At 67.2% G+C, this 56,848-nt stretch carries 55 protein-coding genes (1 of these 55 cut by a window edge); 5 read left to right on the top strand and 50 right to left on the bottom strand.

Annotated elements, in window-relative coordinates:
- From AC1U7O_RS01805 to AC1U7O_RS01745, 13 genes are all read right to left on the bottom strand, one after another.
- Positions 1–489, bottom strand: the 5' portion of a protein-coding gene (locus AC1U7O_RS01805; RefSeq protein WP_479892852.1) for a peroxiredoxin family protein. The gene continues 42 nt to the left of window position 1, outside the view; only the first 489 of its 531 coding nucleotides appear in the window; its start codon is at positions 487–489; its stop codon lies off the left edge, out of view.
- Between the two features lie 122 nt (positions 490–611).
- Positions 612–2,090 (bottom strand): amidophosphoribosyltransferase, encoded by a 1,479-nt coding sequence (purF, locus tag AC1U7O_RS01800; protein ID WP_479892851.1) that lies wholly within the window; start codon positions 2,088–2,090, stop codon positions 612–614.
- Between the two features lie 19 nt (positions 2,091–2,109).
- Complete coding sequence (gene purL / locus AC1U7O_RS01795) at positions 2,110–4,371, bottom strand: phosphoribosylformylglycinamidine synthase subunit PurL (protein ID WP_479892849.1); 2,262 nt, start codon at positions 4,369–4,371, stop codon at positions 2,110–2,112.
- Between the two features lie 50 nt (positions 4,372–4,421).
- Positions 4,422–5,426, bottom strand: coding sequence for a M23 family metallopeptidase (locus AC1U7O_RS01790; RefSeq protein ID WP_479892847.1), 1,005 nt, complete (start codon positions 5,424–5,426; stop codon positions 4,422–4,424).
- 11 nt (positions 5,427–5,437) lie between these two features.
- Entirely contained in the window at positions 5,438–6,154 is a 717-nt protein-coding gene (purQ, locus tag AC1U7O_RS01785; protein ID WP_479892846.1) for a phosphoribosylformylglycinamidine synthase subunit PurQ, read from the bottom strand.
- 53 nt (positions 6,155–6,207) lie between these two features.
- Positions 6,208–6,450 carry a phosphoribosylformylglycinamidine synthase subunit PurS gene (gene purS / locus AC1U7O_RS01780; protein WP_479892845.1) on the bottom strand — a complete coding sequence of 81 codons (243 nt, stop codon included), beginning with the start codon at positions 6,448–6,450 and terminating at the stop codon, positions 6,208–6,210.
- Positions 6,447–6,695, bottom strand: a complete 249-nt coding sequence (locus AC1U7O_RS01775; RefSeq protein ID WP_479892844.1) for a hypothetical protein — start codon at positions 6,693–6,695, stop codon at positions 6,447–6,449. The genes purS and AC1U7O_RS01775 overlap by 4 nt, the downstream gene beginning before the upstream one ends.
- Positions 6,682–7,401: a phosphoribosylaminoimidazolesuccinocarboxamide synthase gene (gene purC / locus AC1U7O_RS01770; RefSeq protein WP_479892843.1), complete on the bottom strand. Its 720-nt coding sequence runs from the start codon at positions 7,399–7,401 to the stop codon at positions 6,682–6,684. The genes AC1U7O_RS01775 and purC overlap by 14 nt, the downstream gene beginning before the upstream one ends.
- Before the next feature lie 2 nt (positions 7,402–7,403).
- A complete protein-coding gene (gene purB / locus AC1U7O_RS01765) occupies positions 7,404–8,738 on the bottom strand; it encodes an adenylosuccinate lyase (RefSeq protein WP_479892842.1) in 1,335 nt (444 codons plus the stop codon).
- Between the two features lie 3 nt (positions 8,739–8,741).
- Positions 8,742–9,266 carry a transcription antitermination factor NusB gene (gene nusB, locus AC1U7O_RS01760; protein ID WP_479892840.1) on the bottom strand — a complete coding sequence of 175 codons (525 nt, stop codon included), beginning with the start codon at positions 9,264–9,266 and terminating at the stop codon, positions 8,742–8,744.
- A gap of 49 nt (positions 9,267–9,315) precedes the next feature.
- Positions 9,316–9,849, bottom strand: a complete 534-nt coding sequence (gene ribH / locus AC1U7O_RS01755) for a 6,7-dimethyl-8-ribityllumazine synthase (protein WP_479892839.1) — start codon at positions 9,847–9,849, stop codon at positions 9,316–9,318.
- Positions 9,850–9,903: 54 nt separating this feature from the next.
- On the bottom strand, positions 9,904–11,109 hold the full coding sequence (locus tag AC1U7O_RS01750) for a bifunctional 3,4-dihydroxy-2-butanone-4-phosphate synthase/GTP cyclohydrolase II (protein ID WP_479892838.1): 1,206 nt from the start codon (positions 11,107–11,109) through the stop codon (positions 9,904–9,906).
- Between the two features lie 69 nt (positions 11,110–11,178).
- Positions 11,179–12,402, bottom strand: a complete 1,224-nt coding sequence (locus tag AC1U7O_RS01745; RefSeq protein ID WP_479892836.1) for an MFS transporter — start codon at positions 12,400–12,402, stop codon at positions 11,179–11,181.
- 148 nt (positions 12,403–12,550) lie between these two features.
- Here AC1U7O_RS01745 and AC1U7O_RS01740 point away from each other — a divergent pair, with 148 nt between their 5' ends.
- The 3 genes from AC1U7O_RS01740 to groL all read left to right on the top strand — a co-directional run bounded on the left by AC1U7O_RS01740 (position 12,551) and on the right by groL (position 15,810).
- A complete protein-coding gene (locus AC1U7O_RS01740; protein ID WP_479892834.1) occupies positions 12,551–13,549 on the top strand; it encodes a sigma-70 family RNA polymerase sigma factor in 999 nt (332 codons plus the stop codon).
- A gap of 256 nt (positions 13,550–13,805) precedes the next feature.
- Positions 13,806–14,111 (top strand): co-chaperone GroES, encoded by a 306-nt coding sequence (locus AC1U7O_RS01735; protein WP_479892832.1) that lies wholly within the window; start codon positions 13,806–13,808, stop codon positions 14,109–14,111.
- A 67-nt stretch (positions 14,112–14,178) separates the two neighbouring features.
- Positions 14,179–15,810: a chaperonin GroEL gene (gene groL / locus AC1U7O_RS01730; protein ID WP_479892831.1), complete on the top strand. Its 1,632-nt coding sequence runs from the start codon at positions 14,179–14,181 to the stop codon at positions 15,808–15,810.
- A 149-nt stretch (positions 15,811–15,959) separates the two neighbouring features.
- On the opposite strand, the gene AC1U7O_RS01725 is transcribed toward groL, so the two are convergent.
- A complete protein-coding gene (locus tag AC1U7O_RS01725) occupies positions 15,960–17,579 on the bottom strand; it encodes a [protein-PII] uridylyltransferase family protein (RefSeq protein ID WP_479892830.1) in 1,620 nt (539 codons plus the stop codon).
- A 195-nt stretch (positions 17,580–17,774) separates the two neighbouring features.
- Between AC1U7O_RS01725 and AC1U7O_RS01720 the strand changes: the two genes are divergently transcribed.
- On the top strand, positions 17,775–20,036 hold the full coding sequence (locus tag AC1U7O_RS01720; protein ID WP_479892829.1) for a [protein-PII] uridylyltransferase family protein: 2,262 nt from the start codon (positions 17,775–17,777) through the stop codon (positions 20,034–20,036).
- A 388-nt stretch (positions 20,037–20,424) separates the two neighbouring features.
- On the top strand, positions 20,425–21,114 hold the full coding sequence (locus AC1U7O_RS01715) for an acyl-homoserine-lactone synthase (protein ID WP_479892828.1): 690 nt from the start codon (positions 20,425–20,427) through the stop codon (positions 21,112–21,114).
- Here AC1U7O_RS01715 and AC1U7O_RS01710 read toward each other — a convergent pair.
- From AC1U7O_RS01710 to rpmJ, 36 genes are all read right to left on the bottom strand, one after another.
- Positions 21,086–21,874: a helix-turn-helix transcriptional regulator gene (locus tag AC1U7O_RS01710; protein ID WP_479892827.1), complete on the bottom strand. Its 789-nt coding sequence runs from the start codon at positions 21,872–21,874 to the stop codon at positions 21,086–21,088. The two genes, AC1U7O_RS01715 and AC1U7O_RS01710, sit on opposite strands and share 29 nt — an antisense overlap.
- A gap of 152 nt (positions 21,875–22,026) precedes the next feature.
- Complete coding sequence (locus AC1U7O_RS01705; RefSeq protein ID WP_479892825.1) at positions 22,027–23,454, bottom strand: multiheme c-type cytochrome; 1,428 nt, start codon at positions 23,452–23,454, stop codon at positions 22,027–22,029.
- Between the two features lie 14 nt (positions 23,455–23,468).
- Positions 23,469–24,509: a cytochrome b gene (locus AC1U7O_RS01700; protein ID WP_479892823.1), complete on the bottom strand. Its 1,041-nt coding sequence runs from the start codon at positions 24,507–24,509 to the stop codon at positions 23,469–23,471.
- Positions 24,506–24,958 (bottom strand): QcrA and Rieske domain-containing protein, encoded by a 453-nt coding sequence (locus AC1U7O_RS01695; RefSeq protein ID WP_479892821.1) that lies wholly within the window; start codon positions 24,956–24,958, stop codon positions 24,506–24,508. The genes AC1U7O_RS01700 and AC1U7O_RS01695 overlap by 4 nt, the downstream gene beginning before the upstream one ends.
- 73 nt (positions 24,959–25,031) lie before the next feature.
- Complete coding sequence (locus AC1U7O_RS01690) at positions 25,032–26,186, bottom strand: ammonium transporter (RefSeq protein WP_479892820.1); 1,155 nt, start codon at positions 26,184–26,186, stop codon at positions 25,032–25,034.
- Between the two features lie 212 nt (positions 26,187–26,398).
- A complete protein-coding gene (gene cynS / locus AC1U7O_RS01685; protein WP_479892819.1) occupies positions 26,399–26,839 on the bottom strand; it encodes a cyanase in 441 nt (146 codons plus the stop codon).
- Positions 26,840–26,896: 57 nt separating this feature from the next.
- Positions 26,897–27,745, bottom strand: coding sequence for an ABC transporter ATP-binding protein (locus tag AC1U7O_RS01680; RefSeq protein ID WP_479892817.1), 849 nt, complete (start codon positions 27,743–27,745; stop codon positions 26,897–26,899).
- Positions 27,746–27,748: 3 nt separating this feature from the next.
- On the bottom strand, positions 27,749–28,654 hold the full coding sequence (locus tag AC1U7O_RS01675) for an ABC transporter permease (protein WP_479892816.1): 906 nt from the start codon (positions 28,652–28,654) through the stop codon (positions 27,749–27,751).
- A 19-nt stretch (positions 28,655–28,673) separates the two neighbouring features.
- A complete protein-coding gene (locus AC1U7O_RS01670; protein WP_479892815.1) occupies positions 28,674–29,996 on the bottom strand; it encodes a CmpA/NrtA family ABC transporter substrate-binding protein in 1,323 nt (440 codons plus the stop codon).
- Positions 29,997–30,011: 15 nt separating this feature from the next.
- Complete coding sequence (locus tag AC1U7O_RS01665) at positions 30,012–31,244, bottom strand: sigma-54 interaction domain-containing protein (RefSeq protein ID WP_479892814.1); 1,233 nt, start codon at positions 31,242–31,244, stop codon at positions 30,012–30,014.
- A gap of 197 nt (positions 31,245–31,441) precedes the next feature.
- A complete protein-coding gene (gene glnA / locus AC1U7O_RS01660) occupies positions 31,442–32,851 on the bottom strand; it encodes a type I glutamate--ammonia ligase (protein ID WP_479892813.1) in 1,410 nt (469 codons plus the stop codon).
- Between the two features lie 13 nt (positions 32,852–32,864).
- The gene (glnD, locus tag AC1U7O_RS01655; RefSeq protein ID WP_479892812.1) at positions 32,865–35,549 is read right to left on the bottom strand and encodes a [protein-PII] uridylyltransferase; all 2,685 of its coding nucleotides are present in this window, start codon (positions 35,547–35,549) and stop codon (positions 32,865–32,867) included.
- A gap of 50 nt (positions 35,550–35,599) precedes the next feature.
- Complete coding sequence (locus AC1U7O_RS01650; RefSeq protein WP_479892810.1) at positions 35,600–35,938, bottom strand: P-II family nitrogen regulator; 339 nt, start codon at positions 35,936–35,938, stop codon at positions 35,600–35,602.
- A gap of 21 nt (positions 35,939–35,959) precedes the next feature.
- The gene (locus tag AC1U7O_RS01645) at positions 35,960–37,177 is read right to left on the bottom strand and encodes an ammonium transporter (protein ID WP_479892883.1); all 1,218 of its coding nucleotides are present in this window, start codon (positions 37,175–37,177) and stop codon (positions 35,960–35,962) included.
- A 166-nt stretch (positions 37,178–37,343) separates the two neighbouring features.
- The gene (locus AC1U7O_RS01640) at positions 37,344–39,119 is read right to left on the bottom strand and encodes an NAD+ synthase (protein WP_479892809.1); all 1,776 of its coding nucleotides are present in this window, start codon (positions 39,117–39,119) and stop codon (positions 37,344–37,346) included.
- 211 nt (positions 39,120–39,330) lie between these two features.
- A complete protein-coding gene (locus AC1U7O_RS01635) occupies positions 39,331–40,593 on the bottom strand; it encodes a GAF domain-containing protein (RefSeq protein WP_479892808.1) in 1,263 nt (420 codons plus the stop codon).
- A gap of 27 nt (positions 40,594–40,620) precedes the next feature.
- A complete protein-coding gene (gene aroB, locus AC1U7O_RS01630; RefSeq protein ID WP_479892807.1) occupies positions 40,621–41,763 on the bottom strand; it encodes a 3-dehydroquinate synthase in 1,143 nt (380 codons plus the stop codon).
- Between the two features lie 157 nt (positions 41,764–41,920).
- Complete coding sequence (gene aroC / locus AC1U7O_RS01625; RefSeq protein ID WP_479892806.1) at positions 41,921–43,078, bottom strand: chorismate synthase; 1,158 nt, start codon at positions 43,076–43,078, stop codon at positions 41,921–41,923.
- 17 nt (positions 43,079–43,095) lie between these two features.
- The gene (locus AC1U7O_RS01620) at positions 43,096–45,342 is read right to left on the bottom strand and encodes a type IV pilus secretin PilQ (RefSeq protein ID WP_479892805.1); all 2,247 of its coding nucleotides are present in this window, start codon (positions 45,340–45,342) and stop codon (positions 43,096–43,098) included.
- Entirely contained in the window at positions 45,339–45,887 is a 549-nt protein-coding gene (locus tag AC1U7O_RS01615) for a pilus assembly protein PilP (RefSeq protein ID WP_479892804.1), read from the bottom strand. Before AC1U7O_RS01615 ends, AC1U7O_RS01620 begins: the two co-directional genes overlap by 4 nt.
- 41 nt (positions 45,888–45,928) lie before the next feature.
- The gene (locus tag AC1U7O_RS01610) at positions 45,929–46,540 is read right to left on the bottom strand and encodes a type IV pilus inner membrane component PilO (RefSeq protein WP_479892803.1); all 612 of its coding nucleotides are present in this window, start codon (positions 46,538–46,540) and stop codon (positions 45,929–45,931) included.
- 4 nt (positions 46,541–46,544) lie between these two features.
- A complete protein-coding gene (locus tag AC1U7O_RS01605; protein ID WP_479892802.1) occupies positions 46,545–47,096 on the bottom strand; it encodes a PilN domain-containing protein in 552 nt (183 codons plus the stop codon).
- Complete coding sequence (gene pilM, locus AC1U7O_RS01600; RefSeq protein WP_479892801.1) at positions 47,093–48,202, bottom strand: type IV pilus assembly protein PilM; 1,110 nt, start codon at positions 48,200–48,202, stop codon at positions 47,093–47,095. Before pilM ends, AC1U7O_RS01605 begins: the two co-directional genes overlap by 4 nt.
- Before the next feature lie 13 nt (positions 48,203–48,215).
- Positions 48,216–48,440 carry a MerR family transcriptional regulator gene (locus AC1U7O_RS01595; protein WP_479892800.1) on the bottom strand — a complete coding sequence of 75 codons (225 nt, stop codon included), beginning with the start codon at positions 48,438–48,440 and terminating at the stop codon, positions 48,216–48,218.
- 111 nt (positions 48,441–48,551) lie between these two features.
- Positions 48,552–49,418: an RNase adapter RapZ gene (gene rapZ, locus AC1U7O_RS01590; protein WP_479892799.1), complete on the bottom strand. Its 867-nt coding sequence runs from the start codon at positions 49,416–49,418 to the stop codon at positions 48,552–48,554.
- 14 nt (positions 49,419–49,432) lie between these two features.
- A complete protein-coding gene (hpf, locus tag AC1U7O_RS01585; protein WP_479892798.1) occupies positions 49,433–49,957 on the bottom strand; it encodes a ribosome hibernation-promoting factor, HPF/YfiA family in 525 nt (174 codons plus the stop codon).
- Between the two features lie 51 nt (positions 49,958–50,008).
- Positions 50,009–51,511 (bottom strand): RNA polymerase factor sigma-54, encoded by a 1,503-nt coding sequence (gene rpoN, locus AC1U7O_RS01580; protein ID WP_479892796.1) that lies wholly within the window; start codon positions 51,509–51,511, stop codon positions 50,009–50,011.
- 29 nt (positions 51,512–51,540) lie between these two features.
- Positions 51,541–52,266: an LPS export ABC transporter ATP-binding protein gene (gene lptB / locus AC1U7O_RS01575; protein WP_479892795.1), complete on the bottom strand. Its 726-nt coding sequence runs from the start codon at positions 52,264–52,266 to the stop codon at positions 51,541–51,543.
- Positions 52,267–52,325: 59 nt separating this feature from the next.
- The gene (locus AC1U7O_RS01570; protein WP_479892793.1) at positions 52,326–52,925 is read right to left on the bottom strand and encodes an LptA/OstA family protein; all 600 of its coding nucleotides are present in this window, start codon (positions 52,923–52,925) and stop codon (positions 52,326–52,328) included.
- A complete protein-coding gene (gene lptC / locus AC1U7O_RS01565; protein WP_479892792.1) occupies positions 52,897–53,463 on the bottom strand; it encodes an LPS export ABC transporter periplasmic protein LptC in 567 nt (188 codons plus the stop codon). Before lptC ends, AC1U7O_RS01570 begins: the two co-directional genes overlap by 29 nt.
- A gap of 188 nt (positions 53,464–53,651) precedes the next feature.
- Positions 53,652–54,098, bottom strand: coding sequence for a 50S ribosomal protein L17 (gene rplQ / locus AC1U7O_RS01560; protein WP_479892791.1), 447 nt, complete (start codon positions 54,096–54,098; stop codon positions 53,652–53,654).
- A gap of 13 nt (positions 54,099–54,111) precedes the next feature.
- Positions 54,112–55,113, bottom strand: a complete 1,002-nt coding sequence (locus tag AC1U7O_RS01555) for a DNA-directed RNA polymerase subunit alpha (RefSeq protein WP_479892790.1) — start codon at positions 55,111–55,113, stop codon at positions 54,112–54,114.
- 49 nt (positions 55,114–55,162) lie between these two features.
- Entirely contained in the window at positions 55,163–55,789 is a 627-nt protein-coding gene (gene rpsD, locus AC1U7O_RS01550; RefSeq protein ID WP_479892788.1) for a 30S ribosomal protein S4, read from the bottom strand.
- Positions 55,790–55,829: 40 nt separating this feature from the next.
- Positions 55,830–56,213, bottom strand: a complete 384-nt coding sequence (rpsK, locus tag AC1U7O_RS01545; protein WP_479892787.1) for a 30S ribosomal protein S11 — start codon at positions 56,211–56,213, stop codon at positions 55,830–55,832.
- Between the two features lie 36 nt (positions 56,214–56,249).
- Entirely contained in the window at positions 56,250–56,642 is a 393-nt protein-coding gene (gene rpsM / locus AC1U7O_RS01540) for a 30S ribosomal protein S13 (RefSeq protein WP_479892786.1), read from the bottom strand.
- A 42-nt stretch (positions 56,643–56,684) separates the two neighbouring features.
- The gene (gene rpmJ, locus AC1U7O_RS01535; protein ID WP_447973040.1) at positions 56,685–56,798 is read right to left on the bottom strand and encodes a 50S ribosomal protein L36; all 114 of its coding nucleotides are present in this window, start codon (positions 56,796–56,798) and stop codon (positions 56,685–56,687) included.
- Positions 56,799–56,848 lie beyond the last annotated feature (50 nt).

Here is a 56,848-nt window from a genome sequence, read left to right as displayed (position 1 = left end):
CAGGATCACGTCGGGGCCGGCCAGGTCCATGTTGCCCACCCGTTGCCAGCGGATGACGCCCTGCTGGTCGATGATGTACACGTTCGGGATGAATTTGCCCCCGCCGTAGAGCTTGTCCGTGGTCTTCTTGGGATCGATCAGGTAGGGGTAGGTCACCTGCACGGGAAAATGCCGGAGAAACTCGGCGACGTCCTCCTTCGAGTCGCCCGAGGAGTTCACGCCCACCACCGCGACGTTCTTCCCCCGCGTCGCCTCGTAGACCTTCTGCAGGTTGGTCCCCTGCTTCAGGCAGGGCTCACAGATGTGGAATAGCCCCAGGACCACGACCTTGCCCCGCAGGCCGTCGAGGGACACCTGTTCGCCCGTCAGGGACGTGAGCGTGAAGGAAGGCGCCTGCTCGCCGATCTTGAAGTAGCTCTTGGCCGATGCGGTGGTCGCGACCGTCGCGACCAGCGCCAGGCTCAGGAGGATTCCGGCTGTCCGCTTCATCGTGGCCTCCGCCGAAAGACTGGATGAGATGCGGGTCCCGGGCGCGCTGCTGACGGCGCGCCCCGACGCTGATGGGCTCCGGCCGCTATCCTAGCACGCGGAGAAAATCAGCGGCAACCGGCTCACAGAAGCGGCTCGAAGAGTCCGAGCTGCAGCTCCTCGGCCTTGGTGAAGGGGATGGGATACCGCTCGGTGAAGCAGGCGGTGCAGTAGTGCCCGGGCCGGCCCGGCGAGGCCGCGAGCATGCCCTCCAGGCTCAGGTAGGCCAGGCTGTCGGCGGTGATGTACTTGCGGATCTCCTGGATCGTGTGGCTGCAGCCGATCAGCTCGCGGCGGGTGGGCGTGTCGATCCCGTAGAAGCAGGGAGAGATGATCGGCGGCGAGCTGATCCGCATGTGGACCTCCCGCGCGCCGGCGTGCCGGAGCATCTTGACGATCTTCCGGCTCGTGGTCCCCCGCACGATCGAGTCGTCCACCACGACGACGCGCTTGCCGGCCAGCACCTCGGGCACCGCGTTGAGCTTGATCTTCACCCCGAAGTGGCGGATCGCCTGCTGCGGCTCGATGAAGGTACGGCCCACGTAGTGGTTGCGGATCAGCCCGTTCTCGAATGGAATGCGCGCCCCCTCCGCGTAGCCGAGCGCCGCCGGCACGCCCGAGTCCGGGACCGGGATCACGATGTCCGCGTCCACCCCGGCCTCCTTGGCGAGCTGCCGTCCATAGGCCTTGCGCGTCAGGTACACGGCGTGCTGGCTGAAGATGCGGCTGTCGGGCCGGGCGAAGTAGACGTGCTCGAACACGCACATGGCCGGGTCGGTCTTCGGGAAGGGCCGGTGGCTGCTGACGCCCTTCTCGTCCAGCACGACCAGCTCGCCCGGCTCGATCTCCCGCACGTACTCGGCGCCGATCAGGTCGAAGGCGCAGCTCTCGGACGCGACGAGCCAACTGTCCTTGATCCGGCCCAGGCAGAGGGGACGGAAGCCGTGGGGGTCGCGCGCGGCGATGATCCCGCGGTCGGTCAACAGCACGACGGAGAAGGCGCCGCGGATCTGAGTCAGCGCGTCCACGACCCGCGCGAGCAGCGTGTCCCCGCGCGAATGGGCGATCAGGTGGATCATCACCTCGCTGTCCGTCGTGGACTGGAAGATGGCGCCGTAGGCCTCCAGCTCGTTGCGGAGCATCGTGGCGTTGATCAGGTTGCCGTTGTGGGCGAGCGCCAGGTTCCCGAGCGCGAAGTTGACGGTGAGCGGCTGGACGTTCTTGAGGTTGCTGTCGCCGGCCGTCGAATACCGGTTATGTCCGATCGCCATGTGGCCGGGCAGGCGCTTGAGGACGGCCTTGGTGTAGATGTCCGCGACGAGCCCCATGGCCTTCTCCAGGTAGAACTGCTCGCCGTCGCTGGAGACGATGCCGGAGCCCTCCTGGCCGCGGTGCTGGAGCGCGTAGAGCCCCAGGTAGGTGAGGTTGGCAGCCTCCTTGTGGCCGTAGATGCCGAAGACCGCGCACTCCTCGTGGAGCTTGTCGGGGGTGATCCGCAATGAGCGTGAGGCGTGGGGCGTGGGGCGTGAGGCGGTCGGACGTTGCTTGCCGGTCCCACTCATGCCCCTTGCCCCCCCACCTTCACGACTGCCCCAACGCCCGCTCGATGCCGTTCGCCCAGGCGTCGTGGAGCGCGGCGAGATCCGCGTCGATCCGGCAGGCCGCCCCCCAGCGGTCCGCCGCGACCTCGACGATGAGCCGGCCCCCGCCCACCCGGCCGATCGCCGCGGCCGGCACGCCGCGACCCCGTGCCGCCTTCACCACCGCGTCAACCTGGTCCGGACCGGCCGACACGACGATGCGTGACTGACTCTCGCCGAACAACAGCGAATCCCGTCGGAGGCCGGACGGCGCCAATTCTACCACGGCGCCCAGGGGTCCCGCCGGAGCCGAAAGGCAGGATTCCGCCAGCGCCACCGCGAGCCCGCCGTCGGAGCAGTCGTGCGCCGACCGAATGAGCCCGCCCCCGATCAGGTCCCGCACGCAGGCCTGGACCGCCTTCTCCCGCTCCAGGTCGAGCTGCGGCGGCGAGCCCTGCTCCCGCTGGTGGACGACGCGCAGGTACTCCGTGCCCCCCAGGTCGTCGCGGCTCTCCCCGAGCAGGATGATGACGTCGCCCACCTGCTTGAACCCCTGCGTCATGGCGCGGTCGGCCGGCTCGATCAGCCCGACCATGCCGAGGATCGGCGTCGGGTAGATGGACAGGCCGTTCGTCTCGTTGTAGAAGCTCACATTGCCGCTGACGACGGGGATGGACAAGGCCTCGCAGGCGTCCTTGATCCCCTCGATGCAGAGGATGAACTGCCACATCACGTCCGGCCGCTCGGGGTTGCCGAAGTTCAGACAGTCGGTCAGCCCGATCGGCTCCGCGCCCGAGCAGGCCAGGTTGCGCGCCGCCTCCGCGACCGCGATCATCGCGCCCACGTAGGGATGGAGCAGGCAGTACCGCCCGTTGCCGTCCGTCGTCAGGGCCAAGGCCTTGTCCGTGCCCTTGATGCGGACCACGGCGGCATCCGAGCCCGGACGGACGAGCGTGTTGGTGCGCACCATGTGATCGTACTGCCGGTAGACCCAGGCCTTGCTCGCGATCGTGGGCGAGGCGAGGAGGGAGAGCAGCAGCTCCGTCGGGGAGGTCTTGAGCGGCAGGTCGGGCAGCACGTCGAGGTTGAGCGCCTGGAGCGTCTCCTGGTAGGCGGGCGGGGCGCTGGGCCGCTCGTAGCGCGGGCCGTCGTCCGCCAGCGCCCTGGCCGGAATCTCCGCCACGACTTTCCCGGCCTCGCGGACCCGCAGCATCCCGTCCGCCGTGACCCGGCCGATGACCGCCGCGTCGAGGTCCCACTTGCGGCAGACGGCGAGCACCTCCTCCTCGCGGCCCTCCTTGGCGATCATCAGCATCCGCTCCTGGGATTCGGAGAGCATGATCTCATAGGGCGTCATGCCCGGCTCGCGCCGCGGCACCTGCGCGAGGTCCAGCTCCACGCCGTTGCCGGCCCGCGCGGCCATCTCGCAGGAGGACGAGGTCAGGCCCGCCGCGCCCATGTCCTGGATGCCGACGAGCAGGTCGCCCGCCATCAGCTCCAGACAGGCCTCCAGCAGGAGCTTCTCGGTGAAGGGGTCGCCGACCTGGACCGTCGGCCGCTTGGCTTCCGAGCCCTCGTCGAAGGAGTCCGAGGCCATGGTCGCGCCGTGGATGCCGTCCCGGCCGGTCTTGGAGCCGACGTAGATCACGGGGTTCCCCACGCCCGTCGCGAGCCCCCTGAAGATGCGATCCTTCCTCACGATGCCCAGGCAGAAGACGTTGACGAGGGGATTGTGGGTATAGATTTCGCCGAAGACGGCCTCGCCGCCGACCGTCGGCACCCCCATGCAGTTGCCGTAGCCGGCGATACCCGCGACCACGCCCTTGAACAGATGTCGGTTCAACGGCCGGTCCAGCGGCCCGAACCGCAGCGAGTCGAGCAGCGCGATCGGCCTCGCCCCCATCGTGAAAATGTCGCGCAGGATGCCCCCTACGCCGGTCGCCGCGCCCTGGTAGGGCTCGATGAAGGAGGGGTGGTTGTGGGACTCCATCTTGAAGACGGCCGCGAGCCCGCCGCCGATGTCCACCGCGCCCGCGTTCTCGCCCGGCCCCTGGACCACGCGCGGCCCCGTGGTCGGGAGCTTCTTGAGATGCACGCGCGAGCTCTTGTAGGAGCAATGCTCCGACCACATGACGGAGAACATGCCGAGCTCGGTCAGGCTCGGCTCCCGGCCGAGGACCTCGACGATCTTCCGATACTCCTCGTCGGTCAGGTTGTGCTGCGCGACGAGATCCTTGGTGATGGGCGGATCCGTGGCTTTCATCCGTCACGCCGCTTCATCTTGTACGCCTTGCGCACCGCGGCCTCCTTCTGTCAGCGCACCGTCACCGTCCGCACGACTTCGCGGCTGAGCTCCCCGCCCTCGGCAGAGCGCGTCAGCGTGACCCTGCCCGTGTAGGAACCGGACGGCCAGGTCTCGGCCTTGAGTCGCTTGCCGACGTAGGCGAAGCGGCGCGCCTGGGTCTTCTCGATCGGCTGCTCCTCCTCCAGCACCGGCTTCCCGTCCGGACCGGTGATTTGGAACCGCAGCCGGTCGCCCGCCTCCACGCCGAAGATGTCCACCCAGAAGACCAGGGCCGGAGCGCTCGCCGACAGGAGGCCGTCGAGGCCCTCTCCCTTGCGGATGGCCGCCGGGTCCGGCCGATCGGCGGCGAAGCCGGCGTGGTACAGGACCACCTCCTCATAGGGCAGGAAGAGGCCGGCCCCCCACAGGGCCTGACCCTCCTGCCCGCATCCCGAGGCGGCTCCCCGGCCCGTGAAGGGATCAACCGCCCGTCCGTCCCGGCGGACCGCCAGATGGACATGGGGAAATTCCGTCTGGCCGGAGAGCCCGACGAGGCCGAGTCGGGCGCCGGCCTCGACCCGCTCGCCGACCTTGACCGTGATGCTGCCCCTCCGCAGATGGCAGTACTGCGTCTCCCACCCCTCCCCATGATCGAGCACCACCCCGTTGCCGCACGCCTTCCCCTTGACCCTGGCGCGGGAGGCCGCACCGGTGAGGGCCGCATCCGCCACTCCATCCCGGACGCTCATGACGAGGCCGGGCGCGCTCGCCACGACAGACACCCCCTTGGCCATCACGCCGAGGTCACGGATCGCGAAGTCGGTCCCGTCATGGCCGTTGTAGGTCCGCGGGCCGCAGCGGAAGTCCCTCGCCTGCGTCGAGGGGTCCGTGTCCACGTAGTTGACCAGCCAACAGGTCTCCCCGAGCAGGCAGTCCAGCGGCAGTCCCAGCCCCTGGAGATCGAGCGGTGCAGCGCCGACCGCCGCGGCCGGGCCAAGGAGAACGACGAGGAACGCGAGTAGCGGAAGTCCCACGCCCGGCGCCCCTAGGCTGTGCGAGCCCCGAGGCTCGCCTTGTTCAGCGCGTCCAGCATCGAAAGGAAGATCAGCCGGCCGTCCTCGTTCCCCAGGATTGCCTCGGCGCACCGCTCGGGGTGCGGCATCATGCCCATGACGTTGCCGGCCGCGTTGATGATCCCGGCGACGCCGTCCAGCGAGCCGTTGGGGTTGGCCGCATCCGCGAGCTCCCCCTCCGGCGTGCAGTAGCGGAACACGACCTGGGCGTTGGCCTTGAGCTGGGAGAGGGTCACCGCGTCGGTGTAGTAGTTCCCGTCGGCGTGGGCGATGGGAATCCTCAGCACCTGCCCCGGCTCGCAGCGCCCCGTGAAGGGCGTGGCGGCGTTCTCGACGCGGACGTGCACGTCCTCGCAGATGAAGGCGAGCGAGCGGTTCCGCAACATGGCCCCCGGCAGCAGGCCGGCCTCCAGGAGGATCTGAAACCCGTTGCAGATGCCGAGCACCAGCCCTCCCTCGGCGGCGAAGCGCGTGACCGCTCCCATCACGGGCGAGAAGCGCGCGATGGCGCCGGTCCGCAGGTAGTCGCCGTAGGAGAAGCCGCCGGGCAGGATCACGGCGTCGAGCCCGGTCAGCGACGTCTCCTTGTGCCAGACGGGCGTGACGCGCTGGCCCAGGACGTCGGAGAGGACATAGATCACGTCGTGGTCGCAGTTGCTGCCGGGAAAGATGAGGACGCCGAAATGCATGAGCGGTTTGGAATTTTACCTTTCGAATGACGTCGTCCCGACAGGTTCAACACTCACGGTGTCAGCTCGTAGCTGTATTCTTCGATAATGGTGTTGGCCAGGAGCTTCTCGCACATGGCCTTGACCTGGGCCTCGGCCTTGTCCCTGGCCGACTCCTTGAGGTCCATCTCCAGGTATTTGCCCATCCGGACGTTGCCGGCGCCGGTGAACCCCAGGGTCTCCAGCGCATGCTCGATCGCCTTGCCCTGCGGGTCCAGGATGCCGGGCTTCAGGGTCACGTGAATCTTCGCCTTCACGGTCGTCGTTCCTCCTCCGTCACCCGGGTCAAGTTGCCGATGTACGTCTTCACCCAGAGAATCAGGCCGATCGTCCCGAGGCCCGCCAGCGCGAGGGCCGCGAAGGTCCACCGCCAGAACGGGTCGGGCGCGTGGTAGGCCATCAGGGCCACGGCCGCCACCCAGACGGACACGGCGGCGATCAGCCCGTAGTCCATCAACCGCTGGGCGACCGTGCGGCGCGGCGCCGGCTCAGGCGCAGACACGGCGCAGCACCTCCCGGTAGGCCTCCTCGATCCGCCCCAGGTCCTTGCGGAAGCGGTCCTTGTCCATGGACTCCCGCGTCTCCTGGTCCCAGAACCGGCAGGTGTCGGGAGAGATTTCGTCGGCCAGGATGAGCCGCCCCCGATGCAGCCCGAACTCCAGCTTGAAGTCCACCAGGATCATGCGCCGCTCCCGGAAGAACGGGACGAGGATGCCGTTGACCTTGAGCGCGAGAGCCTTGATGTCCGCCACCGTCGCGGCATCGGCCAGCTTGAGCAGGCGGATATGCTCCTCGGTGATCAGGGGATCGCCCAGCGCGTCGTGCTTGTAATAGAACTCGACGAGCGGCGGCGCGATCGGCTCGCCCTCCGGGAGGCCGAGCCGCTTGGCGAGGCTTCCGGCCACGAGGTTGCGGACCACGACCTCGATCGGGACGATCCGCACCTTCCTCGTCAGCATCTCCCGGTCGCTGAGCCGCTTAACGAAGTGGGTCGGCACGCCGCCCTCCTCCAGCAGACGGAAGAGCCGCTCGCTGACCCGGTTGTTGACGAGGCCCTTGTCGAGGATCGTCCCCTTCTTCTGGGCGTTGAAGGCCGTCGCATCGTCCTTGAAGTACTGGATGACCTGGTCGGGGTCGGACGTCTCGAAGACCTTCTTGGCCTTGCCCTCGTAGAGCAGCGCGCCCTTCGTCCCGGCGGCATCGGCCATCGTCAGGTTCCCCTCCCCGGCCGTCGAGGCCGGCCGCCGCGCGGCCCCGTGAAGACGCGCCGGTAGATCGTATCCAGGTGCCGCAGATAGTACCGCGCGTCGAAGCAGGCGGCGATGCGCTGCGGCGTCAGGTAGCGGGTCACCAGTGGGTCCTTGGCGATGAGGTCCTGGAACCCGGCCCTGCCCCGCCAGGCCTCCATCGCGCAGCGCTGGACCGCCTCGTAGGCGTCCTTCCGCTGGGCGCCCCGCTCCACCAGGGCCAACAGGAGCCGTTGCGAGTAGATCAGGCCGCCGGTGAGCTCCAAGTTCCGCTTCATGCGATCGGGATAGACCAGCAGCGTCCGGACGATCTCGGTGAGCCGGGCCAGCATGTAGTCCACGAGAATCGTGCTGTCCGGCAAGATCACCCGCTCGACCGAGGAGTGGCTGATGTCGCGCTCGTGCCAGAGCGCGACGTTCTCCAGCGCGGCCAGGCTGTTGGCCCGGACGATGCGGGCGAGGCCGCAGAGGTTCTCCGAAGCGATGGGGTTCCGCTTGTGCGGCATCGCGGAAGAGCCCTTTTGCCCGGCCGAGAAATACTCCTCGGCCTCCAGCACCTCGGTCCGCTGCAGATGCCGGACCTCGGTGGCGATCTTCTCGACCGTCGCCGCGAGCAGGGCCAGCGCCGAGAGGTACGCGGCGTGCCGGTCCCGCTGCACGACCTGGCTGGACACGGGGTCCGGCTTCAAGCCCAGCCGGCGGCAGACAAAGGCCTCGACCTCCGGTCCCAAGTGCGCGAAGGTGCCCATCGCGCCGGACAGCTTCCCGACCGCGATCTCCTCCCGCGCGGCGCGGAGCCGCGCCCGGTGCCGGACAACCTCCTCGTACCAGATGGCCAGCTTGAAGCCGAAGGAGATCGGCTCGCCGTGAATCCCGTGGGATCGCCCGACCATGACCGTGTCCCGATGCTCGACGGCCCTGGCCTTGAGCACCGCCAGCAGCCCCTCGACGTCCCGGAGGACGAGGTCCATCGCCTCCGTCATCTGGACGGCCAGGGCCGTGTCCACGATGTCGGAGGAGGTGAGCCCCGTGTGCAGGTGGCGCGCGTCCGGCCCCACGGACTCGGCCAGCGACTCCAGGAAGGCGATCACGTCGTGCTTGACCACCTTCTCGATCGCGGCGATCCGGTCCGGGTCGATCTTGGCCCGGCGACGGACGCGAGCCGTGACGCCGCGGGGCACCTTGCCCGCCCGCTCCAGCGCCTCGCAGGCCAGCAGCTCCACCTCCAGCCAGACCTCGTATTTACGCCTCAGCTCCCAGACCGCCTTCATGCGCGGGAGCGTGTACCGGTCAATCACCACTCACCCATGGTTCGTCTCTCGTCTCTCGTCGGTCGCGCCGCATCGCTCGCGGGATAGATCGCGATCGCCGTCTCCCGTTTTACGTTTCACCGCCGCTTCGGCCTCCGCCCGCTTGCCGGCCAGCCGCTCGTCCACCCTGAGGATCTTGTCCAGCACGCCGTTGACGAAGCCCGTCGCTTCCTCATCCGCGAAGGCCCGGGCCAGCTCGACGGCCTCGTTGATCGTGACGCGAGCCGGCACGTCCGGCATCCACAGGAGCTCGTACACCGCCGCGCGCAGGATGTTCCGGTCCACGACCGGCATGCGGCCGACGGTCCAGTTGGCGGACTGTGCACCGATCACGGTATCCAGCTCCTGGCGCCGCTCCCGGACACCCTCGACGAGCCGATCCGCGAACTCGCGCACGTCGTCCGGTTCCGGGTGTTGGAGCCAGAAGTCCTGCAGCCAGGGGCCCGGCGCCCCGTGGATGTCCCACTGGAAGAGCAACTGGAGCGCGCGCGCGCGTGCTGTGCGACGGCTGCCCATGATCGAACGGCGGCAAGTAGCAAGTCCACACGCGGGCGAGTAGAGGCCGTCAGGACCTGCGGCTCCCCCGTGGACCTCGTTTGCCGCCTGCCCCTTGCAACTTGCTCCCTTGCCTAGGCCCTTTCAACTGTTTGAGCAGCGTCGCCATCTCGATCGCCGTCCGCGCGGCGTCGGCCCCGCGGTTGCGCTCCCCCGCGCCGGCGCGCGCGAGCGCCTGGTCCACCGTGTCCGTCGTGAGGACGCCGAAGATGACCGGCAGGCGCGCATCGAGCGACGCCCGGGCGATGCCCCGCGCGGCCTCGGCGCTGATGTACTCGAAATGCGGGGTCTCGCCGCGGATGACGGCGCCGAGGCAGATCACGGCGTCCACCCGACGGGACGACGCGAGCGCGCGCGCCGCGAGCGGAATCTCGAAGGCGCCGGGCACGCGCACGACGACCAGGGCCTCGTCCGCGGCGCCGGCCTCGGTCAGGGTCTCGACCGCGGCGGCGAGGAGCCGGCGCGTGATGAACTCGTTGAAGCGGCTGACGACGAGGCCGAAGCGCAGGCCCCTGGCGTCAAGATGGCCTTCGATGGTCGTCATGCCGTCGCGTGTCCAGGCCGGGAGGAAAGGAACCGCGTGCGCGGCGCCGCGCCGTCACACGTTGCTCAGGATGTGGCCGAGCTTGGTCTTCTTCGTCCGCAGGTACCGCTCGTTCGCCTCGTGCGGCGGAATCTCGATGGGCACGCGCTCGACGACCCGCAGGCCGTAGCCCTCGATGCCGACGATCTTGCGCGGGTTGTTGGTGATCAGCCGGATGTCGCGGAGGCCCAGGTTCACGAGAATCTGTGCGCCGATCCCGTAGTCGCGCAGGTCCGGCTTGAAGCCGAGCTGCAGGTTGGCCTCGACCGTGTCGCTGCCCTCGTCCTGCAGCTTGTAGGCCCGGATCTTGTTCAGCAGCCCGATGCCCCGACCTTCCTGGTTCAGGTAGAGGAGGACGCCCCGCCCCTCCTTCTCGATGATCCGCATCGCGTGGTGGAGCTGGTCGCGGCAATCGCACCGGAGCGAGCCGAACACGTCGGCGGTCAGACAGCCGGAGTGGACGCGCACGAGGGTGGGCCCCTGGTCCACGAGCCCCTTCACGAGCGCGATGTGGGTACCGCCGTCCACCTCATTCTCGAAGACCACCGCCTCGAACTCGCCGAACAGGGTCGGCAGCTTCGCGCCCGCGATGCGCTTGATGAAGGTCTCGCGGCGCATCCGGTATTCGATGAGGTCCTTGACCGTGACGATCTTCAGCCCGTGCGCCTTCGCCACGGCCTGCAGCTCCGGCACGCGCGCCATCGTGCCGTCGTCGTTCATGATCTCGCAGATGACGGCCGCCGGGTAGAGGCCCGCGAGCCGGGCTAGGTCCACGGAGCCCTCGGTCTGCCCGGCGCGCTTGAGCACCCCGCCCTTCTGGGCCTTGAGGGGAAACACGTGGCCGGGCCTGGCGAGGTCGGCCGGCTTGCATTTGGGGTCGATGGCCGTGCGGATCGTGGTCGCCCGGTCGGCGGCCGAGATGCCCGTCGTGATGTGCTTGCGGGCGTCGATGGAGACCGTGAAGGCCGTGCCGAAGGTCGCCGTGTTCTCGGCGGCCTGCGGCGGGAGCTGGAGCTCCTCCACCCGCTCCGGCGTCAGGGCCAGGCAGATCAGCCCGCGGGCGTGCTTGGCCATGAAGTTGATGGCCTGCGGCGTCACCTTCTCCGCCGCCATCACCAGGTCGCCCTCGTTCTCGCGGTCCTCGTCATCCACGAGGATCACGAAGCGGCCCTTCTTGATCTCCTTGATCGCCTCGTCGATCGTGTCGAAGCCCGCGGCCATGCGTGAGCCTCCTGCCTCTGTCGCCGTCAAGCTAAGTGCTCAAAAGGTAAAACTTATCTCCCCATCGTGTCAACGGGAAAAACCGCCGGGCTCCGCGGCCGGACTGTTTCGCGCACGATGCGCCGCCTCGACGCTGGCCCAGGCGCCCATGGCCACCGCCGCGAACCCGAAGAACCCCGACCGATAACTCCCCGTCAGCTCATGGAGCAGTCCCAGGGACAGCGGGAGCAGGAAGCCCCCGAAGGCGCCCGCCGCGCCGACCAGGCCGGCGGCAAGGCCGATCTGCTTGGGAAACCGCTCGGACACCAGCCGAAAGACCACGCCGTTGCCGAACCCCAACAGCGTGACGGACAGGAACAACACCGGCGCCGCCCACGGGAGCGGCGGCATCGCGCCGACGCCCAGGCCGAGGAGGGCGACAAACGGGAAGAGCCACCGCAACAACCCCAGCGCTTCCCTCCGGTCGGCGGCATAGCCCCCGGCCGGTCGGACCAGACTCCCGGCCAGCGCGCAGCCCGCCGTGACCGCCCCCGCGGCGACGACGTCGAGGCCATACCGATCGTGCAGGAAAGTCGGCAGGAAGCTCGACAGCCCGACGAAGCCGCCGAAGGTCACGGCATACAGCGCGCAGAGCCAGGGCAACGACCGGCGGCGCAGCGCGTCCGCGAGCGATGCGGGCCAGGGCGAGTCCGTCGCCCGGCGAGCCCGCCCCGGAGTCCCGGGCACCAGCGCGGCGAAGAGCAGGAGGGTCGCGAAAACCGGCAGGGCGAGGGCCCCGAAGACGCCGCGCCACCCGAACGCCTCGGCCAACGCCGGCGCCGCCAGCATCGCCAGCACGGTCCCGCTGTTGGCCGAGGCGGCCACACCGAGGGCCAGCCCCTGGTGCGCCGGTGGGTAGGCCACGCTGGCCAGCTGCAGGGCGACGGCGAAGCTCGCCCCGGCCACGCCGACGGCCAGCCCGACCCCGAGCATTTCCCCATAGGTACCCGCCGCGCTCCAGCCCCACAGCAGGCCGAGCCCCGCACAGCCGAGGATCGCCATCCCCACGGGCTTGGCGCCGTGGCGGTCCGCGAGCAGGCCGACGGGCACGCGCAAGAGCGAGCCGCTCAAGAGGGGCACCGCCACCAACAACCCCTTCGCGCCGGGACCCAGGCCGAACTCCTCCGCGATCGGCACCGCGAGCGCCCCGATGAGGAGCCAGACCATGAAGCTCACTTCGAAATGCAGCCAGGCGGCGAGGAGCGTGGGCCAGTGCCCGCTCCGAAGCGATCGCCACAGGTGTTGCGCCGGCATGCTCGTCTCCTTCGCGTCGCCCTGCACTATAGGCGTCGTCGGTACCGTCCCGCAAGAACGCGGGCTCTGGGGCCGCGCGGCGCGTCGCGCTTTTGTGCTGGCCCGCCGTTCCGTTTATAATGCCCTCGATCCAACACCCGGATACGCCATGACCGACCGAGCGCACGAAGACCTGGAAGAGACGCCGGAGACGGACGACGTCGAGGCGGGGCCCGACACGCTCGCCGCCATGGAGCTCTCGCCGGAGTCGGCGGAGCCCGCGCGGGCCGCGGACCGGGACGAGGCATCCGGCACGGCCCTCGCCCCCACGACGACCCTGCAACGCTACCTGGCTGAGGTCCGTCGCTACCCCTACCTCTCCAAGGAGGAGGAGCTCCGGCTCTTCCGCGAGTACCAGGAGCAGGGCAGCCGCGAGGCGGCCGTCCGCCTGATCCTGGCGAACCTCCGCGTGTCGGTCGCGATCGCCTCCGAGTACCTGCACACCGGCTTCGACCACATGGACCTGATCCAGGAGGGCAACGTCGGGCTGATGCAGGCGATCAAGAAGTTCGACCCGACCAAGAACGTCAGGTTCCACGCCTACGCGGCCTGGTGGGTGCGGGCCTACATCCTCCGGTACCTGCTGAACAACTTCCGGCTCGTGAAGGTCGGCACGACGCAGGACCAGCGCAAGCTCTTCTACAATCTCCGCAAGGAGAAGGCCCGGCTCGAGCACCAGGGCTTCGCGCCGGACACGAAGCTCCTGGCCGACCGGTTGCAGGTCCGCGAGCGCGACGTCATCGAGATGGACCAGCGCCTGGGGAACTGGGAGCTGTCGCTCGACCAGCCGCTGAGCGAGGATTCCGACGGCACCCTTTTGGACGTCCTGCCGTCCCAGCAGACCCCCGCCGACGAGGAATTGGCGGACAACGAACTGCGGATCATCTTCCGCCGAAAGCTGGCGGAGTTCACCAGGACCCTCGACGAGCGGGACGAAGACATCCTCCGCAATCGGATCCTCTCGGAAACGCCCCTGACCCTGGAAGACTTAGGCCAGAAGTACGGCATCACCAAGGAGCGCACCCGACAGATCGAAGCCAGGATCATCAAGCGCCTGCGGGACTACATGAAGAAGGAAATCAAGGACTTCGACTTGCTCAGATCCTGAGCTCCCGCGCCGGCGGCCTCCGCGGCCCGGCATCCGCCTTCCAACGGACTTCCCCGCGCCTCCCCGAGAAAGAATTTCCCCCAGGCCCCCTTGACTTGAGGCGGCTCGGGGCTATCTCAAAGCCGGTCTACGGCCTTCCACACCGACCCGCGGCGGGGACGGGGGAACGCCCTCCCCGGTCCCGACACCAGCCGGCGGGTACCGATTCGGGGAACTCAGTGCCATACCACTAATTTCATCAGGAGGAGGGGTCAGCATGGCCACGGAAACCAAGGAGAAGAAGGCTTCAACCGCAGCGAAGAACTTCCAGCCGCTGGGCGATCGGGTCTTCATCACCTACACCGAGGAGATGGAGCGGACGGCCGGGGGCATCTACGTGCCGGATTCGGCCAAGGAGAAGCCGCAGCGGGGGACCGTCCAGGCCGTGGGCAAGGACGTCAAGAACCTGAAGGTCGGCGATCAGGTGCTGTTCGACAAGTACTCCGGCAGCAAGCTTCGGATCGACGACGAAGACTGCCTGATCCTCAAGGAAGAGGACGTGCTCGGGGTCTTCACCTCCTAACGGAGGGTGCCTCTCGACCGCGTGAGTTTCGACACTGAACGATGCGACCAATGAATGGAGGACGACGATGCCAAAGCAGCTGCTGTACAGTGACCAGGCCCGGGCCGCCATCCTGCGCGGTGTGAACCAGTTGGCCGACGCCGTGAAGGCCACCCTGGGGCCGAAGGGGCGCAACGCGATTCTCGATAAGAAGTTCGGTGCGCCGACCATCACCAAGGACGGCGTGACCGTCGCCAAGGAGATCGAACTCAAGAACCCCTACGAGAACATGGGCGCCCAGCTCGTGCGCGAGGTCGCGAGCAAGACCAGCGACACGGCGGGCGACGGCACGACCACCGCGACCGTGCTCGCGCAGGCCATCTTCCGCGAGGGCGCGAAGAACATCACGGCCGGCGGCAACCCGATGGAGATCAAGCGGGGGATCGACCGCGCCGTCGAGGCCGTGGTGGCGGAGCTCAAGAAGCTCAGCAAGCCCTGTCAGAACAAGAAGGAGATCTCGCAGATCGGTACCATCTCCGCGAACAACGACTCGACGATCGGCGAGCTGATCGCCGAGGCGATGGAGAAGGTGGGCAAGGACGGCGTCATCACGGTCGAGGAGGCCAAGTCCATGTCCACGTCGCTGGACGTGGTCGAGGGCATGCAGTTCGACCGCGGATACATCTCCCCCTACTTCGTCACCAACGCCGAGCGCATGGAAGCCTCCCTCGAAGAGCCCTTCCTGCTCATCCATGAGAAGAAGATCAGCGGCATGAAGGACCTCCTGCCCCTCCTGGAGCAGGTGGCCAAGATGGGGCGGCCGCTCGTGATCATCGCCGAGGACGTCGAGGGCGAGGCGCTCGCCACCCTCGTGGTCAACAAGCTGCGCGGCACCCTCAACGTCGCGGCCGTCAAGGCCCCGGGCTTCGGCGACCGCCGGAAGGCCATGCTGGAAGACATCGCCATCCTGACCGGCGGCCAGGTGATCTCGGAGGAGTTGGGCCTCAAGCTGGAGAACATCAAGCTCACCGACCTGGGCCGGGCGAAGCGCGTCACGATCGACAAGGACAACACGACGATCGTGGAGGGCTACGGCGATCCGAAGAAGATCGAGGCCCGCGTCAAGCAGATCAAGGCGCAGATCGAGGAGACGACCTCGGACTACGACCGGGAGAAACTCCAGGAGCGGCTCGCGAAGATCGTCGGCGGAGTCGCCGTGATCAACGTCGGCGCCGCGACCGAGACCGAGATGAAGGAAAAGAAGGCGCGCGTCGAGGACGCCCTGCACGCGACCAAGGCGGCCGTGGAGGAGGGCATCGTTCCCGGCGGCGGCGTGGCGCTGCTGCGCTGCATCCCCGCACTGGAGAGCCTGAAGCTTCCGGCCGAGCAGCAGGTCGGCGTGAACATCGTCCGGCGCGCGCTCGAAGAGCCGATCCGGCAGATCGCGGAGAACGCCGGCGTCGAGGGCTCGGTCGTCGTGGACAAGGTCCGGCAGAACGCGAAGGCGTCGTTCGGGTTCAACGCCGCGACCGAGCAGTACGTAGACATGCTGGAAGCGGGGATCATCGACCCGACCAAGGTGACTCGGTGCGCGCTGCAGAACGCGGCCAGCGTGGCGGGCCTGATGCTCACCACCGAGGTCATGATCACGGAGCTGCCGGAGGAGAAGAAGGAACCGGCCATGCCCGGCCACAGCCACGGCATGGAGGGGATGTACTGAGCAGACACCCTACCCGACAGCCGTAGGCCGTCCGAGCTCGGTCGTAGGGCCGGGGGATCGCAGGATCGCCCGGCCCTATGTTCTTGGAGGGAGGAGGTATGGTGTCGAGCTACCGTGGAACGTCGAGCGACCCATGCGCCTCCGGCCGCTCAGCGGAGCCGGTCTCGCCGACGCGTCGCCCCTCGCTCGCGCTTCTTCAACGCCGCCTTGAGTAGCGCGCAGTCCTCCGGCTTGTAGAACAGGTTGACGAAGGCCCGGTGCACGATGCCGGTGTGCCGGGCCAAGTCCGCAGCGAATCGCCTCCTCGCCGCTCGCCGATCCCGCGTCCCATAGCCCAACCTGATCCCGCAACGGGCTATCTCGTCCTCCCCCTCCGGCAGCGCGTGGGTCTGCAGATCGTGGACCATCTGGAGCTTGTGCTCGACGTTGCGCAGGAACAGATAGGCCCGCACCAGCCGGTCGTGCTGGGCGGCTGAGAGCAGGCCCTTGCGCCTGAAGCGCGCCAGCGAGTCGAGGGTGTTCCGGCTGACGATGCCCGGCAGGGCTTGGCCGCCCAACACCTGAACCGTCTGCACGAGAAACTCGATCTCTCGGATGCCCCCCGTTCCCAGCTTCACGTTCCGCTGCTGGTGGCCGCGGTCGGCCATCTTCCCGTCGATCATCTCCTTGACCGCCTTGACCTCGTCGAGCACGGCCCGCTGCGCGCGGGCACCGGCTTCGCCGTCCGGGCGCTGGAAGATGAAGGGGCGCACCCGCCTCAGAAAGTCTCTCCCCACGGCGGCGTCGCCCGCGATGGGCCAGGCCTTCAAGAGGGCAAGCCGCTCCCACACCTGGCCGCGGGTCTGGTAATACCGCTCATAGGAGGCCAGCGGCCGGGCGAGCCGACCGACCGACCCTTCCGCGCGGAGCCGCAGGTCCACGCGGAAGACATAACCCTCCTGCGTCACCTCGCCGAGCGCCCGTGTCAGGTCGCGGCCGAGATACTCGAAATATTCCTCGTTGGAGACGGAGGCCGCCGCCTTCGCGGCGGGGTAGGTCCGCCCTTCCTCCGAGGCGTAGACGTAGATCAGGTCCACGTCCGAGCTGTAGTTCAGCTCGCCGCCGCCCAGCTTCCCCATCGCGATGACGGCGAACCCGGTCTTCACGAGCCGCCCATAGCCGTCCCGGTGCATGGGAATGCCGTGGCGCCGGCGGAGCTCAACCTCCACGCACTCGTAGGCGGCCTGGATCAGGACGGCCGCGAGGTCCGTGAGGGCGACCGTCGTCTCGCGGACCCCCGTCAGCCCCAGCAGGTCGCGGACCGCGACCCGGAGCATTTCGCGCCGCTTGTACCGTCGCAACGCCTCCAGCTTGAGCTCGATCGCGTTGACGTTGGCGAGGAGGCCGCTCAGCGCCTTCTGCATCTCGTCCCGCGACGGCCTGCGGGTCAGGACCTCCTCTTCGCCGAGCCAGTAGATCAGATAGGGATCGCGGATGAGGGTCTGGGCGAGCGCCGGGCTGTTCCCGAGAATCGTGCAGAGCAGGTGCAGGATCCGCGGGGCGTCGCGCAGGTAATCGTAGAGCTGGCCGCGGTTGACGCCGGCCTGGATCAGCCGATCCCAGAAGTCCAGCGCCCGGTCCGGATCGGCCGTCCGCCCGACCGACTCCAACAAATCTCCGACGATGCGGGCGAGGCGCGCCCTGGTCGCCGGCTCGCCGGCCATGGCCTGGAGGTTCGCGTCGGCCCGCTTGGGGTCGGTGAAGCCGTAGGGAGCGAGCAGCCGGGCCACGGCATCGGGACTCAGGCCCGGGGCCAGCAGCAACTGCGCGGGGCCGGGGGACGGCCGGCGGCCTGGTCCGCCGCGACGGCCGGAGACCGCTCGCGGTCGGCCTGGCACGCGCGCCTGCATGGCGGGCATTATACTGGCCGGTCGCGGTACAGACAATGCGCGCACGGTCGGTTATACTTCACCCCATCGGTGCGCATGGTGGACGCCCAGGCTCAGATCGACGCCCTCACGCCCCTCTGCCCGCAGGTTCCCCCTGACCTCCTCCGCGACTTCGTCACGCGCATGGGAGAGGACTACTTCTCCCGGGTCGGTCCTGAGGACGCGGCCAAGCACTTGACGCTGCTCGCGCGGGTGAGCCTGGATCACCCCTGCCGGGCGGACATCAGCCGGCGACCCGACGGCCTGTACGACGTGGTCGTCGTCGCCTTCGACTATTTCTCCGAGTTCGCCACCATCTGCGGCGTGCTCTCGGCCCACGGCCTCGACATCCGCGAGGGCAGCATCCACACGATGGCCGAGGCCGGCCCCCCGCCGTCCGCCCGCCCGGCGCCCCTCAGAGCAAGGCCGCGGCGTTCCCCCTCGTCGGCGACGAGCAGTCGCCGGAAGATCGTGGACCTGTTCGTCGTGCGCCCGATCCCCGGCGTGTCCTTCGCCGAAGCGGACCGCCGCCACCTCGTGGGGGAGATGGACGCCGTCATCCGCTTGCTGGACGAACAGCGGTTCCAGGAGGCCCGGAGCCGCGTCAACCGCCCGCTCGTCGAGATGCTCGGCCGGCTGCGGGGAGCGTTCACCGGTCTCCTGCACCCGGTCCACATGCGATTCGACAACAGCCTCTCCCCCACCGACACGGTCATGGACATCCGGTCCACGGACACGCCCATGTTCCTGTACGCCTTCGCCAACGCCCTGACGATGCGCGGCCTCTACATCCGGCAAGCCCGGTTCGAGAATGTCGGCACGGAAGTCCGCGACCGCTTCTACGTCCAGGGTCGGCACGGGCGCAAGATCGAAGACCCGGCCGAGCAGCAGGAACTGAAGCAGACGGCGGCGCTGATCAAGCAGTTCACCCACGCCCTGACCTGGGCGCCGGACCCCGCCAAGGCCATCGAGTCGTTCGACCGCTTTCTCGACCGGCTCCTCGAACAGGGTCGGCGTGCGCCGGGCAAGGCGCTTCGGTTTCTCAGCGATCCCAGGCGCTTTGCGCCGCTGGCCCGCCTCCTGGGGACGAGCGACTTCCTCTGGCAGGATTTTCTCCGGCGCCAGCACGAGAACCTGCTGCCCGTGCTGGCGACCTACCAACGCCTCCCCTTGATCCGCCCGCGGGCGGTCCTGGCCGGCGAGCTGCGCCGACGCCTGGCCTCGGCGAAGAGCGACGACCGACGCCGACGCATCCTCAACCAGTTCAAGGACCGCGAGATGTTCCGGATCGATATGCGGCACCTGCTGGACCCCTCCACGACCCTGCCGGACTTCTCCCTGGCGCTCACGGAACTGGCAGAGGTCGTGGTGGCGCAGGCCTGGGCGGACTGCCAGCGCAGCCTCTCGCGCCGGCATGGGTCACCCCGCCTGGCGAAGGGCCGCCCCTGCCCCTTCGCCGTCTTCGGCCTGGGCAAGTTCGGCGGACGCGAGCTGGGCTATGCCTCCGACATCGAACTGCTGTTCGTCTACGGCGGGGCCGGTCGGACCGCGGGCCGCTCGGCGCTGGATAACGGGGAGTTCTTCGAACGGGTGGTGCAAGGAGTCCTGCAGTGGATCGAGGCCAGACCGGACGGGATTTTTCATCTCGACGTTCGACTCCGTCCGCACGGCGGCAAGGGGCTCCTCGCTAACGCCCTGGAGGAGCTTCGCGCCTACTACAGCCCCTCGGGCTTGAGCGCCCCCTTCGAGCGTCAGGCGCTGATCAAGCTGCGGTTCGTGGCCGGTGACCCCACCCTCGGCCGGCTGGTGGAGGCGCACCGGGACGCCTACGTGTACAGCGGCGAGCCCTGGGACCTCGCCGCCGCCCTGGACCTCCGCCGGCAGCAAATCCGCGAGTTTGTCGAGCCCGGACGGACCAACGTCAAGTACAGCGCGGGGGGGCTCATTGACATCGAATACCTGGCGCAATACCTCCAGCTCGCGCACGGACACCGGGTCGAGGCGATCCGCACGCCCAACACCCTCGCCGCGCTGGACGAACTCGGACGGGCCGGCCTGCTCGCGCCGGACGAGGTGCAGCGGCTGCGCGCCGCCTACCTGTTTCTCCGCGCGCTGATCGACGCCCTGCGCATCGTGCGGGGCACCGCCAAGGACCTCGTCCTTCCGGAACCGGACTCCGACGCCTTCATCTACCTCTCCCGGCGCCTCGGCTACGCCTCGGATCGCTGGGAGGAGGGCGCCGCCCGCCTGGCCGAGGATATCGCCCGGCACACGGAGAGCACGCGCGCCCTGTTCACCTCGCACTTCGGAACGCTGTAACCCGCGCCGGGCCCGACGCCTATCCCTGCCAGCCGATCCCGCTCATGATCGAAGGTCCACTCGGACCGAAGCGGGTTCTCCTTTGCGATCCAGGCGTATCTGTTCAAAGACGAACAGGTCGGTGCATCATCGTCCCGCTTTCCAACCCGGCCTGAAGCACGACGGGCCGAGCCGAAGTCCGGCGCGGCGCGAACCTCTGGATTCCTCGACTCTTTTACGGGCGCCGCCGAACCATCGCGTCGCGAATCCGTCTTCGCCCGCCTCCAGCTTCCATGGCCTGCTTTCTGAATGAACTCCCCTCGCTCCTGTCGCACCCTCGCCCCAGTCGCTCCTCTCCGCGCCAGGGCCGAGGGTCCCCCCCATCCACCCGGCGATCCCAGGACGCCCCATGCCGCACCTCCTCTCACCCCTCGAGGCCCCAGGCCCCCCACCGACCCGCGGTCCGACCCGGGAGGTTCGGTTCGCGGAAGGCCTTCTGACGGTCCGCCCCATCACCGCCCCCGACGACCTGGCAGAGGCCTACCGGCTGCGCCATCGCGTCTTCTGCACCCGCCTCGGGTGGGTTCCCTCGAGTCCGGAGGGATTGGAAACCGACCGTTACGACGCCTGGGCCCATCACCTCGGGGTCTATACGGAATCCGTCGGCCTCGCCGCCCTCGTGCGGGTCTTGCCCGCCGACTGCCCCTTCATGCTCGAGTCCGACTTCCTCGGCTTGGTCGGTCCGGACCACCGGATTCGCAAACAGCCCGACACGGCGGAGATCTCCAGGCTGGCCCTCGCCGACGACGACCGCCCGCCGCGGCGCGTGGCGATGCTGCTGTACAAGGGGCTGTACCAGTGGTCGCTGGCGAACGCCGTACGGTATCTCTACATGGAGGTGGAGCCGCGGTACTGGCGGGCGCTCACCCTGACCGGCTTCCCCTGTAGGCCGATCGGCCCCATCCGCCGCTGGCCGCCGGCGAACGTGGAGTCCGTCGCATTGCTGCTCGATTGGGAGGAGTTCCGGCTGGCGAATCGCGGGCGGCGTGACGACTGGCTGGCTTGGATGGCTACCAGGGGATCAGCCCCTGTTCCATAGCCAGCGCCACGGCGTGCCCACGGGTCAGGGCCTGGAGTTTTTGGAGGATGTTGCCGACGTGGAAACGGACCGTTCGTTCGCTGACGCCGATGATCTGCGCGATCTCCCAGTTGCTCCGACCTTCCTTCATCCATTGCAGCACCTCCCGCTCGCGCGCGGAGAGGGACACGGCGGCGGGCGCCGCGGCCGCCATCGTCCTGACCAAGGCGGCATGCAGATGCGGCACGAGGTGTTCGAGGACCAGCGCATGCCGGGGATGCTCCCCCATCGCCACGCCGGCGAAGGAAAAGAGGGTCCCGCGCCGTTGCCGAGGATCGTGCAGGCCGAGCGTGACGCCCTCACGGAGGCCGAACGCCGCGGCCAGGCCGATGAACTCACGCTCCGGCCTGGACACAACCCGGCGAAAGGTGTCCGACCACACCTGGGTCCCGAACCGCGTGAAGTGGGTGCGCACGATCGGGTCGACGGCCAGGAAGTTCTCGCGCAGGTACAGCGCGAGCCAGTCGGCAGGGTAACTGACGTTCTGAACCTTGAGGATTTCCCCCGGACGCCCCTGGGCCTCCGTCCTCGCCGCCCCGCAAACGACCCGCTCGCAGGGAAGGAGCCGCGCCACCGAGGCCAGGAGGTCGTGGAGCTGCTTGTCGGTGTTGACGGTCAGCGCTTCGTGGATCACTTCGAGCATGCAGGCCATCTCCCCCTTCGTCAGGTGGGAGCACAGCCTCTGCGCGGTGCCTTGCTCGTAGCCTCCACTGGCAGCCATCACGGCACTCCCGAACACCGGGCTACTCTGATCCTCGCCACGCTGGAGTACAATCCCCCCCTTTTGACCATCAGCCGCCTCGTCCGCCCTTTCGCCGGCAGAGCCACCGACATTCGCGTCGGGGAATTCATGGCCGTCGCTCGGAGCCGGCCTCAGCTCCCTCCGCCTCGCTTGCCTTGCATCTCCTTCTCATAAAACTCGACCATCTGGGCGATCTCTTCCTTGCTCATCCCGGTCTCGAACCACTTGTGGCCTTCCTTCGCGAGCATCTCGTGCGCCACCTGCGGCGAGAGGTCCCGGACCAAGGGCACGAACTTGGTGTAAAAGTGCTTGGCGACCTCGTAGAAGCCCTGCCAGTGGACGTAGTCCGGGGCGACCTTGGAGAGGCCGTGCCGGGCCCGGCGCCCCTCGTGGTGCCAGAGCTCGTAGAAGACCCAGTCGATCTCCTCATCGTAGGGGGTCGGCGTGATTTTCTTCATCTCCAGCAACCGGTCCATCGCGGCCTTGGCCGGCTTGCCGAACTTCTCGTTGTAGAGCGTGATCCCTTGATCCATCTGAGTGAAAAAGCGCTCGACGATCTGCTCACTGTGGCAGGAGGAACAGACCTGCCGCATGGCCTTCCGTCTGACCTCATAGTTCTCCAGCCTCGTCGAGATCACCGGCCGAAGCGTCCAACTGATCCGGTCGCCGACGTCGTGCGTCACCTCCTGCGTATCCGTCGCGCTCATGTGGCAGCTCGCGCAGGTGGGGAACTGGTAATCCCGCCCCGGGTGCCATTTCTCCGCCGGCATCGGCAACTTCATCTTGTCCTTGTTGGCGGAGTACATCACCCCGTGCTTGCTCTCGTAATAGGCCTCGATCTGGGGATGGTCCGGCCCCATGTGACAGCGACCGCAGTTCTCCGGCTGCCTGGCCTGGGCGATCGAGAAGCTGTGCCGGGCATGACAGGCGGCGCAGGTGCCCTTGGAGCCGTCGGGGTTGACCCGGCCGATCCCCGAGTTGGGCCAGGTCGCCGGATGGAGCTTCCCGTTCTCCATAACCTTCACGATGCTGCCGTGACAGCCGGCGCAGCCGGACGTGACCACCTCCGGCCCCTCCACGACGTTGCCCAGGAAATTGTCCAACGAGCCCGTGAACTGCGCACCCTTCGCATGGTGGGAACGGAGAAACTCCTTGGCCTCTCGGTCGTGGCATTGCATGCAGTCCTTGGGCGTCACCAGGGTGGAGATGGTCGAGCCGTAATGTTCATAGGCATCCGGCTCGCCGTGCTCCGCCCGATGGCACTCGATGCAACCGATCCCCTTCGGCGCGTGCCGGCTCGTCTTCCAGTCGTTGATCCCGCCGACGGAGACGTCCTTGGCCATGTGGCAGTCGATGCACTTCTTGTTGTCCGCCGAGATGAAGGGCCGGAGGCCGCCCTCCCGCCGTTCCTCGACCTGGACATACCCCACCCCCGTCAACGCCAGGAAGAGGACGAGGCAGAGGCCTCCGATCAGGTAGCGGGTGAAGTTCAGCTTGCCGTGGTTGACGGACGGGGCGTCCCCCTCTGGTTCCGTCGAAGCTGGATCGTGTGGTTCCATGTCGTCCTCCGGCCCTACATTCTCGTGTCCAAGACCATCAACGCCGCGAAGGCAAAGACCACCGCGGCGGCGACGATCGCGTTGATCACGGCCATCGGCCAGCCCCGTTCCGTCAGGAACCGATCGGCGAAGGGATAGAGGACGAAGAGAGCGGCGCCGCCGAGGAGGCTCCAGAGCGCCAACGGGCTCGGGAGCAACGTGATCCACATGTACGCGGCGGAGAAGTACCAGGGGGGCGAAACGTCCGACGCGACCTCCTGGACATTGGCCGGCGGCCCCAGGGTGGGGGGAAAGATCATCACCAGGTCCACCATGAAGAGGAGCAGACCGGCCGCGATCGCTCCCATGGTCAAGGTGTGCTCGGGATAGAAGGGGTGGGAGCCGCGGCTGCCCTTCACCTCGGCGAATCCCAGGAGGCGGACCACCAGGATGTGCCCGATCACCAACGCGCCCAGGAGGGCCGGCAGGAGCTTCGTGTGAAGGTCGTAGAGCCGCAGCAGCGTCCCGCCCGACACCTCCTCCCCCCCCCGCAGCAGATGCAGGAGCGGTCCGCCCGCAACGGGCAGGGTCCCGATCATGCTGGTGACCACGGTCATGCCCCAGTAGGAGACGTTGTCATAGACCAACGAATAGCCCGTGAACCCCATGGCGAAGGTGAGGAGCAGCACGACGGAGCCGCTGATCCACTTCAGCTCCCCCGTCGGCCGGTAGGCCCTCGTCACAAAGACCCGAATCACATGGAAGAGGAGGAACAGGATCATCAGGTCCACGGAGGTCTTGTGGAGGCCGCGGACGAACCAACCCAAGTAGACCGCGTTGGTGATCTGCGCCACGCTGTCATAGGCCTTGTCCGCGGCCGGCACGTAGTAGAACGTCAGCATCAAGCCCGTCGCGACGAGGACGCCGAACAGGGTCAGGGGAATCGCGCCGAGCGTGTAGGGCCACCAGTCCAGATGGGCCGGCAGGTCCTTCTGGATGTAGTCAACCCACCTCTTCCGCGGAACGTCCTCCGTAGCCGGCGTTGGGGCCTCGATGGGCGTGCTCTCCGTCATCATACCGATGCGCTCTCGATGGTCACGTAGTACTGCTCGCCCCGCTTGACGACCTCGAACCGGTCGAGCGGTCGGGGCGGCGGCCCGGCGATGTTCTTGCCGGTCCGGTCGAAGGCTCCCCGGTGGCAGGGACAGACGAACTGCTCACGCTCCTTGTTCCAGGACACCAGGCAGCCGAGGTCGGTGCAGCGCCGAGAGAACGCCACGACGCCCTCCTCCGAGCGCAGGACCATGATCTTCTGCCCGCCGAGGTCCATGGGCACAGCTTCGTGCATCGGCACCTGGGCGGCGGTCCCGATCAGGACGGCCAGACTCCGCTTCCCCTGCGGCGCCGGGACGATGAACTGGAGGAACCGCAGCGCGAGCGTCCCCAGGCCGAACAGCAGCCCGAAGCCCATCACCGCCTGGCTCAAAAACCGGCGGCGCCCCACGTCGTCATTGATGACCGCCATCGCCTCCCCTTCGAATCCGAATGCGCATGGGATGCGGCACGGGGCACCGACTCGGTCCCGGCCGCCCGACACGTCACGAATAGCCCTTCTCCCCGTGCTGGGCCAGGTCGAGCCCCATGAGCTCTTCCTCGTCCTGGACCCTCGGAGGGATGACCCTCCGACAGAGCAGGAACAGCGGCACCGTGACGGCGGCGGTGTAGGCCCAGACCGCCACGACCGCGACCAGTTGCGCGAAGAACTGGTAGGGATAGCCGAAAAAAAGCCCGTCGGTGCCGTCGGGATTGACCAGTGAGGATGCGAACAACCCCGTCGCGACCATGCCCCAGGTGCCGCCCACCCCGTGGACGCCGAAGACGTCCAGCGAGTCGTCGTAGCCTAGGATCGGCTTGAGGAAGTTCACGGCCATATAGCAGAGCCCGCCCGCGCCGACCCCGACCACGAGCGCCGAGAGGTGCCCGACGTAGCCCGCCGCCGGCGAGATGGCCACGAGGCCGGCCACCGCGCCGCTGACCGTCCCGAGGGCGGTCGGCTTTTCGCGCTGCAGCCACTCGGCGACGGTCCACGTCAGCGCGGAGGCCGCGACGGCGACCTGGATCGCTAGGGCTGCGCTGGTCGCAACCGCCATCCCGGCCCCCTTCGCGCCGGCCGAAAACCCGTACCACCCGACCCACATCAGGCAAGCGCCGCAGAGGGAGAGAGGAAGGTTGCCCGGCATCATGTCCGTGCGGCCATAGCCCCGTCGCGGACCGGTCAGCACCGCCAGCGCGAGCGCCGTGACGCCGGCCGTGACATGGATGACCGCCCCTCCGGCGAAGTCCAGGCTCCCCAGCCCGACCAACCACCCGTCGCCCCAGAGCCACCGGGCCACCGGTCCGAAGACCAGCGCGAGCCACAGGCCGCCGAAGACCAGAAAGAACGGCAACCGGACACGCTCGACCACGGCCCCCGACACCAGCGCCAACGCGAGCGCGCCCGCCAGCGCGACAGACATCGAGCCCAGCGGGTCCCCGCTCCTCACCGCCCCCCCGCCGAGGGATCTCAGGGCCAGCCAGAGCGGCCAACCCGCGGACGCCAGCGCGACCGCCGCGAAGGGCAGGCCGATGGTGCTGAGGATGTTCTTGCGTCTCACCATGCCGCCGTAAAACAGGGCGAGACCCGGGATCGTCAACAGGGTCAGGCTCACGCAGATGAGCGCCCATACCGCCGACCACTTCGCATGCACATCCATCGTGCCTCATGAGACAGCAAGCCGCGTGCCATCACGGCAGGTCGCATTTCAAAGGAATCGACACCGGGTGCCGCGGGAGACGCTCGGCGTTCCGACAAAATTGTCGGCCGGCCGACAATTTTGTCCCGCGCGATCGCGGGAGGCGGAGGGTTGGCCCCCGACCAAGAGGGGCGGAGCGGCCGGCACACCGACCGCTCCGCCGGACGAGGCGCTCAGAAGGTCTTGTACTCGAGCCACTTCCCGTTCAGCGTGATCTTGCAGCGCGCTTCCCCTTGGGTGCCGGTGACTTTCTCCATCTCGATCGTAAAGTCGATGGCGCTCATGATGCCGTCCCCGAACATTTCGTTCGCCAGCTCCCGCATCGCGTCGCCGTAGACGCCGATGATCTCCAGCAACCGATACTTGAAGGGATCGGTCGTGTTCGGAAAATCGGCGCGGACCGGAAACTTGCTCAGGGCCCCCGCGGTCTGTTGGTCTAGCCCGAGCAGCTCGCCGACCTTGGCCGCCTCCGCTTCCGTCAGACGATGGTTGCCGTGCAAGGCCGCCGCCACGAACGTCGGTGCCTTGCCGACCGCCTTGGCGATCTGGGCGATCGTCACCCCCCGTTCCAACCGCTTGGCCTTGATGACGTCACGAACGGTCTTTGCGTCCATCTCTCCCTCCATCGGATGATGAGTGCACTGCGCCGTTGCCCCAGGCCCCTCCGCCGCTCAGAAACGGACCACCAGCGGATCGCCGGCCTCCGCCGACTCGATCGCGCCCTCCGCGCCCCCGTGCGCGCCCTTCGCGTGTCGCACCAGGAAATGGATGACGTGGTTGCGGATCTTGTAGTAGTGCGGGTGCTCGATGATGGTGTCGCGCGAGCGGGGCCTGGGAATCGTCACGTCCACGATCTCGGCGATCCGCGCGCCCGGCCCGTTGGTCATCAACAGAATCCTGTCCGAGAGCAGGATCGCCTCGTCCACGTCGTGGGTGACCATGAAGACCGTGTTGCGGGTCGTCATCCACATTTGCACCAGCTCCTCCTGGATGACGCCGCGGGTCAGGGCGTCGATCTGCGCGAACGGCTCGTCGAGCAGGAGGACCTTCGGCTCGATGGAGAAGGCCCGAGCCAGGCCGACCCGCTGCTTCATCCCGCCGGACAAGGCGGAGGGCCGCTTGCCCTCCGAGCCCTTCAGCCCGACGAGGTTGACGTACTTCTGGACGTGCGCGGCGATCCGCTCGCGGTCCCACTCGGGATACGCAGCGCGGACGGCCAGCCGGATGTTCTCGAATACCGTCATCCAGGGCATCAGGGAAAAATTCTGGAACACCACCATCCGGTCGAGCCCCGGACCGGCCACCTCCTTGCCGCCCAGGATGATGCCGCCCTCGCTCATCGTCTCGAGCCCGGCGATGATGTTCAGCAGCGTGCTCTTCCCGCACCCCGAATGGCCGATGCAGGTGACGAACTCTCCCTGCTCGATCTTGATGGTGACGTCCTTGAAGACGCACACCTGCCCGACGCCGGAATGGCTCGGGAAGTACTTGGTCACGTGGTCGACTTGCAGAAAGGACATGGGTTACTCCTGATAGGTCACGAGGCCAGCCAGTTTGTTGAACCCGGAGTCCAGGATCACGCCCACCACACCCACCACGAGGATGGCGAAGATCACGCCCGCGATGTCCAGGTTGTTCCACTCGATCCAACTCAGGTAACCGACGCCCAGCTCTCCGAGCAGCATCTCCGCCGGCACGACGGCGACGAGGGCGCTCCCGAACGAGATCCGCAAGCCGTTGACGATCGTGGGCGCCGCGCCGGGCAGGATCACCTTGAACAGGCGCTTGATCCAGGAGAGCTGGAGGATCGCCGCCACGTGCAGGTAGTCCTTCCGCAGCGAGCTGACGCCGAAGGCCGTCGTCGCGAGCGTCGGCCAGAGGGCGGCCATGAACACGACCAGCACGGCCGTCCACTTCGGGTCCTTCACCGTGTAGAGCAACAACGGCATCCAGGCCAGGGGGGAAATGGGCTTGAGGATCTGAATGTAGGGGTTCACCGCCCGATACAGCGACCGATTCAGGCCGAGCAGGACTCCCAGCACGATGGCGACGAGGGAGGCGGCCAGGAACCCCGCCCCGAACCGCGACACCGTGTAAAAGACCAGGTACGCGATCCCGTGATCGTTGGTTCCCTTCTTGACGAAGGCTTCGGTCAGTTCCGTCTCGGCCTTCTTCAGGACCGCCAGAGGGCCCGGTACGCCCTTGACCTTTTCCTTCTCGGGGTTCCAGGCATAGCCGCCGTCCGGCAGGCGGACGATGTCCCCGTTGAACTCCATCAACTGCAATTGCTCCTCGCTCAGGCCCCTCGGATCGAAGGCGCCCCGGATCGTCGCCAGGTGCCAGATCACGAGAAAGATGACCAGGATGGTCCCGGAGATGATCCAGGTGTCCAGCCTCCCCGCCGGCTGCCCCCGCAAGACGCCGATCATCGTGCCCTCCCTTGTCGCTTCACGCCATGCTGTGGATCTTGAAACTCTTGACGTAGGCCTCCGGCTGGTCTGGGTCGAAAACCTTGCCCATGATGGTGTGCTTGGTCGAGGTGGCCGTGTGGGTCGGATAGCCCAGGGCCTTCGCCACGCGGTCGCACTCCGAGGCCAGGTAGACCTGCTCGGCCACCTCCTTGTAGTTCAGGTCGCCCTTGACATGCCCCCAGCGCTTCATCTGAGTGAGGATCCAGACGGCCATCGAATGCCAGGGGTAGGGGTCAAAGTCGATGCGGTCCGGGACCTTCTTGATCGCGCCGAGCCCGTCGGCGTAGGTGCCGGTGAGCACCTGCTCCAGGACGGTGACGGGTTGGTTGAGGTAGTTGGTGGGGGCGATCGCGGCGGCGATTTCCTTCCGGTGCGCGGGGTTGGACGCATAATGGGTCGCATCCACGATCGCCCGGAAGAGCGCCTGGAAGGTGTTCGGGTAGGTCGTCGCAAATTCCTTCGACACCGTGAAGGCGCAGCAGGGGTGCCGGTCCCAGATTTCCTTCGACAGCTTGTAGATAAAACCGACGTTCTCGTACACCGCCCGCTGGTTGAAGGGGTCCGGCGCCAGATAGCCATTGACGTTCCCCGCCTTGAGGTTCGCGACCATTTCCGGGGGCGGCACCACCCGGATCTGGACGTCCTTGTCGGGATGGACGCCACCCTCGGCGAGAAAGTACCGGAGCAGGTAGTTGTGCATGGAGAAGTCGAAGGGCACGCAGAACCGGAAGCCCTTCATGTCGGCGGCCGTCTGGACCCCCTTGTGCTTGATGTGCAGGGTGATCGCCTGGCCATTAATGTTCTCGACGGCCGGCATGTAAAACGGCACGGGCAGCGAGCCCGCCCCGAGCGTGATGGCGAGCGGCATGGGGGTCAGCATGTGGGCCGCGTCCACCTCCTTGTTGATCGCCCAGTCGCGGATCATGGCCCAGCCCGCCGCGCGCTTGACGGTAGCGTTCAGACCGTGCTTTTTGTAAAAGCCCAACGGCTCCGCCATGATGATGGGGGTCGCACAGGTGATCGGAATGAAGCCGATGCTGAGGTCACGCTTCTCGGGCTTCCCCGCCGGGTCCGCCGCGAAGGCTGTCACGCGGCCCAGCGGCAGCACCTCGGCGATCAGGGCGGCGAGCGCCGCCCCACCCAGGCCGGCGAGCAACTGGCGGCGCGTGGGGCCCGCGGCCCGGAGCACGGCCGCCACGACCGACTGCTCGACCGTACGCGCGAAATAGGCCTCGGAGGAGAGCTCCGCCCCCCGTCGCGACCGTTCATCCTCCATGCGGTGTTCGTCGTGTCCGTTCATTCCGCCCTCCCTCGTTCATCCGAGTTTGCCTTCCCGAATGCCGTACTTCCTGATCTTGTAGGACACCTGCCTGGGCGTCAGCCCCAGCATCCGCGCGGCACGGGTCTGGACCCAGCCGACTCGATTCAACGCCTCGAGCAACCGCCGCCGGTCGATCTCGTCGAGGGTGTCGGGATAGGCCTGGCCCCGATCCCCCTCGCCCGTGCCGACCCGCCGCCGGTTCTCCACCCCGGTCACGTGCTGCATGTCCGTGAAGTAGGCCCGGAGCGCCGGTGGGATCGTGGAGAAGGTCACCGTCTCCTGCTCGGCGAGCACCACCAGCCGCTCCACGCAGCTCTGCAACTCCCGCACGTTTCCCGGCCAGTGGTAACGGCCCATGAGGGCGCGGACCTCCGAGCCGATCACGACGTTCCGCCGGTTCTCCCGGTTGGAGTGGGCGAGGAAGTGGTCGATCAGCAGCGGAATATCGGCTCTCCGTTCCCGCAGGGGCGGGAGCGTGATCGGCACGACGTTCAGCCGGTAGTAGAGGTCCTCCCTGAACGCCCCGGCCTGCACCATGCCCTCCAGGTCCCGGTGCGTCGCGGAGATCACCCGGACGTCCACGGCCAGTCGCCTGGTGCCTCCCACCCGCTCGAAACACTTGTCCTGGAGCACGCGCAGGAGCTTTACCTGCGTGGTGGGCGGAATATCCCCGATCTCGTCCAGGAACAGCGTCCCGCCGTGGGCCGCCTCGAACCGTCCCCTTCGCAGTTGCACCGCCCCGGTGAAGGCCCCACGCTCGTGCCCGAACAACTCGCTCTCCAACAGCGTCTCGGCGACGGCCGCACAGTGGAAACGGACGAAAGGCCCGCCCGCCCGCGGTCCCGTGCGATGAATGGCCTCCGCCACCAGCTCCTTGCCCGTCCCGCTCTCCCCGCGCAACAGCACCGCGGCCTGCCCGTGGCTGACCCGCCGGATGGCCTGATAGACCTGTTGCATGGCCTCGCTCCGGCCCACCAGGGCCGGATGGGGGCTCGGCAACGCCGGAGGGCCGCTCCCCGCGTCAAGCGGCTCCGGCCGGTCTTCCGGCAGGGCCGAAGCCGGTTCGAGCCGGCCCCGGACCTCGCCGAGCCTGGCCTCCAGCAGCGTCACGGCCCTGCTCACGCGAGGCTGTGGCGGGGCCGGCGCGCGCAACGCCGCGAGGACGGCCTCCAACGCCGCCGCCTCTTCGCGTAAGTGACGCTCGACCGGGTCCATGAGGTCACGCACCAGATCCCCCGCCGCCGAGTTGCCCCAAAGAAAAAGGCGCCAGTCGGCCGGCGAGGGCACCGGATCACGGTACCCCCGCCGGAGCTGGCGCCTTTGCCAGTCGGCCCGCCGCTGCCTGGAGCGACGGTCACCCTGCCCGACGACGTTGTCGGGCGACGGTCGCTGACGATTGCGGACGGCCGCCCGTCCGCTTCTCCCTACACGTCGTAGTACATGAAGTACTCGTACGGGTGCGGGCGGAGCCGGAGCGGATCCACCTCGCGCCCGCGCTTGTACGCGATCCAGGTTTCAACGAGATCCTCCGTAAAGACGCCGCCCTTCAGGAGGAACTGGTGATCCTTCTCCAGGTTTCGCAGCGCCTCGTCGAGGCTACCCGGCATCGTCGGGATGCGGGCGGCCTCCTTGGGCTCGAGGTCGTAGAGGTCCTTGTCCATGGGCTCGCCCGGGTCGGTCTTGTTCTCGATGCCGTCCAACCCCGCCATCAACATGGCCGCGAACGCCAGATAGGGGTTGCAGGCCGGGTCGGGGAACCGTACCTCGATCCGCTTCGCCTTCGGGCTGGGCGAGTACATGGGGATACGGATGCCGGCGGAACGGTTTCGGCTCGAATAGGCCAGCAGGACCGGCGCCTCGAAGCCCGGAGTGAGCCGTTTGTAGGAGTTGGTCGTCGGGTTCGTGAAGGCCGCCAGGGCGGGGGCGTGCTTGAGGATGCCCCCGATGTAATGCAGGCAGAGCGAGGAGATCCCCGCGTACTCCTTGCCCGCGAAGAGGGGCTTGCCCTCCTTCCAGATGCTCTGGTGCGTGTGCATGCCGGAGCCGTTGTCGCCGAAGATCGGCTTCGGCATGAACGTCACGGTCTTGCCGTGACGCCGCGCCACGTTCTTGACGATGTACTTGTACATCATCATCTTGTCGGCCATCGAGACCAGGGAGTCGAACCGGAGGTCGATCTCCGCCTGGCCGGCCGTCGCGACCTCATGGTGATGCTTTTCGACGGGAATGCCGGCCTTCTGCATCTCCAGGATCATTTCGCTGCGGATGTCCTGCTGCGTGTCGATCGGCGCGACGGGGAAGTAGCCCTCCTTGTGGCGGATTTTGTTCCCGAGGTTCGCGCCGTCCTTGCCCGCGTTCCAGACTCCCTCCTCGCTGTCGATGAAGTAATAGCCGCTGTGACTGTCCTGGTCGTAGCGGGCCTGGTCGAAGATGAAGAACTCCGCCTCGGGCCCCCAGTAGGAGATATCGCCGATCTTCGTGCTCTTGAGGTAGCGCTCGGCCTTCTGGGCGATGTTGCGGGGGTCGCGGTCATAGGCCTCCCGCGTGATGGGGTCCATGACCGTGCAGACCATGCTCAACGTCGGGGCCGCCGCGAAGGGGTCCAGGGTGGCGGTCGCCGGGTCCGGGACCGCGAGCATGTCGCTGTTGTGGATCGCCTTCCAGCCCCGGATCGATGACCCGTCGAACCCCGACCCGTCCTTGAACAGGCCCTCGTTCATCTCCTCGACCGGAATGGAAAAGTGCTGCCAGGTGCCGAGCAGGTCCACGAACTTCAAGTCCACGACCTGGACCCGGTTCTTCTTCGCGAACTCCATGACTTCCCGCGGATTCATCGCCCTCCTCCTTTCATCCCAACGGACGTGATGAGTAAACCCCCGACGAAACGCGTTCGGCCTCGCTGTCGCGTTCGGCCAGGAACCGATCGATCTCCGCGACGAGGGTCGTGCGGATCGCCTCGAGCCGGGCCGGGTTCCGTACCTTCTCCCCGCCGAGGTCGGTGACGTAGAAGACGTCGGCCACTTGGTCCAGGCGCGTGGAGATGCGCGCCGCGTGGACGGAGAGGCCGAGGTCGAAGATAGCGCGCGTGATCACGTACAGGAGTCCCTGCCGGTCGTCGGCGAAGATGTCCACGATCGTGAACCGGTCGGACGTCTCGTTGTCCACCTGCACTTCGGTCGCCTGCCGGCTGGCCGGCAGCCGGCGTGCCGGCGTGAGCCGATGGCTCCGATCGAGCAGATGCTCGACCGTATCCTCCCCCTTGAGGATCCGCGCGATGGTCCGCCCGATGCTCTCCCGTCGTTCCTCCGGCGGCTCCCCGGCGTAGTCAAGGTCCTGGACCTGGAAGGTATCCACGACGACGCCGTCGTTCCGGGTCACGATCTGCGCGTCCAGAACCTGAAGACCCTTCGCCGCCATCACGCCGGCGATCTTCGAGAAGATGCCCGGCACCAGGCTGTTGAAGGTGATGACCGTGTACTCGCAGGTCCCCAGCGCCCCGTTGAACCCATGCTCGACGAGCACCTCACCGGGCGCCAGGCGCGCGATCGCGGTGAGGTGGGTGGCGATCCTCGCCGTCGCCGTTCCGAACAGGTACCGCAGGGGAAACTCCTCGAGCTGCGCCTCGACCCAGCCCGGCTCGGGCGGCATCCCCGCCGCCCCCGCCATGGCCTGCCCCACCTGATCGGCGAGGTGCTTGACGCGCTCAGGGCCGCTGGCCGCGTCGCGGTCGCCGGACACCTCGGGCAAGGTCCGCAGGTAGAGCTCGATCAGCAGGGACTCCTTCCACTTCGTGAGCACCCCGGGTCCGACGGCGGCGATATCCGCGGCGGTCAGGATCAGGAGCTTGCGGAGGACCTCGGGGGTGCCGACCGCACGCGCGAAGGGCAGCAGCACCCGATCATCGTAGGGGTCGCGGCGGAAGGCGGTGTGAGCCATGAGGAGGTGCCGGTGCACGAGAAAGACGAGCGTCCGCGTCTCCTGCTCGTCGAACCCGAGGGCGGCCGCCGCCTCCTCGGCGATGGCCTTCCCCACCTCGCTGTGGTCCTCCTCCCGCCCCTTCCCCAGGTCGTGAAGGAGGATGGCCAGGTGGAGGAGGTCCTTGCGGCGGATCTCCCGGTAGACCTCCCCCAAGATCCCCCCATCCTCCGTGAGGGCTTCCGCCTTCGCCACCGCGAGCAGGCTGTGCTCGTCCACCGTGTACTTATGGTACTGGTTGAACTGCATGAGCCCGCGGACGGTCGCGAACACGGGGATCACTTTCTCCAGGAGATGCGCGCGGTGCATCGCCTCCAGAGTACGCGCCACGGCGCCGGGCCCCGCGAGGATACGCAGGAAGATCTCGCTGACCTCCGGCGTCCTGAAGACCTCGGCGGCCATTCCGTCCACGTGCCGGTGGATGTCCTCCAGGCAATGGGTGTCGATCGCCAGACCGCGCCCCTGGGCCAGCTCGAACAACCGCAGGAGCCGGGCCGGGCTGTCGAGCACCTGGGTCCGCAGCTCCTCGGGCACCGTCAGCACCTGGCCTTCGACCGTGAAGACTCCCTCCAGGCGCGGGCGCGGCAGGAATCGGACGAGCCGGCGCCAGACCGGCACGCGGCGGCACCGGTTCAGGAACCGCTCGCTGATCTCGTGCAGCCCCATCGTGTGCCGGTAGTACTGCTGCATGAACTGTTCGACGGCCAGCAGGTGGGGCCGGTCCTCGAACCCGAACTGACGGGCCAGCCAGACCTGTTCGTCGAAGGACAGGATCTCCTGGGCCATCCCGGCGTGCGCGTGCAGAAGCGCCCGCACCCGCCAGAGGAACTCCCGAGCCTCGACCAGGGCCCGGTAGTCCTGCCGGGACAGGATGCCGTGGTCGGCCAGGTCCTGGACGGTGGCGGCGTGGTACCGGGCCATGCCCGCCCACTGCATCACGTGCAGGTCGCGCAGGCCGCCCTTGCTCTTCTTGACGTTCGGTTCGAGCAGGTAGACGGTTTCCCCGAACTTCTCGTACTCCTTCCGCCGCTCGGCGATCTTCTGTTCGAGGAAGCGGTCGATCCCCCGGGATACGACGCGGCGCAGGTACCGGCGATGGAACTCCTGGAAGAGCTGCGGGCTGCCGGCCAGGAAACGGGCTTCCATCATAGAGGTACGCGCCGTCAGGTCCGAGGAGCCGAGCTCGATGCAATCCTGAACGGTCCGCAGGCTGTGCCCCACCTGGAAGCCGAGGTCCCAGAGATGGTGCAGGACCTGGCTCGACAGGGCCGCGGCCAGCCGGCCCGTGTCCGGCCGGAACAGGAACATGAGGTCGATGTCCGAGTGGGGCGCCAGCTCGCGGCGGCCGTACCCCCCGAGCGCGACGAGGCAGCAGCCCGGCAGCCCGACGCCGCCCTCGTCCCCGAGCCGCCGCACAGCGTTCCGGTACCGGCCGATGATCAGCCCATCCACCAGCTCGGCGAACGCAGCCATGACCTCCCCGCCCGAGGCGCCACCCAGCAGCCGGCGGGCGATCGTCTGGCGATGCTCCGCCAGCGTGGCGCACGCGGTTTCCATGTCCGCGTCGCGGGCCAGCCCGCTCCGGGCCTCCTCTCCGGGGAAGGATGTCACAGCGCGCTCTCTCCCGCCTCGCCGGTCCTGATCCGGACCGCCATCGCCAGGTCCCGGACGAAGATCTTGCCGTCGCCGATGCTGCCGGTCTTGGCCGTCCGGGTGATCGTCTCGATGACCCGCTGGACCTGACCGTCGGTGACGGCGACCTCGATCTTGACCTTGGGCACGAATTCAATCGTGTACTCCGTGCCCCGGTAGGTCTCCTTGTGTCCCTTCTGCCGGCCGAACCCCTTCACCTCGGTGACGGTCATGCCCTGGACCCCGATCTCCAGGAGGGCATCCTTGACCTCGTCCAGCTTGAAGGGCTTGATGATCGCCTCGATCAGCTTCATACGACCTCCCGGCTCTGTGGGCTATGAGTAGGCGCGCTCGTTGTGCTGGGTGAGGTCCAGGCCCACCGCTTCTTCCTCGGGGGCCACGCGGAGCCCCGCCACACCGTCGACGAGCTTGAGGATCAGGTACGTTCCCACGATGGAGAAGAGGGCCGTCGCCAGGACCGTGATCGCTTGAATGCCGAACTGGGCGGGGTTGCCGAAGAAGAGACCGTCCGCTCCAGACGGATTGACCGCCTTCGACGCGAACAGGCCGGTGGCCAGCACACCGACGATCCCCCCGACCCCGTGGATGCCGACCACGTCGAGCGAGTCATCATAGCGGAGTTTCCCCTTCCAGACAACGGCGAAATAGCAGAGCCCCCCCGCAGCGAGACCGATCACGAGCGCCGGCAGGACCCCGATGTAGCCCGCCGCCGGCGTCACGGTGGCGAGCCCCGCCACCGCACCGCTCGCCAGTCCCAGGACGGTCGGCTTGCCCCGATGCACCCATTCCACGACCATCCAGGCCAGCCCCCCCACCGCCGCGGCCGTGTGGGTCGCCACGATGGCCCCCGCCGCCACGGCGTTCGCGCCCAAGGCGCTCCCGCCGTTGAACCCGAACCAGCCGAACCAGAGCAGGCCGGTGCCCAGGAGCGTCAGCGGCAGGCTATGGGGCGCCATGTATTCGGTGCCGTAGCCGCGCCTGGTCCCCAGGACGATCGCGCAGACGAGGGCGCTCATGCCCGAGCTGATGTGCACGACGGCGCCCCCGGCAAAATCGAGGGCGCCCATCCGGCCGAGCCAGCCGCCTCCCCAGACCCAGTGGGCCAGGGGACAGTAGACGAGCAGGGACCAGAGCCCCGCGAACAGCAGGACCGCGCTGAACCGCATCCGTTCGGCGAAGGCACCGGTGATCAACGCCGGAGTGATCGCCGCGAACATGAGCTGGAAGATCATGAAGGCCTGGTGGGGGATGCTCCGCCCGTAGCTCGGATGGGGCTCCGCTCCGACGCCGGCCAGCCCCGCCCAGTCGAGACTGCCGATGACGCCGCCCTTGTCCGGCCCGAAGGCAAGGCTGTATTCGAACAGGATCCACAGGACCGTGACCAGGCACAGGATGATGAAGGACTGCATGATCGTGCCCAGCACGTTCTTGCTCCTGACGAGCCCCCCGTAGAACAGGGCCAGGCCCGGCACGATCATCGCCAGGACCAGGGCCGAGGACACGAGCACCCAGGCCGTGTCCCCGCCGTCCACAGCCTTGGCGACCTGCAGCGCCGGCGCCTCCTGAGCCCAGACGGCGCCCGCCCCCGCCACGGTCAGGAATCCCGCCGACAGGCCCTCGATGCCCCACCGTCCGCCTCGCCTCACAGCATCCTCCTTTGCGCGGCGCCCCGCCCCGACGAGGGGGCCCTCGGGCGCCTCAGCCGCTCTGGTACCCGTTGGTGATCGGCATCCGGCGATCCTTGCCGAACGCCCGGTGCGTGATCTTGATCCCGATGGGCGCCTGACGCCGCTTGTACTCGCTGCGGTCCACCATCATGATGACCCGCGTGACGGTCTCACGGTCGAACCCCAGGTCCACGATCTCCTCGAGTGATCGGTCCTCCTCGACGTAGGCCTGCAGGATCGGGTCGAGGACGGCATAGGGCGGCAGCGAATCCTCGTCCTTCTGGTTTTCCTTCAACTCCGCGGTCGGGGCGCGGTCCAGCACCCGCTTGGGAATCGGCGGCGTCGGCCCCCGGCGGTTCCGGAGCCTGGCCAGGTCGTAGACCATCGTCTTGGGCACGTCCTTGATGACGGCGAAGCCACCGGCCATGTCGCCGTACAGCGTCGCGTAGCCGACGCTCAGCTCGCTCTTGTTCCCCGTCGTCAGGACCAAGTGGCCGAACTTATTGGAGAAGGCCATCAGCAGGTTGCCCCTGATCCTCGCCTGGAGGTTCTCCTCCGTCGCGTCCCGCTCCCTGCCCCGGAAGGAGGGGGCCAGGGTCTTGAGGTAGGCCTTGAACGTCGCGGTGATCGGCACCGTCCGTACCGTGATGCCCAGCCGCCGCCCCATCTCGGCCACGTCCTCGCGGCTGTGCCGCGAGGTGTAGGGCGACGGCATGAAGAGGCCCAGCACGTTGGCGGCGGAGAGGGCGTCCACGGCGATCACTGCCGTGAGCGCGGAATCAACGCCCCCGCTCAGCCCGATGACGACCTGGCGAAATCCGTTCTTCCGCACGTAGTCCCGGACACCGAGCACCAGCGCCTGATAGACTTCCTCCAGGCGATCCAACGGCTCGATCAGCGCGGGGACGAGCCGGGTGCGCGCCCGCCGTGGCGTCGCGAGGGAGACCGCCACGCGCTCGATGGAGGCGGAGCGGCCCAGCCCCCACCGTTTCCTGGCCTGTCCCACCCGCGCCCTGGCCACTGCCGCGAGGTTCAGGTCGGCGACGAGCAGCTCTTCCTCGAAGGCCTTGCCGCGCAGGATCACCTCGCCGTTCTGGTCCACGATGCGGCTGTTCCCGTCGAAAACCAGCTCGTCCTGCCCGCCCACCTGGTTGGTATAGGTGATGATGACGCCGTTCTCCCGGGCCCGTGTGGCGAGCACCTGCTCGCGCAACCGGCTCTTGCCCACCGTGAAGGGAGAGGCGTTGATGTTGAGGATGACCTCCGCCCCGGCTGCAGCCTGGTATCGAGTCGGGCCCTCGGGGAACCAGATGTCCTCGCAGATGTTCACCGCGAGCACCGTGCCGTTCAGCACGACCAGCGGCAGCCGGCGTCCCGGATGGAAGTACCGGCTCTCGTCGAACACCCCATAGTTGGGCAGAAACCACTTCCAGTAGGTGGCGACGATCCGCCGGTCGCAGATCACGGCCGCCGCGTTGTAGAGCGCGTGCCGGCCAGCCGGCACGACGGTCGGATGACCGGGCTCGGGCTGGGCCAGCCCCCCCTCGCCGACGTAGCCGACGACCGCGGCGATTCCCCGACAGGATCGGGCCACCTCGGCCAGGGCCCGGCGGTTGTCCTCCACGAAGCGGGGCTTGAGCAGGAGGTCCTCCGGGGGGTAGCCGGTGACGGCCAGCTCGGGGAAGACGGCCAGCTCCGCCCCCGCCAGGCGGGCCTCCCGGAGCCGGCGGCGGATCTCCTTGACGTTGCCGGATAGGTCGCCCACCGTGGGGTTCATCTGGATCAGCGCCACCCGCAACCGCCGCATCTCGGGGCTCCGTCACCCGGGCGAACAAAAAAAAACGCCCTCATTCCCTCACCGGGAAGGAGGACGTCATTGTCCTGCTCGACCTGAACTGCCTGCACCTGCGGGGGAAACGACATTGTCTCCCCGCCGCGGAGTGTCCGGCTTATAACACCCGCCGCCGCGGCCTGTCAAGCGGATTCTGGGGAGAACTACCGGGTCAGGCCGGTGCCGGTCATTTCTTCTCGGCGGGCCGTGGCTCGATGTCGCCGGCAAGGAGGATGGCCTCGGCGATCTCCCGGACCGACTTGCGAAGATCCATGCTCTTGCGCTGAATCAACCGGAACGCCTCCTCTTCCGACAACGCCTGCGATCGCATGAGGTACCCCTTCGCCCGCTCGACGAGCTTGCGCACCTGGAGCGCCTCCTGCATCTCGAAGGACTTCTCCATCAGGGTCGTATGCTCGATGGCGATGGCGGCCTGGTTGGCGATGGCTTGCAGGACCTTGATCTCCTCGGCGGAGAAGCGGTGCGGGACGGAGGTGTAGCTGTTGATCACCCCGATCACCCGGTCGCGGACGAGCATCGGCACGGAGAGCAGCGAGCAGAGGCCCTCGCGGCGCGCGATTTCCGGGTACATGTATTCCCGCTCCTGCGTGACGTCGGGGACCACGATCGGCCGCCGCTCCTGGACCGCCCGTCCGCTGATGCTCTGTCCCACTTTGAGGTTCGGCTTGCGCCGGTATTGCTCGCTGAGGCTCTGGGTGGCCGCGATCCGCATCTCGCCGGTCTCCTGGTCGAGCAGCATGAGTGAGCAGATCTTCGAGTTCATCATCTGGGCGGTCATGGTCACGATGAGCTGGAGCACGTCCTCGATCAGTCGGTTGGAGGCCACGGTTTCGGACACCTGCGAGAGGGTGTCGAGCTGCAGGGCCTTGCGCTTCATCTCGGCATACAGCCTGGCGTTCTCGATGGCCCCGCCGACCTGGTTGGCGATGGTTGACAGCAGGGCCAGCTCGTCCGGCCGGTACCGCCTGGGACGCTTGTGCTGCACGTTGATGACGCCCACGACCTCGTTCTTGGCCATGATGGGCACCGACACGAACGCCTGGTAGCGGTCCTCGGGCAGGTTGTGGAAGAACTTGAAGCGCGGGTCGTCGTTGGCGTTGCTGGGGATGACCACCCTCGTCCGCTCGCGGGCCACCCACCCGGTGATGCCCTCCCCCAGGCCGATCGTGATGCGGCCGATGAGCTTGGGGTGGGGGTTCTTGGACGCCCGCAGGATCAGCTCCTCCCGGCTCGGCGATAGGAGGTAGAGCAGGCAGGCGTCCGCCTTCGTCACCTCGACGACGACGTCCACGATGTGCTTGAGCACCGCCTCGAGGTCCAGCGTGGCGTTGATGGTCTCGCTGATGCGGTGCAGGACCTCGACCTCACGCGACTTCTCGCGCAGGGCCCGCTCGAGCTGCTCGGTGGATTGCACGCGATTGGTCGCCATACCGGTCTCGCTGACTCCCGCGCCCCCTCAGACCGCCGGGGCTCCGGCCCGGCCCCGTCCCCTCCGCCGCACCGCCCCGGCCAGGCCCGCGAACCAGCCGCGGACCTGCGCTCGTTCGAGGGGCGCCACCACCACTTCGCCGATGTGGCGGGGCAGCACACAATGCACCCGCCCCTGCGCCACCTTCTTGTCGTGCTGCATCGCGGCCCAGAGCTCGACGAAGGAGACCGCCGGCGCCCGGTCGGGCAGTCCGGCCTCGCGCACGAGCGCGCGCTGGCGCGCCACCACCTCATCGGAGCACAGGCCGAGGTGCCGTGCCAGGTCCGCCTCCTGCACCATGCCGATCGCCACCGCTTCCCCGTGGAGGAGGGCCCGGTAGCGCCCGAGCGCCTCCAGCGCATGGCCGATCGTGTGGCCGTAGTTGAGGATCCGGCGCCGGTCCGACTCCCGCTCGTCCGCCCCGACGACCTCCGCCTTGATCTCGCAGGACCGCGCGATCAGCCGCAGCACGGGCTCCTCGTCCATTTTGCGGATCGCCGGCATTTGCCGCTCGAGGAACGCGAAGAAGGATTCGTCGGCGATGACCCCGTACTTGATGACCTCGGCCAGCCCGGCGGTCCACTCCCGCGGGGGAAGCGACGTGAGCGTGGCAGGGTCGATGAGCACGGCGCGGGGTTGATGGAAGGCGCCGATGAGATTCTTGCCCAGTCGATGGTTGACGCCCGTCTTGCCGCCGACGCTGGAGTCCACCTGCGCCACCAGCGTGGTCGGCACCTGGACGAACGGAATGCCGCGGACGTACAGGGCCGCGGCGAAGCCGGCGACGTCCCCGACGACGCCTCCCCCCAGCGCAACCAGGGAGGAGCCGCGCTCGAACCGCGCGGCCGCCAGCTCGTCGAGAATCCCCGACACGGCCCGCAGGGTCTTGCCCCGCTCGCCCCCGGAGAGCACCAGCAGCCTGGCCTCATACCCCGCCCGCTTGAGGGAACGGAGCGCCGCCCCGCCGTACAATCGGGCGACCGTCGGGTCCGTCACGACCGCGACCTTGCCCGCGAGCCCCAAGCCCTTCAGCCGCGCCCCGAGCTCGGCCAGCAAGCCCGGACGCACGACGATCTCGTAGCTGCGCCGGCCCAGCGGCACAGTGATGCGCGTTTCGGCTTGGTCTTGCATGCGGTCGCGACCGGTCTCCGGTCAAAGAGAGGGCACGTCCGGGAATCGCCGGACATCGGGCTCGGCTTACGCACGGGAACTCGGAGTTGCGCAGTCGTCCGAGAGAGAGGCCGGCGCGGTCAAGCCAGCGCCGGATATTAGCATAGGCGGGCAAAAACTAAAAGGTTTTCACATGGGCCTGGTAGGCGGAGAAGTTACGCTTCATCTCCTCCAGGCTGTCGCCCCCGAACTTCTCGACCATGGCGCAGGCCATTTCGTAGGCGACCACGGCCTCACCGACGACACCGGCCGCCGGCACGGTACAGATGTCGGAACGTTCCACCGTGGCATCGAAGGGCTCCTTGCTCTGAATGTCCACGCTCTTCTTGGGGCTGTAGAGGGTCGAGATCGGCTTCATGGCGGTGCGGAGCACAATCGGCTCGCCGTTGGTCATGCCCCCCTCCAGTCCTCCCGCGTTGTTGCTCGGACGGAAAAACCCACGGCCGGGCTCGTACAGGATGTCGTCGTGGACCTCAGACCCGAACCGGCGCGCCGCCTCGAACCCCATGCCGATCTCCACGCCCTTCATCGCTTGGATGCTCATCAGCGCCAGGGCCAGCCGCGCGCTCAGCCGGCGATCCCACTGCGCGTAGCTGCCGAGCCCGACCGGCGGCGACGTCACCACGACCTCGAACACCCCGCCGAGGGTATCGCCGCGGTGCTTCGCGGTCCGAATCAGCTCGACCATCTTGGTCCCGGCGTCGGGGTCCGGCGATCGGACCTCCGAGGCCTCGGCCAGCTCAAAGCATCGGACGGGATCCTCGGCCCGGCGGGCCACGATGCCCCCGATTTCGACGGTGTAGCTCAACACCCGCATGCCGAACTCCGCCAGGAGCGCCTTGGCCACGCCGCCGACGGCGACCCGGATGGCCGTCTCCCGAGCGCTGGCCTTCTCCAGCACGTTGCGGATGTCGCGGTGGCCGTACTTGATGGCGCCGACGAGGTCCGCGTGGCCGGGCCGTGGACGCGTCACGACCTTCTCGGTCGGCGCGGGACCGGGCTCCGCGGCCATCACGTCCTTCCAGTTCTCCCAGTCTTTGTTCGACACGAGCAGGCCGATCGGACTGCCCAACGTCTTGCCCTTTCTCACGCCGGAGGTGAACTCCACGCGGTCCTCTTCCACCCGCATGCGGCCGCCGCGGCCGTACCCCTTCTGGCGGCGGGCCAGGTCGTGGTTGATCGTCTCGGCGGTCAACGGAAGGCCGGCCGGCACGCCCTCCACGATCGCGAGCAGGCATTTGCCGTGCGACTCTCCCGCGTTCAAGTACCGAAGCATGTGCGCGTCCTTCTCGATCAGGTTTTGACGATGCTGGGGGTCAGGAAGATCAGCAGCTCGTTCTTCACGGTTCGCTCGACCTTGTTCTTGAACAGCCAGCCGATGACGGGGATGCGGGACAACCACGGGATGCCCGTGACGGTGTTCGAGACCTCATCCTGGAAGATTCCGCCGATCACCGCCGTCTCGCCGTCGCGGACCAGAAGCTGGGTTTCCGCCTCTTTCTTGTCGATCGAGGGGCCAGCCTGCGAGCTCTGGGTACCGACCGAGTTCCGGGTGACCTTGAGCTTCAGCAGGATCTGCTTGCCCGCTTCCTTCGGGTCTCGGGACGTGATCTGTGGGGTCACCTTGAGCGACAACAGGGCGTCCACGAAGGTGGTCTGGGTTCCCTGCAGCGAGGTCGTCTGGTACGGCACGGACTGGCCCTGCTCGATCTTGGCCTCGCGCTTGTCGAGGGTCAGGATCTTGGGAGCCGCCACGACCTTGGTCAGGCCGAGCTGCTCCCCCGCCGTCAGCCGCAAGTCCAGGAGCGCCCCGTCACCGGTCAGCTTGCCGTAGGTGAAGCCCAAACCCGGGACGGCCGAGAGCCCGGAGACGACCGCCGGGAGGTTTACGAGGAACTGATTGGTCTGCCCGCCGAAGGGGTCCGTGGTGGTCTGACCCTGGCCGCGGACGTTGGCCACGGCGCCCGAGTTCAAGGTCTGGGTGTTCGAGACCCCCCACTGGATGCCGAGCGAACGGGTGTACGAGGTATCGGCCTGGACGATCCGCGCCTCGATCTGCACCTGCGGCACCTCGAGGTCGAGGCTGCGCGCCAGCTCCACGAGGGACACGACGTAGGATTCCGTGTCCTTGATGATCAGGGCATTGCTCGCCGTGTTGAACGTCACCTGTCCGCGCGGGCTCAGGTACTGCTGGAGCGAGCGATGGATTTCCTGCACCGGGACGTTCTGCACGTACAGCACGCGGGTCACGAGGTCCTCCGCCTTGATCTTGGACTCCTTGGCCTTGGCCTCCTCCTCCTGCTGCCTGGCGATGTTGGCGAGAGAATCGATCCAGACGACGTTCCCCTCCTCGATCTTCCCCAGGTTGTTCATCTTGAGCAACATGTCGAGGGCCTGGTCCCAGGGCACGTTGCGCATATTCATGTTGACCTTGGCCTTGACGCCCTCGCCCACGACGATGTTGAAGCCGCTGACCTCCGCGATGGATCGGAGTACATGGGTGAGCTCGGCGCCCTGGACGTCGAGCGAGATCCGCGGCTTGCTGTAGCGCGGCCGACCGCCTTCTTCCGCCTCGAGCGGGCTCCTCGGATCCGTGGCCATCTGAGCCCTGGCCCCCCCGCCCGCCGCCCCCGCCGGGCGGTCCGGCGAAACCGGAGAGTCGGCGGGCTCGACGCGCCCCGCTCTGGCCTTCGCCGTGGCGCCGCCGCCCGCGGCGCCCGCCGGCTGACGGGGCGGGAAGAGCCGGATGGCCAGGGATCCCGGGCCGGGCTCGACCGAATAGTCGCTCGGCTTGGGCAGATCCAGCACGAGCCGCACCCGGTTGGAATGTTGCCCGATCCTGATCTGCTTCAGCAGGGGGTGATCCACGGGCAACAGTTGGTACCGGAGCGGGGTTTCCACGTTCGCCAGATCGATCACGAGGCGGTCCCGGCCCAACTGCCGGACCTGATAGGCGAAGGCGCCGTCGCCCAGGAGGACCACGCTGACCTCCCCCTCGCCGCGTCGCACGTCCACCTTGCTCATGGTCCGGGCCGGCGGGCCTGCCGGCCCCGTCCCCGCCGTGGCCGTCGCCTCCGGCGACGGCGGCGGGCCGTCGGCGGTCCGCGCCGCCCTCGGAAAGGGAAAGTCCAGGACGAGTTTGTTTCCCTCGGTCCGGACGTCCGGTTCGACGGGGGAGGTCAGGTGGAAGACCACGTGGAGGCCCGGCCTGGGCTGAAGGACCTCGTTCGCTTGGAACCGAAGGACCGGCGGCTTGTTGATTTCCCCGAGCGTCACGCCAGGGCCCCGCTCCATGCCGGGCAATTCAACGGTCACGGTCGCCGGTTCCAAGTTTGTCGAGAGGGCATAGTTCCACGGAGGAGCCGCCTCCATTTCGACGCGGACGCCGCCGACCGAGTCGGTCACCCGAACCCCCTCGAGTCGACGGGGCTGGGACGCGACGTCCTTGGTCTCCTCGGGCAAGCGGGTACAGGCGAACAGCGCCGGTCCCGCCAGGCACGCCAGAAGACCGGCCGTCAGCGTCATCCGCACCCGGGTCATTCGGCCCCCTGCTTCTGACGCAGGTGTTTGACGTGCTGCCGCACCTGCTTGTTGCCGTAGGCGTCGGAGAATTGTTCCCGCACAACGACCGTGTTCTCGGTGACGAGGGTCACGACCCCGTCGTTGGGCCCGACGCGGCTCCCCTGGCGGATGGTATAGCCCTTCCCGTCGGGAGTCTGCACCATGGCCGTGTAGCCGAACCCCCCCCACATAATGCCGATCAGGTTGATCTCGCTCACGTTCACCCGCTCGAGCGGCGGGAGGGTGACGTTCTCGCCGATCCGCGGCTTGCCCTCGAGCTGAATGATCGGCGCGAAGGGGTCACGCCGCCCCCCGTGGTCGTAGAAATACCCGCCGCCTGCCTCGGCCTTCGGCGGCTCCGACACCGGTCCGCCGCCGGCCTGGCCCGACGGAGCCCCGGCGACCGCCGTCGCAGGATCGGCCGGCGCCCCGAACACTTCCGGCGAGGAGCCCTGCACCGCGACGAACGCCATCGCGGCTCCGATCAGCCCGCCCCGCCGCGTCAGCCCGCTCCCCCGCTTCATGTCGTCCTTCCCGTCGTGTCGGTCTCTCCCGTTTCCCCCGCTCACTTGGCCGGGGCCTGCGGGGTCGCCCCATCCGGATGGGAGGCGAACGCGGTCAGCTCGAAGGTGGTCTGGATCACCACCCGATCCCCCTCGCGCTTGGCGCCGCCCATTTTCAAGTCGGAGACGTTGACGATCCGTTCCATTTTCCCGATCCGATCGAAAAACAGCGCCGCGGTATGGTAGCCGCCCGCGACTTCGACCGAGACCGGCATCCGCACATACAGCTTGCGGGGATCCTCCGTCTGCGGTCCCGGCTTCCACAGCCGGATCTCCAAGCCCAGCCGGGTCCCCGTCTCGGACAGTTGTTTCAGGAGCGTCACGGCCTCGCTCTCCGGCGGCAACTTGGCCTTCTTCGTCTCCAGTTCGAGCTCGAGCTGCTTGTTCGCAGCCACGAGCTCGTCCAGGTGCTTGACCTCCAACATCAGACCTTGCATTTCCTTGTCCAGCGCCTCCACTTTCTGACGGAGCTGCTCCTCCTGTGCGCGCTTGCCCTGCCAATCCAGGTAGTAGAAACCCGTCAGGAGCCCCGCGATCGTCAGGCCCACCAGCGCCGCCCTCTGGCCGGCCGGCACTCCCCGGAACGCTTCCAGGTCGACCTTGGGCCACTCCATGCCGTCATCCCTTGACGGTCAGGTCCACGCGGAACTGAAAGAGCCCCACCTGCGCCTCCGCGACCGCACGGGACTCGATCAGCCGGACGGTCGCGAAGTACTCGCTCCGGCGCAGCCGGTTGACGAACTCGACGATGTCGTTCGTCGTCAGGGCTTTGCCTTCCACCTCGACGTCGCGCCCCTTCATCGACAACCGGATCAACCAGATCTTCAGGGGATCGAGGCTCCGGCTGACGTGGTCGAGGACCAGCACCGGCCCGCCCCGTTCCTTCTCCAGCAGCTCGATCACCTGGGTCTTCTCCTGGAGGAGTTTCTGATTTTTCTTGAAGTTCTCGACCTGCTTGACCTTGCCCTTCAGGATTTTGATCTGTTGTTCTTTGTCCGTCTTCTCCTGCTCCAGCAGGGCGATCTCACTGCTCAGCGCCCAGGAATAGTACAGGCTTCCGGCCAATGTCAGGACCACGGCCCCGACGACGGCGAGGACCTCGAGCCTCGCATCCCGCTGCTGCTGGACGGCCTTCGGGCGCGGGCCCGGAAGCAGGTTGATCCGAATCATCGATCGCCGACGTACCTGAGCGCGAGCCCGACCCCCACCCCCGCGAGGGGCGCCAGGTCGGCCAGGGCATCTTGATCCAGGCCCGTCGCCGAGGTATCGATCTCTCGGAATGGATCGGCGAACTCGACCGTAAGCCCCATGCGCTCGCCGAGCATCTCCGCCAGTCCGACGACCTTGGCCCCTCCGCCACAGAGCACGATCTTCGCGATCTCGTCGCCGGTGTGGGTCGTCCGGCAGTGATCGATCGAGCGGGCGATCTCCGAAGCGACCTCCGCGTTGACGTTCTGGAGGACGGCGGCCAAGGCGTCCCGGTCGAGACCGGCCGGTCCCGCCCCCTTCTTCGCCGATTCGGCCTCTTCATACGTGACGCCCAGGTCGCGCTGGATCGCCTCGGTGTAGCGGTTACCGCCGACGGAAATGTCTCTCGTGAACAGGGAGGTCCCGCCTTTCAGAATGTTCACGTTCATCACGCTCGCTCCGATGTTGACCAACGCGACGACTTCATCGGGGCCGGAGGGATAGTTGACGTCGTACATGTTCTCGATCGCGAAGGCGTCCACGTCCACCACTACGGGGGTCAGCCCGGCCCCTCGCGCCAAGTCGCTCAACTCATTGACTTTTTCCTTCTTGGCGGCCACCAAGAGCACTGCCATCTGGGGTTGTCCATCCTCGGCCTGTTCGTTGGGGTTCAGGACGTGATAGTCGAGGTTGACCTCGTTGACGTCGAAGGGGATGTACTGCTCAGCCGCCAGCCGAACCTGTCCCTCCAATTCGTCGTCCGGCATGGACGGAAGGGCGATCTTCTTGACGATGACCGCATGCCCCGAGATCGACATCGCCACCTGTTTCAGCTTCACGCCGGTCTCCTGAACCAGTTCCTTGATCGCCGCCACGACCCGACCGGCATCCATGACCGTCCCATCCACGATCACTTCGGGGTCGAGGTACTTCACCCCGAATTTCTGGAGGTGGTAGCGCCCCCGCCGCTCCTTCATCTGCACGAGCTTGATGGCGCTGGATCCGATGTCCAGACCGAGCAGCGGCTTTTTCGGCGACAGGAGGGAGAGCAGGTCCCCTTGCAGCCACTGCTTGAGCGCTCCCACCATGCCGAACCTCTCGTCAGAACGCCGAATTGCGGCGCTGAATCAGGTGCTGAATCTCTTTGATGTTCTGGGGGGTGTAGACCCGCCAATTGCGCCAGTCGCGGGGCGGGCCGCTGATCAGCCCCTCCCGTTCCCACCGGAACAAGGTCGCCTTCGACACATCGAACAGCTTGCAGACCTCGATCGTCTTGTACCGCTTCTTCGAGTCCGCGGCCAGCCGCTTCATGATCGATCCGTTCATGATGGCGAGGACACCTCCCCCAGTCTAGCGGCTGAGTATAGTCAATATATTTTACGTGTCAACCGATTCCGCCGATTTCCGCAGGGGGCGAGGGGACCGCCGGCAAACGGGTCACGCCTTCTCGATGTCGCGATGCCGGACGTGGACGGTGTACCCCCAGTCGGTGAAGTTGGCCTTCAGGCGGGAGGCGATGGAGACGGAACGATGGCGGCCGCCGGTGCAGCCGAATGCGACCGTCAGATAACTGCGACGCTCGCGGTCGAACAGCGGGAGCAGGAATTTGAGCAGGCGCTCCAGATGGTCCAGAAAGACCTCGGCCTCCCGGGTCTCCAGCACATACGCCTGGACGCGCGGATGCTCCCCCGTCAGGGACTTGAGGTCCTCGACGAAGTTCGGATTCCGGAGGAAGCGCACGTCGAACAGCATATCCGCGTCATAGGGAACCCCGTACTTGAAGCCGAAGGTCAGCAGGGAGATGGTCATGCCCTGCCGCTGGTCTTGCTGAAGGTACTGGCGGGCGAGGAGATCCTTGAGATCGTGCACCGTCAGGTCGGAGGTGTCGATGATGCGGGCCGCCCGGGCGCGCAGGTCCCGAAGCCGGTCTCGCTCGTCCTTGACGCCGTCGAGCACGGAGGTCTGCGGCTGGAGCGGGTGAGGCCGCCTCGACTCGGAGAAGCGCCGGACGAGCACGTCGTCCCTGGCCTCGAGGAAGAGCAGCTCCACGGCATACCCCATGGCCTTGACGCGATCCAGGTTGCCGAAGAAGTCCGCCAGAAATCCCCGCTCCCGGATGTCGATCCCGAGAGCCACGTGCCGGACCTCACCTTCGCGTTGGAGGCAGAGCTCGGCGAACTTCGGCAGGAGCGCAGGGGGCAGGTTATCGACGCAGAAAAAGCCCAGGTCCTCGAAGCATTTGATCGCGTGGGTCTTGCCGGATCCGGACAGACCGCTGATGATGACCAGACGGGGCGCCTGCATGGGCAAGGCCGGCCCTACGCCGGCTGCGGGTCGATGAGCTCCACCGCCCCCTCGTCCAACCTCCGCATCACCTGCAGGCGTCTCGACAGGGCATCCCGATACACCAGCAGCGAGCCCGCCGTCTCTCCGAGGCGGCCCGTCGCCTCCTCCCTGGTCAAGACGGGCGGCACGGCGCGTACCGTTCTGATCGTCGGCTCGCCGACGGGCGGCGCGCCTCCGTTGTCGGCGACCTTGACGCCGGCGGTCCGTGCCTTGCGATCGACCCGCTTCTCCTTGCGCTTCTGGATCTGTCGGCCGACCTTGTCCAGCAGTTGATCGATCGAGGCGTACATCTCGGTGGTCGACGCCTTGCTTTGCAGGACCGCGCCGTTGACGGTCACGATCAATTCGGCGGTGTGCCGGTACTTCTCCACCCCGAGCACGACTTGGGTGCTCCCCAGTTGCACCCCATACCGCTCCAGCCGCTTCACACGCGTTTCGATGTACCGTCGCAGGGCCGGGGTGATGTCCACGTGCCGGCCCGTGATCCCTATCCGCATGGAACATGCCTCGCTTTCTCAGTCTGTCCCGACCGGTCCGCCCGTCGCGCGTCAGAACACCCGCTTCCGCTGGCTGGCCGACGGGATGTTTTCTTCCGAACGGTACTTGGCGACCGTCCGCCTGGCGATCACGATGTGGTGCTGGCGGAGCCGGGCCGCGATCTCCTGGTCCTTGAGCGGGTGCTGGCCGTCTTCCTCGGCCACCATCTTGCGGATCATCTCGCGGACGGTCAACGACGACAGCATCTCCCCGTTGCCGTCCGCGCACTGAATGCCGGTGTTGAAGAAGAACTTCAGCTCCAGCATACCCTGCGGGCAGTAGAGGTACTTGTTCGCCGTCACCCGGCTGATGGTCGATTCGTGCATGCCGACGTCCTCGGCGACCTGCTTCAAGACGAGCGGCCTCAGGTGGGTGATCCCCTTCTCAAAGAAGGCTTCCTGGAACTTCACGATGCTCTTGACCACCTTGATGATGGTCTTGTTGCGCTGCTCGATGCTCCGGATGATCCACTGGGCGCCGCGGAACTTGTCGTCGAGGTAGGCCTTGGTCTGATCGTTGTTCGCCTTCTGCCCGACCATCATCTGGCGGTAGAACGGGCTGATGCGGAGCCGGGGTAACCCGTCTTCGTTGAGCAAGACCACCCACTCCCCCTCGTTCTTGACGACGAAGACGTCCGGCACGATCACGTAGTTGTTCGAGGCGAAATACGGCCGACCGGGCTTGGGCTCGAGCTCGCTGATCACTCGAACGGCCCGGCCGACCTCCTCCACCGTTACGCCCAGGGCCTTGGCGATGCGCCCATACTGCTTTTTCTCCAAATCCGGCAGGTGACCGTCCACGATCGCCTCGACGAGCGACGCCTTGACCTGATCCGCCCGACTCTTTCCTATGTTCCTCGCGGCGCTGCCGAGGTGGCGGAGTTGGATCAGCAGACATTCCCGCAGGTCCCGCGCCCCGACCCCGGATGGATCGAAGGTCTGCACCAGGTCCAGCACGTCCTCGACCTCGCTCGGGGACACGCCCACGTCAGTGGCAATTTCCTCGACGGGCATCCGGAGATACCCGTCCTCATCGAGATTGCCGATGATGACGCGCCCGATGGCTTTCTGCTTCTCCGTGAGGTCAGACAGGCCCAACTGCCAGAGGAGATGATCCTCCAGGGAGGTGGGCTTCGCGAGGGTCTGCTCATAGGAGGGGAACTCGTCCCGGGAAGACGAGGGATACTCGGCGTCACCGCCGCGGGGACTATCGAAGTAATCCTCCCAGCTACCGGCCGCCATCTCGTCCGGTCCCTCGGCGTCCTCCGGGCGGGACTCCGGCTCCGCCCCGCTTCCTCCCTCGGCCGCCGTCTCCAGAGAGGGCTCCCCCGCGAGGTCGGCCTCGGCCTCCTCCGCCTCGGTCTGCACCTCCTCCAAGAGGGGATTCTCCATGAGATGCTGGGTGAGGGTCTGCTGCAGTTCCAGGCGCGACAACTGCAGCAGCTTGATCGCCTGCTGCAGCTGCGGCGTCATGATCAGCTTGGTCGAGAGATTGATGTCGAGCCGCAGTTTCATCCGCCGCCTCTTCCGAGACCCGCCGGAGCTTACAACCGGAAGCGCTCGCCGAGGTAGACCGCCCTCGCCTGCGTGCTGTTGACGATCACATCTGGGGGCCCGGCTTCCAGAATTCGGCCTTCATTGATGATATAGGCACGATCCGTGATCGACAGAGTTTCCTGCACATTATGGTCGGTGATCAGGATGCCGATGCCCTTGCCACGGAGACGCGTGACGATCTTCTGGATGTCGCCGACCGCGATCGGGTCGATGCCCGCGAAGGGTTCGTCCAGCAACAGGAACTTCGGGGCGATCACGAGGGCCCTGGTGATTTCCAGACGCCGGCGTTCCCCGCCGGACAAGGCATAGGCCATGCTCTTCCGCAGCCCGGCCAGGTCCAGCTCGGCCAACAACGAGTCCAGCCGCCTCGCGCGCTCGTCAGCCGGAAGATCCAAAGTTTCCAGGATCGCCAGGATATTCTCCTCGACGCTGAGCCGGCGGAAGACCGAGGACTCCTGCGGCAAGTAGCCGATCCCCTGCCGGGCCCGCTTGTACATCGGCAGGTCGGTGATCGGCTTGCCGTCGAGCGCGATGCGCCCTCGGTCCGGCTGACACAGGCCGACCATCATGTCGAAGATGGTCGTCTTGCCGGCACCGTTCGGGCCGAGGAGCCCGACCACCTCTCCTCCGGCCACCTGGAGGCTGACCCCTTTGACGACTTCCCTGCCCTTGAAGCTCTTGCTGAGGCCGACGGCCTCGAGGCGGGGGCTCATCGGAAGCGGCCCCCCTGCCTGGCGCTGTTCCGCAGACGTCAGCACCTCGCCGGCCCGCATCAGCGACGCTGCGCCTCCTCCGGCTCAATCATGACGCGCGACCCCCCCTCGACCACGCTCCGGTCCTCGGCCAGGTACAGGGTGATCTTCTGCCCGGTGACCCGAGTCCCTTTCTGCCAGGCCACGGGCTCGCCCGTCAACACGATCCGTTCATCATCCCCGTAATAGACGGCCTTCTGGCAGGTCGCGGTCCCGTCGTCCTTCTCGATGCGAACCCGGCCGGTCGCCTCGATCATGCTCACCGAGCGACTGCCCATCGTCGGGAGCGCGGCGCCGCCCCGCTCGGGGAGGCCGCCGTCCGGTGACGGGCTCGAACGCCCCGAGGCGTGGGAGCCAGGCTTGGCCGACGCCGCCGCGTCCTGCTGCTTGAAGGTGACGACCATCGTATCCGAGTGCACGGTCAGCGATCCCTTGGTCATCACGACCGACCCCTCAAAGATCGCCCTATTCTCCTGGTTACGGACGGTCATACGGTCGGCGGTGATGGTCGTGCTCGACGGCTCGGAGCCCACCGGCTTCGCGTGGCCGGCCGCCGCCGCGGCGACCAGACAGAGCGCCGCGACGCCCCCCCTAGCGATTGAATTCCACTCGAACGTCATTGAGCACCCTGAATTCCTCCGCGTCCAGGCGTCCCACGAACCCCCGCCCGGTCACACGGACCCCTTGACCCGCGATCCGCACGGGATCGCCCGTGCTGATCTCGTGCCGCTCGTCGGCCCAGGCCAGGTGGTTGGTGTAGATCGTATAGCCGCCGTTCAGATCGATCGCGATCGGCTCCTTGCGGTTGACCAGGATAAAATCCTTGCGGGCCGTGTCGATCGTCCCTTCGTCCCCCTTCACCCGCAGCTCCCGCCCCCTGGCCCCGTACAGGGTCACCTGGACGGTTTCGAGCACGGCCTTGTGCTCTGCCTCGATGACATGACCGCGCTCAGCTTGGACCTCCCAGTGCTTGGCGCCGTTCTTCGACTGATGGAAGATGAACTGGCGGATGCCGGCGTCGGCGCCGTCCAAGCCTCCCAGGCTGGCCGTGGCGGGCGGGGGAACGGACTGGATACGAGTTGAAACGAGGTAGGCGAGGTAGGAAGCCAGCAGGATGCTGCTGATCAGGAGGCCTCCCCGAACCCAGCGATGCCACATGATGCTATCCAAATCAATCGCTTAGGCACGTACGTGCTCGACCGGGCATGATAATAGCATAGGGCCCGGGGCAAGTAAACTGATCGCCCGGTGGGGCACGAGCGGAAAAAGCACGGTGCCGGCCCGCATGTTCGCCGGACCGGCACCGCATATGGATGGGGATGGCGATGGAGTGGAACGGGCACGCCCTAGGTGGCTTGAGCTGCTTCCCTGCCCCCGGCCTGAGGCTTCGCGGCCTTGCCGGCATCGGCTTGTTCCTTCTTCGCGGGGGGCGGCACGCCTTTCGTCACCAGTTCGATCGCAACGAGTTCGGCCGCGTCGCCGACGCGCCGTCTCGTCTTGATGATCCTCGTGTAGCCTCCCTTGCGGTCCCGGAATCGTCCGGCAACGTCCGAAAACAGCTTGGAGACGACGCGCTTGCTGCGCAGGTACCCGAGCGCCCGTCGCCGGGCGTGCAGGTCGCCCTGCTTGCCGAGCGTGATCATACGGTCCGTGATGCCCCGGAGTTCCTTGGCCTTGGCCTCGGTCGTCTCGATGCGTTCATGCTCGAGCAGCGAAGTGACGAGGCTCCGGAACAGTGCCCGCCGATGCTTGGTGTTGCGGCCGAGTTGGCGACCCTTCTTGCGATGACGCACGATGCTCCCTCTCTCACGCGTCCGGCGAGTTCGAACCATCGCCGGGGGACATATCCAGCTTGGTCCCCAGGCTCAGGCCCATTTCCGCCAGAATCTCCTTGATCTCATTGAGCGACTTCTTCCCGAAGTTCTTCGTCTTGAGCATCTCCATCTCGGTCTTCTGCACGAGGTCGGCGATGGTCTTGATGTTCGCGTTCTTCAGGCAGTTGGCCGCGCGGACGGACAGCTCCAGCTCGTTCACGCTCCGGAAGAGGTTCTTGTTGATCTCGCGCTTCTCCTCTTCCTTTCTCGTGGGCGCCGTGGCCTGTCCCATGTCCTCCGGCGTGATGAAGATCTCCAGGTGCTGCCGCAGGATGCCCGCTGCGGCAGACACGGCGTCCAGCGGGCTGATGCTGCCGTCGGTCCACAGCTCGAGCGTGAGCTTGTCGTAGTCCGTCACCCGTCCCACGCGCGCGTTCTCGACGTGGTAATTCACCCGCTTGACGGGCGAGAAGATCGAATCCACGGCGATCACCCCGATGGGCAGCCCCTCCTCCTTGTTCCGCTCGGCCGGGACATAGCCGCGCCCCGGCTTGACGACCATCTCCATGTCGAGCGTGGCTTCCTTGTCGAGCGTGGCCAAGTGAAGGTCGGGGTTCAGGATGACCACATCCGCGTCGTGGATGATATCGGAGCCCTTCGCCTCGCCCGGCCCCTTTTTGCGCAGACGCACGGTCTTGGGCTTGTCGGTGTGCAGCTTGAGGCGAAGGCTCTTGACGTTGAGGAGCACCGTCGTGACGTCCTCCGTGACGCCGGGAATCGTCGAAAATTCATGGACCACGCCCTCGATGCGAACCGTGGTCACGGCGGCCCCCGTCAGCGAGGACAACAGGACCCGGCGCAGGGAGTTGCCGATCGTCGTACCGAACCCCCGCTCGAACGGTTCGGCCGTAAACTTGCCGTACGTCGAGGACAACGACTCCTTATCGGCCTCGATCCGCATCGGAATCTGGAAGTCCTTCATCGCCTTCATCATGGTATCCTCTTGGTGTACGCTTCGACCACGCGGTGCGGAGCGGCCGTCTCTACCGGGAGTACAGTTCCACCACCAGCTGCTCGTTCACCGGGAGCGCGATCTCATCCTTCGTCGGAAGGGCCCGTACGGTCCCCTTGAGCGCGGCCCGGTCCAGGTCCAGCCAGGCAGGAATTCCGCGCCCTTCCACGGCCTCGACCGCCGCCTTGAGCTGGGGCATCTCCTTGCTCCGCTCACGGACTTGGACGACGTCACCCGGTTTCACCAGGTAGGCGGGCACGTCGGTCTTCCTCCCGTTGAGCAGGATGTGGCCGTGGTTCACCAACTGGCGGGCCTCCTTCCGCGAGGAGGCGAAGCCGAGGCGGTACACGATGTTGTCCAGCCGGCACTCGAGGAAGCGAAGAAGCTGTTCGCCCGTCACCCCACGCTTCCGTTCGGCCTTGCTGAAAACGCCACGGAACTGCCGTTCCTGAAGCCCGTAGATCCGCTTCAATTTTTGCTTCTCGCGGAGCTGGGCGCTGTACTCCGAGACGCGCTGCCGCCCCTGCCCATGCTGGCCCGGGGGATAGCTCCGCCGCTCGATCGCGCACTTTTCTGTCATGCACCGCGAGCCCTTCAGGAAGAGCTTGACCCCTTCACGCCTGCACAACCGACAGACTGGACCTCGATACCTCGCCACAGCTCCCTCCTCGCTCAAAAACCGGCGGACGACCCGCGACTCAGACCCGGCGCCGCTTGGGCGGCCGGCACCCGTTATGCGGAATGGGCGTGACGTCCCGGATCAGGTTGATCCGCAGCCCGGCCGCCTGCAGGGAGCGGATCGCGGACTCCCGGCCTGAGCCCGGTCCGTTCACGTAGACGTCCACCTGGCGCATCCCGTGCTCCATGGCTTTCCTGGCCGCGGCCTCCCCGGCACGCTGGGCTGCGAACGGCGTGCTCTTGCGCGATCCTTTGAAGCCCTGATTCCCGGCGCTGGCCCAGACCACGGAGTTGCCGCTCATGTCCGTGATCGTGACGATCGTGTTGTTGAACGACGCCTGGATGTGCGCGACCCCGCTCTGGATCAGCTTCCGTTCCTTCTTCTTGCCCTTCTTCACGCTCATCGAATCATCCTCCGCCGCTCAGACACCCCTTCGAGGTCAGGCTCCGCTGGGAGCTGACGCCGGCTTTCTGGCCTTCCCGATGGCCGAACGTCGGCCCTTTCGGGTGCGCGCGTTCGTCTTCGTGCGCTGCCCGCGGACCGGAAGGCCCTTGCGATGCCGGAGCCCGCGGTAGGTCCCCGTGTCGATCAACCGCTTGATGCTCATCGAGACTTCCTTGCGGAGATCCCCCTCCACCTTATACTCGCGGTCGATGCACTCGCGGAGCTTGATGATCTCCTCCTCCGTGAGATCCTTGACGCGGGTCGCACCGTTCACGCCGGCCTTGCGGACGATGTGCGCCGCTGTCGTCCGCCCGATGCCGTAAATGTAGGTCAGCCCGATATCCACCCGCTTCTCTCTCGGCAGGTCCACTCCGGCGATGCGTGCCATGTTCTCTCTCCCCGTCGCTCGACGGCGACTCCCGTTCGTCCGCTAGCCCTGTCGCTGCTTGTGTCGCGGATTCTCGCAGAGCACCCGGACCACGCCGCGGCGACGGATCACCTTGCACTTCGAACAGATCGGCTTGACCGACGACTTGACCTTCATGACCAGACTCCTCATTGCGCGAGGGTGAGGGTTCCCGCTCACGCGCGCCG

The organism is Candidatus Nitrospira neuquenensis, from assembly GCF_979578155.1.
This window is presented reverse-complemented; position numbering and strand designations above follow the sequence as displayed.

Coding starts and splice junctions, on each gene's coding strand:
- AC1U7O_RS01675 (WP_479892816.1), bottom strand. CDS start 28,654: ATGATCGGCGTCTTGCGGGGGCAGCCGGCGGGGAGGCTGGACACCTGG.
- AC1U7O_RS01750 (WP_479892838.1), bottom strand. CDS start 11,109: ATGGCCGCGGGCTTCGACACGATCGACGAGGCGATCAAGGAGATCAAG.
- purC (WP_479892843.1), bottom strand. CDS start 7,401: ATGGCCGATGCCGCCGGGACGAAGGGCGCGCTGCTCTACGAGGGCAAG.
- AC1U7O_RS01610 (WP_479892803.1), bottom strand. CDS start 46,540: ATGGAGTGGCCCAAGGTCGACCTGGAAGCGTTCCGGGGAGTGCCGGCC.
- rpsK (WP_479892787.1), bottom strand. CDS start 56,213: ATGAGCGTGAAGAAGGGCAAGAAGAAGGAACGGAAGCTGATCCAGAGC.
- AC1U7O_RS01680 (WP_479892817.1), bottom strand. CDS start 27,745: ATGTCCTTTCTGCAAGTCGACCACGTGACCAAGTACTTCCCGAGCCAT.
- ribH (WP_479892839.1), bottom strand. CDS start 9,849: ATGACGACCATCGAAGGCCATCTTGACGCCAGGGGCCTGCGCTTCGGC.
- AC1U7O_RS01700 (WP_479892823.1), bottom strand. CDS start 24,509: ATGATGACGGAGAGCACGCCCATCGAGGCCCCAACGCCGGCTACGGAG.
- aroB (WP_479892807.1), bottom strand. CDS start 41,763: ATGCAAGACCAAGCCGAAACGCGCATCACTGTGCCGCTGGGCCGGCGC.
- AC1U7O_RS01605 (WP_479892802.1), bottom strand. CDS start 47,096: ATGATTCGGATCAACCTGCTTCCGGGCCCGCGCCCGAAGGCCGTCCAG.
- AC1U7O_RS01595 (WP_479892800.1), bottom strand. CDS start 48,440: ATGAACGGATCGATCATGAAGCGGCTGGCCGCGGACTCGAAGAAGCGG.
- AC1U7O_RS01735 (WP_479892832.1), top strand. CDS start 13,806: ATGGCCACGGAAACCAAGGAGAAGAAGGCTTCAACCGCAGCGAAGAAC.
- AC1U7O_RS01555 (WP_479892790.1), bottom strand. CDS start 55,113: ATGATGAAGGCGATGAAGGACTTCCAGATTCCGATGCGGATCGAGGCC.
- groL (WP_479892831.1), top strand. CDS start 14,179: ATGCCAAAGCAGCTGCTGTACAGTGACCAGGCCCGGGCCGCCATCCTG.
- aroC (WP_479892806.1), bottom strand. CDS start 43,078: ATGCTTCGGTACTTGAACGCGGGAGAGTCGCACGGCAAATGCCTGCTC.
- AC1U7O_RS01740 (WP_479892834.1), top strand. CDS start 12,551: ATGACCGACCGAGCGCACGAAGACCTGGAAGAGACGCCGGAGACGGAC.
- AC1U7O_RS01640 (WP_479892809.1), bottom strand. CDS start 39,119: ATGCGGCGGTTGCGGGTGGCGCTGATCCAGATGAACCCCACGGTGGGC.
- lptB (WP_479892795.1), bottom strand. CDS start 52,266: ATGAGCCCCCGCCTCGAGGCCGTCGGCCTCAGCAAGAGCTTCAAGGGC.
- rpmJ (WP_447973040.1), bottom strand. CDS start 56,798: ATGAAGGTCAAGTCGTCGGTCAAGCCGATCTGTTCGAAGTGCAAGGTG.
- AC1U7O_RS01615 (WP_479892804.1), bottom strand. CDS start 45,887: ATGAAGCGGGGGAGCGGGCTGACGCGGCGGGGCGGGCTGATCGGAGCC.
- purQ (WP_479892846.1), bottom strand. CDS start 6,154: ATGCATTTCGGCGTCCTCATCTTTCCCGGCAGCAACTGCGACCACGAC.
- AC1U7O_RS01690 (WP_479892820.1), bottom strand. CDS start 26,186: ATGGATGTGCATGCGAAGTGGTCGGCGGTATGGGCGCTCATCTGCGTG.
- glnA (WP_479892813.1), bottom strand. CDS start 32,851: ATGAATCCGCGGGAAGTCATGGAGTTCGCGAAGAAGAACCGGGTCCAG.
- AC1U7O_RS01705 (WP_479892825.1), bottom strand. CDS start 23,454: ATGGAACCACACGATCCAGCTTCGACGGAACCAGAGGGGGACGCCCCG.
- purF (WP_479892851.1), bottom strand. CDS start 2,090: ATGAGTGGGACCGGCAAGCAACGTCCGACCGCCTCACGCCCCACGCCC.
- cynS (WP_479892819.1), bottom strand. CDS start 26,839: ATGGACGCAAAGACCGTTCGTGACGTCATCAAGGCCAAGCGGTTGGAA.
- AC1U7O_RS01715 (WP_479892828.1), top strand. CDS start 20,425: ATGCCGCACCTCCTCTCACCCCTCGAGGCCCCAGGCCCCCCACCGACC.
- AC1U7O_RS01745 (WP_479892836.1), bottom strand. CDS start 12,402: ATGCCGGCGCAACACCTGTGGCGATCGCTTCGGAGCGGGCACTGGCCC.
- nusB (WP_479892840.1), bottom strand. CDS start 9,266: ATGGGCAGCCGTCGCACAGCACGCGCGCGCGCGCTCCAGTTGCTCTTC.
- AC1U7O_RS01670 (WP_479892815.1), bottom strand. CDS start 29,996: ATGAACGGACACGACGAACACCGCATGGAGGATGAACGGTCGCGACGG.
- AC1U7O_RS01710 (WP_479892827.1), bottom strand. CDS start 21,874: ATGGCTGCCAGTGGAGGCTACGAGCAAGGCACCGCGCAGAGGCTGTGC.
- rpsM (WP_479892786.1), bottom strand. CDS start 56,642: ATGGCACGCATCGCCGGAGTGGACCTGCCGAGAGAGAAGCGGGTGGAT.
- AC1U7O_RS01570 (WP_479892793.1), bottom strand. CDS start 52,925: ATGACGTTCGAGTGGAATTCAATCGCTAGGGGGGGCGTCGCGGCGCTC.
- AC1U7O_RS01695 (WP_479892821.1), bottom strand. CDS start 24,958: ATGGCGGTCATCAATGACGACGTGGGGCGCCGCCGGTTTTTGAGCCAG.
- glnD (WP_479892812.1), bottom strand. CDS start 35,549: ATGGAAACCGCGTGCGCCACGCTGGCGGAGCATCGCCAGACGATCGCC.
- lptC (WP_479892792.1), bottom strand. CDS start 53,463: ATGTGGCATCGCTGGGTTCGGGGAGGCCTCCTGATCAGCAGCATCCTG.
- hpf (WP_479892798.1), bottom strand. CDS start 49,957: ATGCGGATAGGGATCACGGGCCGGCACGTGGACATCACCCCGGCCCTG.
- rapZ (WP_479892799.1), bottom strand. CDS start 49,418: ATGCAGGCGCCCCGTCTGGTCATCATCAGCGGTCTGTCCGGATCCGGC.
- AC1U7O_RS01720 (WP_479892829.1), top strand. CDS start 17,775: ATGGTGGACGCCCAGGCTCAGATCGACGCCCTCACGCCCCTCTGCCCG.
- AC1U7O_RS01650 (WP_479892810.1), bottom strand. CDS start 35,938: ATGAAGCTGATCGAGGCGATCATCAAGCCCTTCAAGCTGGACGAGGTC.
- purL (WP_479892849.1), bottom strand. CDS start 4,371: ATGAAAGCCACGGATCCGCCCATCACCAAGGATCTCGTCGCGCAGCAC.
- rpoN (WP_479892796.1), bottom strand. CDS start 51,511: ATGAAACTGCGGCTCGACATCAATCTCTCGACCAAGCTGATCATGACG.
- AC1U7O_RS01620 (WP_479892805.1), bottom strand. CDS start 45,342: ATGACCCGGGTGCGGATGACGCTGACGGCCGGTCTTCTGGCGTGCCTG.
- pilM (WP_479892801.1), bottom strand. CDS start 48,202: ATGGTGGGAGCGCTCAAGCAGTGGCTGCAAGGGGACCTGCTCTCCCTC.
- AC1U7O_RS01635 (WP_479892808.1), bottom strand. CDS start 40,593: ATGGCGACCAATCGCGTGCAATCCACCGAGCAGCTCGAGCGGGCCCTG.